Annotated in this window: 53 protein-coding genes (1 of these 53 only partly in view); 18 read left to right on the top strand and 35 right to left on the bottom strand. The window is 57.4% G+C overall.

What is annotated here, in order from left to right; genetic code table 11:
• Positions 1-378: the 3' end of a 3-deoxy-7-phosphoheptulonate synthase gene (locus ACIPIZ_RS11160; protein ID WP_003226802.1), read on the top strand. 699 nt of this gene lie to the left of the window's left edge; 378 of the gene's 1077 nt are visible here — the last part of the coding sequence; the start codon falls outside the window, past its left edge; its stop codon occupies positions 376-378.
• 62 nt (positions 379-440) lie between these two features.
• Here ACIPIZ_RS11160 and ACIPIZ_RS11155 read toward each other — a convergent pair whose 3' ends face one another.
• On the bottom strand, positions 441-722 hold the full coding sequence (locus ACIPIZ_RS11155) for a GNAT family N-acetyltransferase (protein WP_003226804.1): 282 nt from the start codon (positions 720-722) through the stop codon (positions 441-443).
• A 640-nt stretch (positions 723-1362) separates the two neighbouring features.
• Between ACIPIZ_RS11155 and ACIPIZ_RS11150 the strand changes: the two genes are divergently transcribed.
• Entirely contained in the window at positions 1363-1584 is a 222-nt protein-coding gene (locus tag ACIPIZ_RS11150; RefSeq protein WP_401165325.1) for an alanine-zipper protein, read from the top strand.
• Positions 1585-1711: 127 nt separating this feature from the next.
• Here ACIPIZ_RS11150 and ACIPIZ_RS11145 read toward each other — a convergent pair whose 3' ends face one another.
• From ACIPIZ_RS11145 to ACIPIZ_RS11135, 3 genes are all read right to left on the bottom strand, one after another.
• Positions 1712-2683, bottom strand: a complete 972-nt coding sequence (locus ACIPIZ_RS11145) for a L,D-transpeptidase family protein (RefSeq protein WP_105705224.1) — start codon at positions 2681-2683, stop codon at positions 1712-1714.
• A 181-nt stretch (positions 2684-2864) separates the two neighbouring features.
• Entirely contained in the window at positions 2865-3158 is a 294-nt protein-coding gene (locus tag ACIPIZ_RS11140) for a hypothetical protein (RefSeq protein ID WP_007908575.1), read from the bottom strand.
• A 57-nt stretch (positions 3159-3215) separates the two neighbouring features.
• Positions 3216-3821: an arylesterase gene (locus ACIPIZ_RS11135; protein ID WP_064391404.1), complete on the bottom strand. Its 606-nt coding sequence runs from the start codon at positions 3819-3821 to the stop codon at positions 3216-3218.
• Between the two features lie 10 nt (positions 3822-3831).
• Between ACIPIZ_RS11135 and ACIPIZ_RS11130 the strand changes: the two genes are divergently transcribed.
• From ACIPIZ_RS11130 to greB, 3 genes are read left to right on the top strand one after another with little or no spacing between them, the layout of a single operon-like run.
• Positions 3832-4515: an ABC transporter ATP-binding protein gene (locus tag ACIPIZ_RS11130; protein WP_007908572.1), complete on the top strand. Its 684-nt coding sequence runs from the start codon at positions 3832-3834 to the stop codon at positions 4513-4515.
• Positions 4515-7019 (top strand): ABC transporter permease, encoded by a 2505-nt coding sequence (locus tag ACIPIZ_RS11125; protein WP_253482425.1) that lies wholly within the window; start codon positions 4515-4517, stop codon positions 7017-7019. Before ACIPIZ_RS11130 ends, ACIPIZ_RS11125 begins: the two co-directional genes overlap by 1 nt.
• Before the next feature lie 34 nt (positions 7020-7053).
• The gene (gene greB / locus ACIPIZ_RS11120; RefSeq protein WP_003226818.1) at positions 7054-7551 is read left to right on the top strand and encodes a transcription elongation factor GreB; all 498 of its coding nucleotides are present in this window, start codon (positions 7054-7056) and stop codon (positions 7549-7551) included.
• 6 nt (positions 7552-7557) lie between these two features.
• Here greB and ACIPIZ_RS11115 read toward each other — a convergent pair whose 3' ends face one another.
• From ACIPIZ_RS11115 to ACIPIZ_RS11105, 3 genes are all read right to left on the bottom strand, one after another.
• Positions 7558-7866, bottom strand: a complete 309-nt coding sequence (locus ACIPIZ_RS11115) for a hypothetical protein (protein WP_064391406.1) — start codon at positions 7864-7866, stop codon at positions 7558-7560.
• Between the two features lie 248 nt (positions 7867-8114).
• Positions 8115-8549, bottom strand: coding sequence for a DoxX family protein (locus ACIPIZ_RS11110; RefSeq protein ID WP_064391407.1), 435 nt, complete (start codon positions 8547-8549; stop codon positions 8115-8117).
• Positions 8550-8660: 111 nt separating this feature from the next.
• The gene (locus tag ACIPIZ_RS11105; protein WP_401165322.1) at positions 8661-10082 is read right to left on the bottom strand and encodes a transglycosylase SLT domain-containing protein; all 1422 of its coding nucleotides are present in this window, start codon (positions 10080-10082) and stop codon (positions 8661-8663) included.
• 236 nt (positions 10083-10318) lie between these two features.
• On the opposite strand from ACIPIZ_RS11105, the gene ACIPIZ_RS11100 reads away from it, so the two are divergent.
• From ACIPIZ_RS11100 to ACIPIZ_RS11090, 3 genes are all read left to right on the top strand, one after another.
• Entirely contained in the window at positions 10319-11125 is an 807-nt protein-coding gene (locus ACIPIZ_RS11100; protein ID WP_401165321.1) for a TatD family hydrolase, read from the top strand.
• 175 nt (positions 11126-11300) lie between these two features.
• Complete coding sequence (locus ACIPIZ_RS11095; protein ID WP_150648286.1) at positions 11301-12782, top strand: methyl-accepting chemotaxis protein; 1482 nt, start codon at positions 11301-11303, stop codon at positions 12780-12782.
• Between the two features lie 187 nt (positions 12783-12969).
• Complete coding sequence (locus tag ACIPIZ_RS11090) at positions 12970-13335, top strand: Mpo1-like protein (RefSeq protein ID WP_007908547.1); 366 nt, start codon at positions 12970-12972, stop codon at positions 13333-13335.
• 1 nt (position 13336) lies between these two features.
• Here ACIPIZ_RS11090 and ACIPIZ_RS11085 read toward each other — a convergent pair whose 3' ends face one another.
• The 3 genes from ACIPIZ_RS11085 to ACIPIZ_RS11075 form a co-directional block, all read right to left on the bottom strand.
• Complete coding sequence (locus ACIPIZ_RS11085; protein ID WP_401165318.1) at positions 13337-14131, bottom strand: acyl-CoA thioesterase; 795 nt, start codon at positions 14129-14131, stop codon at positions 13337-13339.
• A 226-nt stretch (positions 14132-14357) separates the two neighbouring features.
• Positions 14358-15125, bottom strand: a complete 768-nt coding sequence (locus tag ACIPIZ_RS11080) for a CHAD domain-containing protein (RefSeq protein WP_064391413.1) — start codon at positions 15123-15125, stop codon at positions 14358-14360.
• Positions 15126-15204: 79 nt separating this feature from the next.
• Positions 15205-15483, bottom strand: coding sequence for a hypothetical protein (locus ACIPIZ_RS11075; protein ID WP_007908543.1), 279 nt, complete (start codon positions 15481-15483; stop codon positions 15205-15207).
• Positions 15484-15700: 217 nt separating this feature from the next.
• Here ACIPIZ_RS11075 and ACIPIZ_RS11070 point away from each other — a divergent pair, with 217 nt between their 5' ends.
• On the top strand, positions 15701-16741 hold the full coding sequence (locus tag ACIPIZ_RS11070) for a patatin-like phospholipase family protein (protein ID WP_064391414.1): 1041 nt from the start codon (positions 15701-15703) through the stop codon (positions 16739-16741).
• A gap of 83 nt (positions 16742-16824) precedes the next feature.
• Here ACIPIZ_RS11070 and ACIPIZ_RS11065 read toward each other — a convergent pair whose 3' ends face one another.
• From ACIPIZ_RS11065 to kdpF, 6 genes are all read right to left on the bottom strand, one after another.
• Positions 16825-17520 carry a response regulator gene (locus ACIPIZ_RS11065; RefSeq protein WP_064391415.1) on the bottom strand — a complete coding sequence of 232 codons (696 nt, stop codon included), beginning with the start codon at positions 17518-17520 and terminating at the stop codon, positions 16825-16827.
• 48 nt (positions 17521-17568) lie between these two features.
• Entirely contained in the window at positions 17569-20220 is a 2652-nt protein-coding gene (locus ACIPIZ_RS11060) for a sensor histidine kinase KdpD (RefSeq protein WP_122661648.1), read from the bottom strand.
• A gap of 137 nt (positions 20221-20357) precedes the next feature.
• A complete protein-coding gene (kdpC, locus tag ACIPIZ_RS11055; RefSeq protein WP_150648291.1) occupies positions 20358-20903 on the bottom strand; it encodes a potassium-transporting ATPase subunit KdpC in 546 nt (181 codons plus the stop codon).
• Between the two features lie 343 nt (positions 20904-21246).
• The gene (gene kdpB / locus ACIPIZ_RS11050; RefSeq protein ID WP_401165315.1) at positions 21247-23304 is read right to left on the bottom strand and encodes a potassium-transporting ATPase subunit KdpB; all 2058 of its coding nucleotides are present in this window, start codon (positions 23302-23304) and stop codon (positions 21247-21249) included.
• Between the two features lie 10 nt (positions 23305-23314).
• Positions 23315-25009 carry a potassium-transporting ATPase subunit KdpA gene (gene kdpA / locus ACIPIZ_RS11045; RefSeq protein ID WP_122661649.1) on the bottom strand — a complete coding sequence of 565 codons (1695 nt, stop codon included), beginning with the start codon at positions 25007-25009 and terminating at the stop codon, positions 23315-23317.
• A gap of 8 nt (positions 25010-25017) precedes the next feature.
• Positions 25018-25107 carry a K(+)-transporting ATPase subunit F gene (gene kdpF, locus ACIPIZ_RS11040; RefSeq protein WP_007899818.1) on the bottom strand — a complete coding sequence of 30 codons (90 nt, stop codon included), beginning with the start codon at positions 25105-25107 and terminating at the stop codon, positions 25018-25020.
• Between the two features lie 398 nt (positions 25108-25505).
• Here kdpF and eat point away from each other — a divergent pair, with 398 nt between their 5' ends.
• The 3 genes from eat (at position 25506) to ACIPIZ_RS11025 (ending at position 27956) form a co-directional block, all read left to right on the top strand.
• Positions 25506-26870: an ethanolamine permease gene (gene eat, locus ACIPIZ_RS11035; RefSeq protein WP_064391420.1), complete on the top strand. Its 1365-nt coding sequence runs from the start codon at positions 25506-25508 to the stop codon at positions 26868-26870.
• A gap of 222 nt (positions 26871-27092) precedes the next feature.
• A complete protein-coding gene (locus tag ACIPIZ_RS11030; protein ID WP_080896048.1) occupies positions 27093-27260 on the top strand; it encodes a DUF2897 family protein in 168 nt (55 codons plus the stop codon).
• A gap of 138 nt (positions 27261-27398) precedes the next feature.
• Positions 27399-27956: a TetR/AcrR family transcriptional regulator gene (locus ACIPIZ_RS11025; protein ID WP_064391421.1), complete on the top strand. Its 558-nt coding sequence runs from the start codon at positions 27399-27401 to the stop codon at positions 27954-27956.
• On the opposite strand, the gene fabF is transcribed toward ACIPIZ_RS11025, so the two are convergent.
• The 4 genes from fabF to ACIPIZ_RS11005 all read right to left on the bottom strand — a co-directional run bounded on the left by fabF (position 27953) and on the right by ACIPIZ_RS11005 (position 32709).
• Positions 27953-29227, bottom strand: coding sequence for a beta-ketoacyl-ACP synthase II (fabF, locus tag ACIPIZ_RS11020; protein WP_064391422.1), 1275 nt, complete (start codon positions 29225-29227; stop codon positions 27953-27955). The genes ACIPIZ_RS11025 and fabF overlap by 4 nt on opposite strands.
• A 22-nt stretch (positions 29228-29249) precedes the next feature.
• On the bottom strand, positions 29250-30053 hold the full coding sequence (locus ACIPIZ_RS11015) for an SDR family NAD(P)-dependent oxidoreductase (RefSeq protein WP_401165311.1): 804 nt from the start codon (positions 30051-30053) through the stop codon (positions 29250-29252).
• Between the two features lie 214 nt (positions 30054-30267).
• Entirely contained in the window at positions 30268-30603 is a 336-nt protein-coding gene (locus tag ACIPIZ_RS11010; RefSeq protein WP_122853879.1) for a helix-hairpin-helix domain-containing protein, read from the bottom strand.
• Between the two features lie 111 nt (positions 30604-30714).
• A complete protein-coding gene (locus ACIPIZ_RS11005) occupies positions 30715-32709 on the bottom strand; it encodes a polysaccharide biosynthesis protein (RefSeq protein ID WP_401165309.1) in 1995 nt (664 codons plus the stop codon).
• Positions 32710-33028: 319 nt separating this feature from the next.
• On the opposite strand from ACIPIZ_RS11005, the gene ACIPIZ_RS11000 reads away from it, so the two are divergent.
• Genes ACIPIZ_RS11000 through ACIPIZ_RS10975 form a run of 6 tightly spaced genes read left to right on the top strand, consistent with a single transcriptional unit; the run spans position 33029 to position 40702 of the window.
• Complete coding sequence (locus tag ACIPIZ_RS11000) at positions 33029-35197, top strand: glucosyltransferase domain-containing protein (protein WP_401165405.1); 2169 nt, start codon at positions 33029-33031, stop codon at positions 35195-35197.
• Positions 35187-37220, top strand: a complete 2034-nt coding sequence (locus tag ACIPIZ_RS10995; RefSeq protein ID WP_401165307.1) for a hypothetical protein — start codon at positions 35187-35189, stop codon at positions 37218-37220. The genes ACIPIZ_RS11000 and ACIPIZ_RS10995 overlap by 11 nt, the downstream gene beginning before the upstream one ends.
• A 60-nt stretch (positions 37221-37280) precedes the next feature.
• Positions 37281-38420 (top strand): DegT/DnrJ/EryC1/StrS family aminotransferase, encoded by a 1140-nt coding sequence (locus tag ACIPIZ_RS10990; protein WP_401165305.1) that lies wholly within the window; start codon positions 37281-37283, stop codon positions 38418-38420.
• A gap of 1 nt (position 38421) precedes the next feature.
• A complete protein-coding gene (locus ACIPIZ_RS10985; protein WP_401165303.1) occupies positions 38422-39357 on the top strand; it encodes a glycosyltransferase family 2 protein in 936 nt (311 codons plus the stop codon).
• Positions 39354-40310, top strand: a complete 957-nt coding sequence (locus ACIPIZ_RS10980) for a WxcM-like domain-containing protein (RefSeq protein ID WP_401165301.1) — start codon at positions 39354-39356, stop codon at positions 40308-40310. The genes ACIPIZ_RS10985 and ACIPIZ_RS10980 overlap by 4 nt, the downstream gene beginning before the upstream one ends.
• A complete protein-coding gene (locus tag ACIPIZ_RS10975; RefSeq protein ID WP_401165299.1) occupies positions 40307-40702 on the top strand; it encodes a GtrA family protein in 396 nt (131 codons plus the stop codon). Before ACIPIZ_RS10980 ends, ACIPIZ_RS10975 begins: the two co-directional genes overlap by 4 nt.
• Positions 40703-40793: 91 nt before the next feature.
• Here the strand turns inward: ACIPIZ_RS10975 and ACIPIZ_RS10970 are convergent, their stop codons facing one another.
• The 15 genes from ACIPIZ_RS10970 to ACIPIZ_RS10900 all read right to left on the bottom strand — a co-directional run.
• Positions 40794-41888 (bottom strand): acyltransferase family protein, encoded by a 1095-nt coding sequence (locus ACIPIZ_RS10970; RefSeq protein ID WP_401165297.1) that lies wholly within the window; start codon positions 41886-41888, stop codon positions 40794-40796.
• A 106-nt stretch (positions 41889-41994) separates the two neighbouring features.
• Positions 41995-43005, bottom strand: a complete 1011-nt coding sequence (locus ACIPIZ_RS10965; RefSeq protein WP_401165295.1) for a glycosyltransferase family 4 protein — start codon at positions 43003-43005, stop codon at positions 41995-41997.
• A gap of 112 nt (positions 43006-43117) precedes the next feature.
• The gene (locus ACIPIZ_RS10960; protein ID WP_401165293.1) at positions 43118-47332 is read right to left on the bottom strand and encodes a glycosyltransferase; all 4215 of its coding nucleotides are present in this window, start codon (positions 47330-47332) and stop codon (positions 43118-43120) included.
• Entirely contained in the window at positions 47329-48639 is a 1311-nt protein-coding gene (locus tag ACIPIZ_RS10955; protein WP_401165403.1) for an ABC transporter ATP-binding protein, read from the bottom strand. The genes ACIPIZ_RS10960 and ACIPIZ_RS10955 overlap by 4 nt, the downstream gene beginning before the upstream one ends.
• Positions 48626-49444, bottom strand: a complete 819-nt coding sequence (locus ACIPIZ_RS10950; protein WP_186567821.1) for an ABC transporter permease — start codon at positions 49442-49444, stop codon at positions 48626-48628. Before ACIPIZ_RS10950 ends, ACIPIZ_RS10955 begins: the two co-directional genes overlap by 14 nt.
• 115 nt (positions 49445-49559) lie before the next feature.
• Positions 49560-50552: a glycosyltransferase family 2 protein gene (locus tag ACIPIZ_RS10945; RefSeq protein WP_236427491.1), complete on the bottom strand. Its 993-nt coding sequence runs from the start codon at positions 50550-50552 to the stop codon at positions 49560-49562.
• A 397-nt stretch (positions 50553-50949) separates the two neighbouring features.
• A complete protein-coding gene (locus ACIPIZ_RS10940) occupies positions 50950-51903 on the bottom strand; it encodes a UDP-glucose 4-epimerase family protein (RefSeq protein WP_401165290.1) in 954 nt (317 codons plus the stop codon).
• A complete protein-coding gene (locus tag ACIPIZ_RS10935) occupies positions 51900-52823 on the bottom strand; it encodes a glycosyltransferase (protein ID WP_401165288.1) in 924 nt (307 codons plus the stop codon). Before ACIPIZ_RS10935 ends, ACIPIZ_RS10940 begins: the two co-directional genes overlap by 4 nt.
• 51 nt (positions 52824-52874) lie before the next feature.
• Positions 52875-53765 (bottom strand): glucose-1-phosphate thymidylyltransferase RfbA, encoded by an 891-nt coding sequence (rfbA, locus tag ACIPIZ_RS10930; RefSeq protein WP_401165286.1) that lies wholly within the window; start codon positions 53763-53765, stop codon positions 52875-52877.
• Complete coding sequence (rfbD, locus tag ACIPIZ_RS10925) at positions 53762-54655, bottom strand: dTDP-4-dehydrorhamnose reductase (protein WP_401165284.1); 894 nt, start codon at positions 54653-54655, stop codon at positions 53762-53764. Before rfbD ends, rfbA begins: the two co-directional genes overlap by 4 nt.
• Entirely contained in the window at positions 54652-55728 is a 1077-nt protein-coding gene (gene rfbB / locus ACIPIZ_RS10920; RefSeq protein WP_177330969.1) for a dTDP-glucose 4,6-dehydratase, read from the bottom strand. The genes rfbD and rfbB overlap by 4 nt, the downstream gene beginning before the upstream one ends.
• Before the next feature lie 225 nt (positions 55729-55953).
• Positions 55954-56193: a lipopolysaccharide assembly protein LapA domain-containing protein gene (locus tag ACIPIZ_RS10915; RefSeq protein ID WP_064391440.1), complete on the bottom strand. Its 240-nt coding sequence runs from the start codon at positions 56191-56193 to the stop codon at positions 55954-55956.
• 30 nt (positions 56194-56223) lie between these two features.
• The gene (ihfB, locus tag ACIPIZ_RS10910) at positions 56224-56520 is read right to left on the bottom strand and encodes an integration host factor subunit beta (protein ID WP_003189779.1); all 297 of its coding nucleotides are present in this window, start codon (positions 56518-56520) and stop codon (positions 56224-56226) included.
• 150 nt (positions 56521-56670) lie between these two features.
• Entirely contained in the window at positions 56671-56949 is a 279-nt protein-coding gene (locus tag ACIPIZ_RS10905; RefSeq protein ID WP_064391441.1) for a hypothetical protein, read from the bottom strand.
• 215 nt (positions 56950-57164) lie between these two features.
• The coding region (locus tag ACIPIZ_RS10900; RefSeq protein WP_401165281.1) for a S1 RNA-binding domain-containing protein at positions 57165-57465 on the bottom strand (301 nt) is incomplete at its 5' end.

Here is a 57465-nt window from a genome sequence, read left to right as displayed (position 1 = left end):
TTGCGCGGTGGTAACGGCAAGCCGAACTACGATTCGGTCAGCGTTGCCCTGTGTGAGCAGGCGCTGAACAAGGCGAAGATCAAGCCGAACATCATGGTCGATTGCAGCCACGCCAACTCCAACAAGGACCCGGCCCTGCAACCGCTGGTGATGGAGAACGTCGCCAACCAGATCCTCGAAGGCAACCAGTCGATCATCGGCCTGATGGTCGAGAGTCATCTGAACTGGGGTTGCCAGGCAATTCCGAAAGACCTCGCCGACCTGCAATACGGCGTGTCGATCACCGATGCCTGCATCGACTGGTCTGCCACCGAGAACACCCTGCGCAGCATGCACGCCAAGCTCAAGGATGTTCTGCCGAAACGCCAGCGCAGCTGATACGCGTTCTACAGGCATAAAAAAACGCCGGGCATTGCCCGGCGTTTTTTTGTGTCTGCGGTTCAGATCTTGGCGGCGCGGCGCTGGTGACGCTCCATGTAGCGCTCGACGTAGGAGCACGACGGAATCACCGTGTAGCCCATTTCTTCGGCGTATTGCAGCGCGCTTTCGGTCAGCGCAGCAGCAATGCCACGGCCACGCAGGGCGTTGGGCACAAACGTGCGATAGATATCCAGGGTCTGTTTTCCCAGATCCATATAGGTCAGGTAGGCACGATGACCGTCCACATTGGTCTCGAACTGATGACCAGCCTGGTCATGGTGGATGGACAACGCCTCGCTCATCACTACTCCTCGCGGGTCTTGAATTCTGACCCCTACCTTACCGATGTTTTTCCGGCGAAGGAACAACTACGCCACCCCGTGCCTGATGGACACCGAGAAGAGCCACACCGATCTCGCGCAACCGAGCACCTGATAAATAGTAGGCATCATTGGCAAAAATGCTCAAGGTGCGCTCGTCATCAAGCCGGTTGACGGGGGTTGCTCCGATGGACGCAGGGGTGGCGTGGGAGAAGATCTTCCCGGGCCGCTCACCTGAACATTGCCGGATGTTGAGACTTAAGACGTGCAGCCTTTTTTAAAGTCACCTCAACATGGACAAAAGATAAGCGAAGCAGCACGCAAAATCGGAACAAAAGTATGGACGAATTCATTTAGACAGACTTTAGCCAAGACTGCAAAAACAGCACATGACAACGGGAACTTTTTCTCATTAGCTCGCTCTGCGCGGGACTTGTAGCTGGGTGTTTTTTAAACAACCAGGTTAAAAGTTGCTCGAAAAAGAATCAGCAACTACAATTTTTTTTGCTTCTTGCGCTACGTCAGTTTACTTACTACAAGTAATGGGTAGTATGTACGCCGGCTATTTCCTCAATCGTGAGGAGACAGCCACTTAATTTGAAAGTCCTTGAAGGGGAACACGATGAACAACGTTCTGAAATTCTCTGCTCTGGCTCTGGCCGCAGTTCTGGCTACCGGTTGCAGCAGCGCATCGAAAGAAACCGAAGCACGTCTGACCGCTACTGAAGACGCAGCTTACCGTAAAGCTGATGAAGCTCTGGCTGCTGCTCAAAAAGCACAACAGACTGCTGACGAAGCTAACGAGCGTGCTCTGCGCATGCTGGACAAAGCTAGCCGCAAGTAATAATCCCTCGGGATTGTTATCGAGCCGACCCGATTTATCGGGTCGGCTTTTTTATTGCCCATCGTTTTTGTTCAGGCAATAAAAAACCCGCCGACGCTTCACGCATCGACGGGTTCCGGGGTACGACTTACTGCTGCAGGTCGATCGGTGTATTGGCAACAATCGGTGCCGAAGTATTCGGCGTGCCGATTTCCGTTGGCAGGCCATCTTCGGCCGCGACCACATCACGCACCACGTCCCAGTTCACACGCAGGTTGCTGGTGACGTCTTCACGCTTGAGCATCGCGTTGATCACCGCTGTGTGTTTGTCGACCACCGAGGGGTTGCCCTTGTCGTCGATCGGCGTGTGCGCTTCCAGATAAACCTTACCGCCACTGCTGCCGAACTTGTACGCATCGTTGAGGATGCGCACCGAAGTCCCGACCGGGACCATGCCGGCCATTTCCAGCACGTTGTTATTGAACATGCGGAAGCAGCCGTGACTGGTACGCATGCCGATACCGAATTTCTTGTTCGAACCGTGGATCAGGTAGCCTGGCGTGCCAAGGGTGAACTTGAACGGCCCCAGTGGGTTGTCAGGGCCGGCCGGCACCACGTTCGGCAGCGGATCACCGTCAGCGGCGTGTTCAGCCTTGATCGACGCAGGAGGCGTCCAGGTCGGGTTTGGCGTCTTGGCGGTGATCGAGGTATGCGCAATCGGCGAACCCCAGCCCTCACGTCCGATACCCAGCGGGAACGTGTAAACCACGTTCTTGCCCTTCGGGAAATAGTAGAGGCGGTACTCGGCGAGGTTGATCACAATGCCTTCGCGCGGGCCCGGCGGCAGAATGAAACGGGTCGGCAAGACGATTTCTGTACCCGCGCCCGGCAACCAGGCATCGACGCCCGGGTTGGCCGCGACCATTTCCGAGTAACCCAGATCGTACTTCGTGCCCAGATCGGCAAAGGTGTCTTCGTACTTGGCTTTGATCACCTGCACCTGGCCGATGATGTCCTCACCAGGTGGTGGCAGGGGAAACTCCAATGCAGCAACGGGACCGGCCACACACAGGGCGGCAAGTGACAGGCAGCGGGTGACGGCAGGAAAGCGCGGCAACATCCGGAAAATCCTTCGCATGATCAACAAGGGTATAAGAGCGCGATTGTACACCGCGCTTTGAATATTGGGGGAGACAGCCCGATGGACCGCGTCAGGCCTTGAAGAGATCGCAGCCTGCGGCAGCTCCTACAGGTGTACGCCCTTCCTTGCAGGAGCTGCCGCAGGCTGCGATCTTTTGACCTTAAAGCTCGAAACGCAATTCCGGCCAGATCGGCGATGTGCCGCGCTTCTGCGATTCCAGAATCGCCCGGCACAGCGAGCACAGTCGCTGATCCTGAAACACCCGGCGATCCACGCTCGACCAGCGCGGTTGAGCTGGCAGCAGACTGCCGCACAGGGTGCGATCGGCCGAGCCACCGAGTTCGAGTTGCCGGGTCACCAGATGCACCCGCACTTCCTGGCAGGCGAACAGATCCAGCTGCTCGTCAGGCTCGATCAGTTGGTAGGCAAACAGGGACCAGGCAGAACGCGACATCGGGGGCTCCAAATAAGGGGGCGCCACATTAGCCGAAAGCCTGCCCTTAGAAAAGCCTCATAACAGCGGTTTTAGCGTCGGCCAGACATTTTCCAGCAACTTGCCCTGAGCCCCGGCTGCCGGGTGCAGACCATCGGCCTGCATCAAGTCCGGATGACCGCCGACGCCGTCGAGGAAAAACGGTACCAGCGGGATCTTTTTATCGTCCGCGAGTTTGCCGTAGACCTCGGCGAAAGCGTCGGTGTAGCGCTTGCCGTAATTGGGCGGCAACTGCATGCCGAGCAACAGCACCTTGGCACCGCTCTGGCGGGAGCTGTCGATCATCGAGGCAAGATTTTGTTGCAATTGAATTGGCGGCATTCCGCGCAGGCCATCGTTGCCGCCAAGTTCGAGGATCACCAGTTCCGGCTTATGCTCTGCAAGCAGCGCCGGCAGGCGCGCCTGGCCTCCGGCACTGGTGTCGCCGCTGATGGAGGCATTGACCACTTTATCGTCGAAACCCTCCTGTTTGAGCCGTTGCTCGAGCAACGACACCCACCCCAAACGGGTATCCAGTCCGAAACCGGCGCTGATACTATCGCCAACGATCAGGACAGTACCCGCCGCTGCGTTCTGGGCCATGCACATCAAGGCCAGGCCAGCACTCAAAAACCACACACGCATCGGATTCTCCATGGGCGCAAGCATTCTCACCGCGAAGAACCTCAGCAAAGTGGTTCCCAGCGCGGAAGGTGAACTGACTATCCTGCACGAACTCAGCCTGGAACTGAACAAGGGCGACAGCCTGGCCATCGTCGGCGCGTCCGGTTCCGGCAAATCCACCCTCCTCGGCTTGCTCGCCGGCCTCGACTTGCCGAGCAGTGGCGAAGTCATCCTCGCCGGCCAGGGCCTGAGCAATCTCGACGAAGACCAGCGCGCCCGCATCCGCGCCGAACACGTCGGTTTTGTCTTTCAGTCGTTCCAGTTGCTCGACAGTCTCAATGCGCTGGAAAACGTCATGCTGCCGCTGGAACTCGATGGCCGCAAAGACGCCCGTGAACGGGCGACCGAATTACTCCAGCGCGTTGGCCTCGGCCAGCGCCTGACACATTCGCCGCGCCAGCTCTCGGGTGGTGAACAGCAGCGCGTGGCGATAGCGCGCGCGTTTGCCGCCGAGCCTGACGTGCTGTTCGCTGACGAGCCGACCGGCAACCTCGACAGCCATACCGGTGAGCGCATCAGCGATTTGCTCTTCGAATTGAACAAGGAACGCGGCACCACCCTGGTGCTGGTGACCCACGACGAACGCCTGGCCCATCGCTGCCGGCGCCTGATCCGCCTTGAAGCCGGGCTGTTGGTCGCCCCTCTGGAGCCTTGATGGCACGTTTGCCGCTGTTGCGTCTGTTCAGTCTCGCCATACGCCAACTCATGCGCGATGCCCGCGCCGGTGAATTGCGCGTGTTGTTCTTCGCGTTGGTGGTGGCGGTGGCGGCGAGTACCGCCATCGGTTATTTCGGTGCTCGCCTCAACGGCGCCATGACCCTGCGCGCCACCGAGTTTCTCGGTGCCGATCTGGTGCTCGAAGGCAGTTCACCGGCGCGCGAGGAACAAATCAAGAGCGGCACCGAATTACGCCTCAACCATGCGCAAGTGGTGGAGTTCTCCAGTGTTATCGCCACCGACAACGGCATTCAGCTGTCGAGCATCAAGGCCGTCGACCGCGCGTATCCTTTGCGTGGCGAACTGAAAAGTGCTCCAGCGCCCTTCGCAACCGAAGATATTGGCGGCGAACCGCAACCGGGCGAAGCCTGGGTCGAGGCGCGTCTGTTGACGGCGCTGGACCTGAAGATCGGCGACAGTATCGACGTTGGCATGAAGACGCTGAAGCTGACCCGCGTGCTGACCTACGAACCGGATCGCGCCGGCAACTTCTATAGCCTGACGCCTCGGGTCATGATCAACCTCGACGACCTCGCCGCAACCGGCGTCGTGCAACCCGGCAGCCGCGTAAGTTACCGCGAACTGTGGCGCGGCGAACCGCAGGCGCTGGAAACCTATCGGCAACTGATCAAACCGGGGCTTGCGGCCAACCAGCGGATTCAGGATGCCCGCGACGGCAACCGGCAGATTGGCGGTGCGCTGGGCAAAGCCGAGCGTTATCTGAACATGGCCAGTCTGGTCGCCGTGCTGCTGGCCGGCGTGGCCGTGGCGTTGTCAGCGAACCGTTTCGCCAGCCGGCGTTTCGATGCCAGTGCCTTGTTGCGCTGCCTCGGGTTGTCACGCCGGGAAACCATGCTGCTGTTCAGTATTCAACTGACGGTGCTCGGCCTGTTCGCCGCCCTCAGCGGCGCGTTGCTTGGCTGGCTGGCGCAATTGGGCCTGTTCGCCCTGCTGCATGATCTGCTGCCAAGTGACGTTCCTCCGGGCGGCCTGTTTCCGGCTATCGCCGGTATTGGCACCGGACTGGTGGCATTGGCCGGTTTCGCCTTGCCGCCGCTGGCTGCGCTGGGCCGCGTGCCGCCGTTGCGTGTGCTGCGCCGGGACATGTTGCCCATCCCGTCGAGTACCTGGATGGTTTACGGCGCAGCTTTGGGTGCGCTTGGCCTGATCATGTGGCGCCTGAGCCTGGATCTACTGCTGACCTTTGCCCTGCTCGGTGGTGGCGTGGTGGCTGCGTTGGTCTTGGGCGGATTGCTGTTGTTGTTGCTGCAAAGCCTGCGGCGGATGCTCGCCCGCGCTTCTCTGCCGTGGCGCCTGGGCTTGGGCCAGTTGCTACGCCATCCCTTGGCAGCGGCCGGTCAGTCGTTGGCATTCGGTTTGATTCTGCTGTCGATGGCCCTGATCGCTTTGCTGCGCGGTGAACTGCTCGACACCTGGCAAAACCAGTTGCCGAAAAATGCACCGAACTACTTCGCCCTGAACATCCTGCCGGCAGACAAACAGGCCTTTGCCGATCATCTGGTCAATGTCTCTGCGCAAGCGGCGCCGCTCTATCCGGTCGTGCCCGGGCGGCTGATCAGCATCAATGGCGATCCGGTGCAGCAAATCGTCAGCAAGGACTCGGCCGGAGACCGGGCGATTCAACGTGACCTGAGCCTGACCTGGGCGGCGGACTTGCCGGCGGGCAACAAGCTCACCGCAGGTGAATGGTGGAAGGATCAACCGACCGACGATGTTCCCGGTGTCTCGGTGGAAGGTAAGGTCGCCGAAAGCCTCAAGCTCAAACTCGGCGATCACATGGTGTTCAGCGTCGGTGGGGTCAATCGCGAAGCGAAGGTCAGCAGCCTGCGCGAGATCAACTGGGACAACTTCCAGCCGAACTTCTTCATGATCTTCCAGCCAGGCACATTGAAGGATCTGCCGGCGACCTACCTGACCAGTTTCTATCTGGCACCGGGTCATGATCAGCAGATCGTCGAGCTGTCGCGAACCTTCCCGGCCGTCACCATCCTGCAGGTCGAAGCATTGCTGGAACAACTGCGCAGCATCCTCGCTCAGGTCACCCTGGCCGTGGAATATGTTTTGTTGTTCGTGTTGGCGGCGGGAATGGCCGTGCTGTTCTCAGGCTTGCAAGCGACGCTGGATGAACGCATTCGCCAGGGTGCCTTGCTGCGTGCACTGGGCGCGGAACGACAGTTGCTGATCAAGGCAAGGCGCATCGAGTTCGGCCTGCTCGGCGCGGTCAGCGGTCTGCTCGCGGCAATCGGTTCGGAAGTGGTGAGTCTGGTGCTGTATCGCTACGCCTTCGACCTGCCGTGGCATCCGCATCCGTGGTTGCTGGTGCTGCCTTTGATTGGCGCAGTGCTGATTGGCGGTGCCGGCGTGTTCGGCACACGTCGGGCGCTGAATGCGAGCCCACTGACAGTGTTGCGCGAGGGTTGATAGACTCAACCGCTCTTAACCACAAGAAGTAGCCATGAGCCGTTATCGCCCTCCTCGCACCGCCGGCACCGCGCTGATCACCCCTGAAGGTGAAGCGCGGATGCGTGCCGAATTTCATGAGCTGTGGCATGTGCGCCGTCCGCAGGTGACGCAATCGGTCAGCGAAGCGGCGGCTCAGGGTGACCGCTCGGAAAACGCCGAGTACACCTACGGCAAGAAGATGCTGCGCGAGATCGACAGTCGCGTGCGCTTTCTCACCAAACGCCTGGAAGCACTCAAGGTCGTCAGCGAAAAGCCCAGCGATCCGAACAAGGTCTACTTTGGCGCCTGGGTAACCATCGAAGACGAAGACGGCAAGCAATCGCGCTACCGCATCGTCGGCCCGGATGAACTGGATCTGAAACTGGGCCTGATCAGCATCGACTCGCCACTGGCCCGTGCCTTGATCGGCAAGGCGCTGGACGCCGAAGTTCGAGTGCAGACGCCGACTGGCGAGCAATTCGTTTACATCGTCGCTATCGACTATCCGTAAAGCGTATCAGCGACGAGTGATCAGACCCTGCCGCGCAACGCGGACCAGTTGTTTGATCATCTCTGGCGCATCTTCGGAAGCCGGGGCCTGAATCACTGCCAGATCAAAACTGTCAGTGGCGAAACGCGCCAGCGACTCGCCGTCTTCAACGAACTGGATCAGGAACGCGGCAGGACCGCCGCTGCGACGTGGCCAGCCATCGAGATAACGCAACAGCGTCGGCTGATGTTTGCCGCCAAGAAGAATTTTCGGGTTGCGCTGGGTGATATGTGCCGTGATCGGCGCGGGACGTGCTGGAGGGCGTAGTGCATTCATCGTGTCGTGTCTCTGCCTCAAAAGTCTGCATGGCAGGTGAGAGGCAACACCGAACCAGCGCTTTAGCGGTATTTCGAAGCCCTGTTCCGGCTTCTGACGGCAACTGTTCAAGTCACCTGGCGCCCCGCAAGTAGCTGTTTAAATCGGCGCATGGGCAACATCCTAGAGAACGTGACCGATGAGTGTCAAGAATCAGCCGCAACAAAAAAGGCCCGCACAATGCGGGCCTTTTCCTTGAGCCAGAGCCTTCAACCGGCGATGGCGCGATCCACCGAAAGCTTGCCGGCGCCTTCGATCAGTACCGCGAGGCTGCCACCCAGCAGGGCCAGAGCGAACTCATAACCGTTGTTGGCCATGAACAAACCGTTGCTGATGTGTACGGTGAAGATCGCCACCAGCGACAGGAAGGTCAGGCCCAACGCCGCAGGACGCACCAGCAAGCCGATGATCAAGGCCAGGCCGGCGAAGAACTCGGTACCGCCGGCCAGCGTGGCCATCACGTAACCCGGGTGCAGGCCGATGCTGTCCATGTACTGCGCCGTGCCTGCCAGACCATAACCACCGAACAGACCGAAGAGTTTTTGCGAGCCGTGAGCTGCGAAGATCACGCCGACAGCGATGCGCAGGATGGTCAGACCGTAGCCGGCGCGGGTGAACAGGACTTTGTTGATCAGAGAGTTCATGGGGCATTCCTTGTTTTGCGAAAAGTGTTGTGTGTTGGTTGGCCGCTATATTAATCAGTAAATCTCATGTTAAAAGCGCAAATATTCCGCCATAACAATCAAATTATTAGATCATTTACGTGAGACGACTTTCTGCGCCCCGGGCTCCAACGACTCCCGCTCCCGGTCGAACGCCAAGTAGTACTTGTTCACGCTATTAACATAGCTGACCGGCCCCATTCCCACCTGCTCCATGGCGATTCGCTCGACCTGAAAGAACCACTGATTGGGATTCAGCCCCCGGCGTCGGGCCTCAGCGCGCATACCCTGCACGCGCTCGGGGCCGATGTTGTAGGCCGCCAGAGTGAAGGCCATGCGTTCGCGCTCATTGAGCTTGGGGCTGTTGAAGAATTTGCGGCGGATCATCGCCAGATATTTGGCCCCAGCCTGCACATTCGCATCGAGGTTCTGAATGTTGTTCACGCCGACTCGCTGAGCGGCGGAAGGCGTGATCTGCATCAGCCCGGTCGGGCCACTGCCGCTGCGGGCATTGGGTTGCAGGCGTGATTCCTTGAACGCCAGTGCGGCCAGATTGAGCCAGTCCATGTTCTGCGCCTGGGCGTGCTTTTGCAGGGTCGGACGCAGTTTTTCCAGGCGCTGGCGATCAGCCTTGGCCAATGGATAGTGGACTTGATAGAGACGGCGGTAGATGCGCAGAAACGCTACGTCCTCGTTGGAGGGCTTCTTGTAACCACCGAGAAAGCGATCAATGCTCGCCCGCAACATCGCAGCATCACGACGTACGAACCAGTACTCCTCGCCCGGCTCACTGATCATCACTTGCCGGTCGAAACGCAACTTCGGCAAAATCTTGCCCCAGCGTTCGGCGATCGGTTGCTCGACAATCGTCAGATGAAAAATTCCGCCCTGAACCATCTCCAGCACGTCTTCGACGGCCAGTGTCGGATCAACCCATTCAATCTTGATCGGCGCCAGTTTGTGCAACGCCAGTTTCTGATTGAGCTGACTGACCGCCTCCCCCGCCGCACTGCCGGTGGGCAACGCCAAGGTTTTGCCGGAGAGCTGCTCGACTTTGGTGTAGCGCCGCTCGCCCTTGATCCCCACCAGCACCAGCGGCACGTTGCTGGAGATCGGCTCGCTACTGGCGACCGCATAGCCTGGCTGCAAATCGAGCAATTCACCCGGCGCGACCAGATCACCTTCACCACGCTGCAACGCGCCGAGCAGTTGATCCTTGGCTTTGGGAATGATCTTGAGGGTGATTTCCTGGCCATCACGGGCGTGGCCATTGAGGTATTGCTCGAAGGCGCGCAGGCGATGGTATTCGACGCCGATGGCCTGGCCCTGGACTTCGCCGGAGCTGTTGCGGCTCTGGTTGACCAATACGCGCAACACTCGACTGCTGCGAATCTCGGACAAGTCGCGCACTTTGGCGGCCGGCACGGCTTGCAGCGGCCCGGGCAGGCGCGCGACCGCCGTGATCGGCAGTAGCAACGAGGCACACAACAGCAGCAAAACCGAGGGACGAACCATCCACTCTCCGGAAAGAATACGGGGCAATTTCACCGCTGAACGGTCGAAATCACCGACGGAAACAGAGCGCCTTGAGCGCTGGCAAAGTGCAAGAGACTGGCACAGTGATGGCATCTTTGCCAAACCGGGCTGCCTCGCGGCCTCAAGAGACAGCTATAACTCGTTGTAGTTCTTGGCTTTTCTTATGAATCTACAGCTCTGGTATGCTTTCCGGCCTTCGGCCCGAGGTAGCAACCATGCAACTCATCGATATCGGCGTCAACCTGACCAACCCAAGTTTCGCCGACAAAAACCAGGCCGTGCTCGACCGCGCCTATGCCGCCGGGGTCTGCCAACTGGTGCTGACCGGCACCAGCGTCGAGGGCAGCGAGCAGGCACTGGAGCTGTGCCAGCAACTCGATGAGGGTGGCCAGCGACTGTTCGCTACCGCCGGTATTCATCCACATTCGGCCAGTGACTGGAACGCAGACAGCGCGCGACGTCTGCGCAGTTTGTTGTCGGAAACCAACGTTGTCGCCGTGGGTGAATGCGGACTGGATTTCAACCGCGATTTCTCGCCGCGCCCGCAGCAGGAGAAAGTCCTCGAAGAACACTTGGCCATGGCCGTTGAATTGCAGTTGCCGGTGTTCCTGCACGAACGCGATGCCAGCCAGCGTTTGCTGGAAATCCTCAAAGACTTCCGCGATCAACTGCCCGCCGCTGTCGTGCACTGCTTCACCGGCGAGCAAAAAGCTTTGTTCAGCTATCTCGATCTGGACCTGCACATCGGCATTACCGGCTGGATCTGCGACGAGCGCCGTGGCACGCATCTGCATCCGCTGGTGAAAGAGATCAAACGCGGACGCTTGATGCTGGAAAGTGACGCGCCGTACTTGCTGCCACGCACCTTGCGACCGAAACCGAAGAACGGCCGCAATGAGCCGGCGTATCTGACTGAAGTCCTGCGCGAAGTGGCGTTGCATCGTGGCGAAACCGAGGAAGATCTGGCGGCACACACCACCGCGTGTGCCCGTGCGTTCTACAACCTCCCGGCATTGGCGTAAGCCGCAAAAGATCGCAGCCTTCGGCAGCTCCTACAGGGCGTACGCCATCCCAATGTAGGAGCTGCCGAAGGCTGCGATCTTTTGATCTCTTGACCCACATCAAATCGAGTCCTCTGCATAGCGGCACAATAATGGCACCTTGCCAAAACTGTTTCCGCTATCAGAGAAGACCTCCATGGGTGCCTGGCTTAGCAATATCTCGCTGAAATACAAATTCTGGGCGGTCAATGCAGTCGCCTTCGTCACCACCCTGCTGCTGGTGTTGTACGCCGTGCAACTCGAACAACAGGCGCGCAGTCACGCGTCACGTGCCTCGGCACAAGCCCAGGCGCAATTGCTCAAGGCCTGGCCAGCCAGCCTGGCCCTGCCCAAAGCTGATCAGGTGCTGACCTTCAAACGTGGGGAAGCGCCGCGCCTCAATGATCAACCGCTGCTGGAGATCACTGACAACAACGGCTGGATCGACATCAATCACATGCCGCTGTTTGGCGATAACCTGCTGATGGGTGCCGAAGTGTTCAGCCGCACCGATGGCCAACAGGTCGCAGTAATTGCTCATGGCCCGAGCCTGAGCCAAGTGTTCAGCGAGCGTTTCGCCAACTACGCGGTGGCGGTGTTCATCCTGATGCTGGCGATGCTCGGCGCTTCACAACTGCTGATCCGTTTCCTGCTCAGCCAGCTCAACACCTTGAAAGACGTCATGCTCCACGTCGAAAAAAGCGGCGATCTTTCAGCCCGAGTGCCGCTGGCCGGTAAAGACGAAGTCGGACAGATGGCCAATGCGTTCAACGCGATGCAGGCTGGTTACCAGCGCGTCGTGACCACCGTTGCCAACACCGCGCGGCAACTGGACATCGGCGCAGCGCGGCTGGCGTTGAGCATGAACGAAGTGCGCCACGGCATGCTCGGCCAGCAGAGCGAAACCGATCAGGCCGCCACTGCGATCAACGAAATGACCGCCACGGTTTATCACATCGCCCAGCACGCCGGCGCCACCCGTGATCTTTCGCAGACTGCTGATGGCCTCGCCGGCAGCGGTCAGCAAGTGGTGGCCCGGGTGCAGCATTCGATTGCCGGTTTGTCCAACGGCGTACAACAGACAGCCGAAATGATCCAGCGCCTGGCCGAAGACAGTCAGAAGATCAACGGCGTGGTCAGCGTGATTCACAGTATCGCCGAGCAGACCAACCTGCTGGCGTTGAACGCCGCCATTGAAGCAGCCCGCGCCGGTGAGATGGGCCGAGGTTTTGCGGTAGTGGCCGATGAGGTGCGTAACCTCGCCAAACGCGTGCAAACCTCCACCGACGAGATCACCACCATGGTGTCGGCCTTGCAGGCGGGCACTCGCGATGCGGTGGATTTCATGCAGGAGAGTTCGTACAAGGCCGACGATTGCGTGCAGCAAGCGCAAGAGGCCGGCGCGGCGCTGGCGGAAATCACGGGAGCGGTGGCGCAGATGCGTGAAAGCAATACGCAGATTGCCGTCGCGGCGGAGCAGCAAAGTCAGGTTGCCGAAGAGATGAACCGGGCGGTGGTGAGTATTCGTGATGTGACCGAGAACACCGTGCAGCAGACCGTGGATTCGGCGACGACCAGTAATGAGTTGGCGACGTTGGCCGGGGAGTTGAGCAAGGCCATAGGTCAGTTGAAGCTTTGAAGATCAAAAGATCGCAGCCTTCGGCAGCTCCTGCAGGTGTACGCATTTCAATGTAGGAGCTGCCGAAGGCTGCGATCTTTTTTGTCCATCATTACTATGATGCCAATAGCCAACCTTGATTCGCCGCCCTCCGCGCCCGGGCCTATTCTTCAACCATGAGTTCAACATGGATCGAGGAGTAGAAAACATGGGCAAACGTCACCCCAACCTTCCCGCGTGGCAATGGCGCGCGTACCCGGGCAATCATCAGCACCCGACCAATCTGGTGTTGCACCTGATCGCCGTACCGCTGTTCATCGTCGCGTTTCTGCTGATTGTGTCCGGGGTGTTCAGCCTGAGTCTGGCCAGCGTCGCCATCGGCGTGATCGGTATCGTCGCGGCGCTGGGTTTGCAGCGTCACGGCCACAGCCTGGAGGCGCAAGCCTCCGAGCCGTTCAGTGATCGAAAAGATGCGGTGTCGCGGTTACTGGTCGAGCAGTTTCTGACTTTTCCGCGCTTCTTTCTCAGTGGCGGCTGGTGGCGCGCCTGGCGTGAGCGCCACCGTCGGCATTGAGTCAGGCGAAGATCGTGACGGTCTGGCGACTCATCGCAATCAACTCGCCTTCTGAGCTCCACAGCTTGGCGGCCACATGGCCGTAGCCGTCAGCGGCGTACTCGATGTCGGCTAGATATTGGCACCAGTCCAGTGTGCTCAAGTCACGTAGCGGCTGAACGAATTCGATGGTCCAGGTCAACGTGCTGCCCGGTGCAGGCCTCTTCAGATACGGCAACAGCGCGGGTGGCCACGCATCCACCAAGGCCAGCAGATGCGCCTCTTTGACCGGCTCTTCTTTGACATCCCCACGCAAGCGCACCCAGCCTCCCATCAAACGCGATTGATTGCCGGTGAACGGCATGCCGCCGACGCTCCAACGCATCGCCAGATGACGCATGAATTCCGGGGTCACGCCTTTGATGTAAGGCAGCTCCTGGCATTCGTCCCAGTGTTTCATTGACGGCGCCGGATACGCTTCGACGGCAACCTCCGATGGCCGCGAAGCGCCAAAACTGCCTTGGACGATGGTCACCACCTGGCCATTCTGCATCGCCCGGCCCATGACCTGGCTGACCGCTTTGCCTTCGCGCAGCACGTCCACTTCGAAACGCACCGGGACTTCGGGTTCGACAGGGCCGACAAAGGTGATCGCCAGCGAACGCACCGGGCGATCCGCCGGCACTTGCGCACGCATGGCTTCGTATTGCAGCGCCGCCACCAGGCCACCGAAACTGGCGCGACCCTGGCCCCATTCGGCAGGGATGGTCAGTTCCGGTTGGCGGCGGACAGCATTGAGCAGATCGCTAAAGCGCATGGCAACCTCAGAAAACGAGAAAGGAATGCAGGGATCTTAACCAGAGCTGCACCGCGCCGCAGCGTCTATTCCGGTCAAATGGGCTGACAGAAAGGCCTTCATTAAATATCAGCCACATTGGAGATCCCCTGTAGGAGTGAGCCTGCTCGCGATAGCGGCCTGACACTCAACAAATGTCAGGCCGCTATCGCGAGCAGGCTCATTCCTACAGGGGATTGTGGTGATTTCAGGATTTGAAACAGGCTGAACTGAGTTTTTCGAGCACACGATCAGCCTTGATTTCAGCCTGGATCATGGTCGCCTGCCAGGTTGCAACGCAGGGCTGAAGGTCTGCTTCCAGCTCGGCTTTCGCCAGCCATTGCCAGCAATCATGCCAGTCGCCCAGCGCGCCTTGCGCAGACTTCAGTCGCTTGAGTGCCGCTTGCGGCAAGCGATCCAGTTCGGGATAAGCTTCGATGCCGTAGCGCACGCGTTTGATCAGCAAACGCAGACGATGACGGTCGTGAGCGGGATCATGCAACGCCTCATCAAGTTTCTGCCATTGCTTGCCGAGGCGTTTTTCGATGCGTTTGCCCAAGCCCTTGAGCAAACCCTGACGCTGAGAGGCGCGCAGGAATCGCGGGAAAGCGTCGAGAATCATCAGCAGCGAAGCCACCTCGGCACTCGCCGCCAGCGCCGGATAAGCCTCCGCCATCTGCGCCATGCGCCGTTGCGCAGCTTGCGGCTGATCATGCTTGAGCAGATACGCCGCCAACACCTCGCGATCACGCCAGGGTGTGGTCAACTGGCCAACAGCAGACGCCGCGTCTTCGAGTTGCTCGACACCCGGCAAACCGCGCAATGGCCGCAGCAGACTGCGCAAACGCCGCACCGTAGTGCGCAGATCATGCAGCGCCTCGGGATCGGTGCGCGCGCTCAACCGCGCCTGACAAGCCAGCAAGCGCACCTCAAGGCTCAGGACATGAGCCACCAAGCGGTCAACCAACGCAGACATCTCTTGCTCCCGTTTCAAATGGCCTCGGGGATGAGTCTGGCGCTTTGCCAACCCTGCATCCTTGCTTCACGTCAGCAGCTTAGCGCCCGGCGCGGGATTCGCGAATGTAGAAGCGCGCCTTCTCGGCTTTCTTGCTGCAACCTTCAAAGCCCTCGAATTGCTGCTGGGTCTTGGCCGCGGTCAGCAGCGACAGCGCCTTGGAATAACTGACGGTGCCGGCAAAACCTTCGGCCTTGGCCAGATCCAATTCATGCCAAGCGGCGTCGAGCTGGCTGCCACAGCTGTCGCGGTAAGCGGTTTTACCGGCGCAACCGGCCAATGCCAGAGCCATCAACGGCACACAGATCCAGGCTTTCATCACTCACACCTCAAAATAGGTCAACAGTCGTGCAGGTAAGACGGTAAGGCTGCGAAAAAGTGCCTTGCCGGCGGGTGAAACCGCGCAACTGAGAAGGATAGCGCTGAAGGGTCATGCAATATCGAAAAAACGACGTCACCGGCGCACTCAACGACCATGGCGATTGAGCCCGCCCAGCGATGGGTGCATTGTGGAACCTTGTCGGGGAGGAAGCTGGATGAAAAAGCGTGTCGCATTGGTGCTGGGCTCCGGTGGCGCCCGGGGCTACGCCCATATCGGGGTCATTGAAGAGATTGAACGACGCGGTTATGACATCGCCTGCATTGCCGGATGTTCGATGGGCGCGGTGGTCGGCGGGATCTACGCCGCCGGCAAACTCGATGTATACAAGAACTGGATCGAAAGTCTCGACTATCTGGATGTGCTGCGGCTGGTCGACGTGAGTTTTCGTCTCGGCGCGATTCGTGGCGAGAAGGTCTTCGGGCAGATCCGCAAGATCGTCGGCGAGATCAACATCGAAGACTTGCGCATCCCCTACACCGCCGTCGCCGCCGACCTCACCAATCAACAGGAAATCTGGTTTCAGGAAGGTTGTCTGCATCAGGCAATGCGCGCCTCGGCAGCGATTCCAAGCCTGTTCACGCCAGTCATGCAAGGCAATCGCATGCTGGTCGACGGCGGCATTCTCAATCCATTGCCGATCGTGCCAGTGGTCTCCAGTCACTGTGATCTGATCATTGCGGTCAATCTCAATTCGACCAACCAGCGCCATTACAAATTGCCGGTGATCCAGCGCCCGCCGGCGTTCCGCTCGCGATTCGACAGCCTGATCAATTCGTTGGGGTCGAAGATGCCGTTCCGCCGCAAACAGGCTGAGCAGTTGTTGAAGCTGGAACAGGAAGCACTGCGCGCCGAGGCGGCAGATATCAACCCATGGCTCGAAGGCGCCGAGCCGGAGAGCCAGCAACCGGCCGCCGCGCCCGAACGTGAAGGTGCACCGAAATCCGCGACCGGTTCGTTCATCATCGATAACGTCGGGCCGGCGTCGCTGCTGGACTTGATCAACCAGAGTTTCGAGGTGATGCAGACCTCGCTGGCGCAGTACAAGATTGCCGGGTATCCGCCGGATATCCTGATCAACGTACCGAAGCGGGTGTGCCGGTTTTTCGAGTTTTACAAGGCGCCGGAGTTGATCGCGTTGGGGCGAGAGATTGCGCGGGATACGCTGGATCGGTATGAGAGTGAGCAGCAGCAATAAAGATCAAAAGATCGCAGCCTTCGGCAGCTCCTACAGGGGAACGCATTCCAATGTAGGAGCTGCCGAAGTCTGCGATCTTTTAGCTATCCCGCAGATTCCAACAGCCGATAGCCAACCCCGGCTTCAGTGACAATAAACCGCGGCCGCGTCGGATCATCCGCCAGCTTCTGGCGCAAATGCCCCACCACAATCCGCAGATAATGGCTGTCCTCGGTGTGCGTCGGTCCCCAGATATCCTTGAGCAGTTGTTGCTGGGTAATCACCCGCCCCGGATGCCGCGCCAGTTGCGCCAGCACCGCGTATTCCTTGCGGGTCAGCGCCACTTCGACGCCGTCGAGCAACACCCGCCGGTACGCCAGATCGACTGTCAGCGGGCCGAAATTCAGCGCCGCTTGCTGCGCCTCGCCTGCCGGGGCCTGGCGCAACAATGCCCGCACCCGCGCCAGAAACTCCTGAATCCCGAACGGCTTGGTCACGTAGTCATTGGCGCCGCCATCCAGCGCCTGGACTTTCTGCCCTTCGCTGGCGCGCACCGACAGCACCAGCACTGGCGCCGTGGCCCATTCGCGAAACTCGCGCAGCACTTGCTGGCCGTCCATGTCCGGCAAGCCGAGATCGAGCACCAGCAGGTCCGGTTTGTTCAGCGCCGCTTGCGCGAGACCTTCGGCACCGGTGCCGGCCTCAAGCACTTTGTAGCCCTGTGAGGCGAGGCTGATGCGCAGGAACTTGCGGATTTGCGGTTCGTCGTCGATGACCAGAATGGTCGCGGTCTGGCTCATGGATTCACATCAACAGAAAAGAGTGGCAAGAGAGTAGCGCAAGCGAAGTCAGGCTTCATCATCCATCCCCGGCTGGGTCTGCAAGGGCAGGTGCAAGGTGATGCAGGTGCCGCGCCCTTCGATGCCGTCGGCAACGCTGATCCGCCCGCCGTGCGCGCCGACCATGCCCTGACAGATCGCGAGGCCAAGACCGGTGCCCTGGCCGCCGCGATCACCGCGCGCGGCGGTGTAGAACATGTCGAAAATCTTCGCCCGCTCGTCCTCGGGAATCCCCGGGCCCTCGTCGCTGACCGAGAAGAAAATCTCTTGGTCATTGGCTCCCGCATTCAGTTGCAGACGACCGTGAGGTGGCGAGAACCGTGCAGCGTTTTCCAGCACATTGACCAGCGCCTGTTCGATCAGCGCGGCATGTACGAACAGCAACGGCAACTCGCCAGGCACATCGGTACTGACCTGCAACGGCGCCAGCACCGCGCGCAGCCGATTGAGCGAACTGCCGACGATGTCCGCCGGCGACACCCAGTCCCGCGCGAGCTTCAAGGCGCCATGCCCGAGGCGGGTCATGTCGAGCAGGTTCTGAATGTAGCGATCGAGGCGTTCGGCTTCATCACGAGTGCCTTCGAGCAGTTCGCGGCGATCCTCCAGCGGAATCGCTTCGCCCAGCGCCAGCAGGCTGTCGATGCTGCCGCGCATGGCGGTCAGTGGCGTGCGCAAGTCGTGGGACACCGAGGCCAGCAACGCGCTGCGCAATTGCTCGGTTTCGCCATGCAGGCGTGCGGCTTCGAGATCATCCGCCAGTTGCGCACGGGCCAGCGCTTGCGCCAGTGGCTGACTCAATGCGGTGAGCAAGCGCCGACGCTGACCGCTCAAGGTCTGGCCCTCTTTGGCGCAGACACCGAGCAACGCCAGCGGCCCATCTTCAACGGAAAGCGGCCACCACCACCAGCGCCCAAGCGGTAGCGTGCCGGTGCCCATGCCTGCCGGTTGATCGTGTTGCCAGGCCCAGTCAGCGGCGGCGCGTTCGGACTCGGTAAATTGCAGCGGGCCACCGGTCTCGACTTTCCAGCCGTTCTGGCCATCGCGATTGAGCAGGCACAGTTGCAGATCGCTCCAGCCATTGAGGTGTTGCGCGGCAGCACTGACCACGGCCTGACGGTCGGTGGCGGCAGTGAGTTTGCGCGACAGGTCGAGCAGTTCGGTGGTCTCTTCCTGCGTGTCGCGCAATGCCTGCAATTGCCGCCGCTGGCGCGCCGCAAGGTTGCCGGTGAGCGCCGCCATCAGCAGGAAAAACAGCAGGGTCAGCACGTCTTCTTCGCGCTGGATGCTGAAGGAAAAATTCGGTGGAATGAACAGAAAATCGTAGGTCAGAAACGACAACGCCGCGCACGCCAACGCCGGACCGAGGCTGCTGCGCACCGCCACCAGCAACACCGCAGCAAGGAACACCAGCGAGATGTTCGGCAACGGCAGCACACTCGACACCGCCCATGCCAAGGCGCTGGCCAAAACCGTGGCGACCAGCGCCAGCGCATAGTCGAACCACACCAGCGTCAGTGGGTTGCGCGGGCGTGGTTGATGCTGTTGTTGATCGCTGTCGAGGACGTTGATTTCCAGACCGTGCGCCTGCCGCAGTAATCGCGCAGCGAGACCGCCACCGAACAGGCGCCGACGCAAACGTGGTCGCGACTGGCCGACCAGCACCAGGCTCGCACGGCGTTCAGCGGCATGCTGGATCAGGGTTTTTGCCACTTCGCCGGCACGCAGTAAAACCACTTCACCGCCGAGGCGTTCGGCCAACTGCTGGGCACTTTGCAAGCGCAGCCGCGACTGCTCGTCACGCACGCTGCCGTTGTCGACATGCACCAGACTCCAAGGCAGATGCCGACGCTGCGCAACACGACTGGCATGCCGCACCAGACGCTCGGCCTGGGCATCGCCATCGACCCCGACCAGCAGACGTCCGCGCACCGCTGGCGCCGCCTGACCGAGTTGACGATAGCCTTGCGCAAGATCGTTATCGACCTGCGCGGCAGCGGTTTGCATCGCCAGTTCGCGCAATGCCGTGAGGTTGGTCTGGGTGAAAAACGCATCAATGGCCGCCCTCGCCTGCTCCGGCACGTAGACCTTGCCTTCGCGCAGACGCTCGAGCAATTCGCGCGGTGGCAGGTCGATCAGCAGCAGTTCGTAGGCTTCTTGCAGGACCCAGTCCGGCAGGGTTTCGCGAACCTGCACACCCGTGATGCCGCGCACCTGATCGTTGAGACTTTCCAGGTGCTGGACGTTGACCGTGGTGAACACGTCGATGCCGGCGGCGAGCAGTTCCTGAATGTCTTGCCAGCGTTTCGCGTGACGGCTGCCGGGGGCGTTGCTGTGGGCCAGTTCATCGACCAGCACCAGTTTCGGCCTGGCGGCGAGGATGCCGTCGAGGTCCATTTCTTCGAGCATCACGCCACGGTATTCCGAGCGCACCAACGGTTGCTGCGGCAGGCCGCCAAGCAGTGCTTCGGTTTCGGCGCGGCCGTGGGTTTCGACCACGCCGGCGAGGACTTTCACGCCTTGGCGAAGCTGCGTGTGGGCGGCCTGGAGCATGGCGTAGGTTTTGCCGACACCAGGGGCGGCGCCGAGGAAAACCTTCAGGCGGCCACGGCCGTCACGGGGCAGATCTGCTAACAGTGCATCGGCGCGGCCGGAGTCGCTCATGCTTGATGTTCTCTCTTCCTGATGATCGTTCTCACGCTCTGCGTGGGAATGCAGCCCGGGACGCTCTGCGTCCCACCAAAGCGGACGCGGAGCGTCCATTGATGCATTCCCACGCAGAGCGTAGGAACGATCATCTTCTACAGTTTTTCCAGCGCCATGTTCAGCTCAAGCACATTCACCACCGGCGGCCCCACCAGCGGCTGTTCGATGTGCGTATCGAGCAGTTGTTGCAAGGTCGACACCGGCAGGTCTCGCGCGGCCGCGACTCGCGCCAGTTGATAGGCAATCGCTGCCGGAGGCAAGTGCGGATCGAGACCACTGCCGGAGGTGGTCAGCAAGGCCAATGGCACCGGCCCCTGGCCGGGAACCTGCAACTTGTTGGCGTCATCGATCACCCGCGTGGCGAGTGCCGGATTGCTCGGTGCCAGGTTGCTGGCGCTGCTGGAAACGGTAGCAAACGCACCGGCGGAGGGACGTGGGTGAAACCACGCATCGCCGACGAAATCCTGGGCGATCAGCGACGAGCCACGGACTTTGCCATCGGCGTCATGCACCAGGCTGCCGTTGGCTTGAGCGGGGAATGCGACTTGCGCGACACCGGTTACCACCAGTGGATAGGCGACGCCGGTGACCAGGGTCATCAGCACCAGCAGGCTGAGGGCGGGACGTATCATTGTGGACATTGCAAGATCCTCGAATTCGTTGGGCAAACTTTGGTGGGGTGTCAGGGAGCTCTTTTCCCCCTCACCCCAGCCCTCTCCCCCAAGGGGGCGAGGGGGAAAGGGAGCCGATTTATGTGCTTTTCAAAATCTGAGTTCGGCTCGGTATCTCAAGTCTGTGAAACTCTGAAAAACCACTCGGTCAGTCCCCTCTCCCCCCATGTCGCTGAGGAGAAATGGAGCCGATCCTTGTGCTTTTCAAAACCTGAGTTCGGCTCGGTAATTCAGGTCGATGTACCTCTGTTTAACCACTCGGTCAGTCCCCTCTCCCTCTGGGAGAGGGTTAGGGTGAGGGGCTCTTCAAAACTCAAACCAGATGCATCGCCGTGAGCAGCATGTCGATCGCCTTGATTCCCACGAACGGCGCCAGAATCCCGCCGAGTCCATAGATCAGCAAATTGCGTCGCAACAACGCCGCTGCACTCGCTGCCTGCACGCGCACACCGCGCAACGCCAGCGGGATCAGCACGACGATGATCAACGCGTTGAAAACAATCGCCGAAAGAATCGCGCTCTGCGGACTGGTCAACTGCATGATGTTCAACACGCCAAGCTGCGGGTAAATCGAGGCGAACAGCGCCGGCAGGATCGCGAAGTATTTGGCGACGTCGTTGGCGATGGAAAAAGTCGTCAAGGCACCGCGCGTCACCAGCAATTCCTTGCCGATCTGCACCACGTCGAGCAGCTTGGTCGGGTCGCTGTCGAGATCGACCATGTTCGCTGCTTCGCGGGCAGCCTGGGTGCCGTCGTTCATCGCCATGCCGACGTCAGCCTGGGCCAGCGCCGGGGCATCGTTGGCACCGTCGCCGCACATCGCCACCAGACGCCCGTCGTTCTGCTCGTGACGAATGCGCGCGAGTTTCTTCTCCGGGGTGGCTTCGGCGAGCACGTCATCGACGCCCGCTTCAGCGGCGATCGCAGCAGCGGTCAGCGGGTTGTCGCCGGTGACCATTACCGTGCGAATTCCCAGTTTGCGCAGTTCGGCGAAGCGCTCGCGAATGCCCGGTTTGACCACGTCTTTGAGATGGATCGCGCCGAGCAGTTTGCCATCGGCGCAAACCAGCAACGGCGTGCCACCACTCTGGGCAATCTTGTCGATTTCCCGCGACAGGGCCGGAGCCAGATCGGAGCGTTTCTGGCCGAGGAAACTCAGTAGCGAATCCACCGCGCCTTTGCGGTAGACGCGACTTTGATAGTCGACGCCGGACAACCGGGTTTCTGCGCTGAATGGCACAGCGGTCAGGGTTTCCGGCGCCGGCTCAGGTTGCGGGTGCAGGCCACGCAGGTACTCGACGATGGATTTACCTTCAGCGGTTTCGTCGGCCAGCGAGGCGAACAGCGCACCTTCGGCCAGCTCGCGACCTGTCACACCGGGCGCGGCATACACCGCACTGCAGCGACGGTTACCGAAGGTGATGGTACCGGTCTTGTCGAGCAACAGCACATGCACGTCACCCGCCGCTTCCACCGCACGGCCGGACTTGGCGATCACGTTGAGGCGCACCAGACGATCCATCCCGGCAATACCAATCGCCGAAAGCAGGCCGCCAATGGTGGTCGGAATCAGCGTGACCAGCAGTGCCACCAGAAACACCAGCGGCAGGCTGCCGTTGGCGAAATGGGCGAACGGTTGCAGGGTCACGACCACCAACAGGAAGATCAACGTCAGGCCGATCAACAGAATATCCAGCGCGACTTCGTTCGGCGTCTTCTGGCGTTTGGCGCCTTCGACCAGCGCGATCATGCGGTCGAGCGTCGACTCGCCGGGATTGACGGTGATTTTCACCAGCAACCAGTCGGACACCAGTCGGGTATTACCGGTGACGGCCGAGCGGTCACCGCCGGACTCGCGGATCACCGGCGCCGATTCACCGGTGATCGCCGCTTCGTTGACCGCCGCGATGCCTTCGATGACTTCGCCGTCACCGGGGATCATCTCCCCGGCTTCGACGCGCACCACATCGCCTTTGCGCAAACTCGCCGCGGGCACCACCTGAAAGCTGCCATTGGCTTGTTTGCGCCGGGCGCTGAGGCCTTCGCTGCCAGCCTTGAGGCTGTCGGCGCGGGCCTTGCCACGGCCTTCGGCCAAGGCTTCGGCGAAGTTGGCGAACAGCACGGTGAACCACAGCCACAATGCAATTTGCGCGGCGACGAAGGTCGGCACATCGGCATCGGGAATGAAGCACAGCACAGTGGTGAAAATTGCCGTCAGTTCGACCACCAGCATCACCGGCGAACGCTTCAGTTGCCGAGGGTCGAGCTTGACGAACGCTTGCACCAGCGCCGGCCGCCACAGGGCCGAGATCGCGGTTTTCGCTTGTTCCGGCGCCTTGACGGCGGCGGGTTTGATTGCGGGCATATTCATCGATAAGTCCTCAGAAGCCCAAGCTCAGATGTTCGGCGATTGGGCCCAAAGCCAGAGTCGGCAGGAAGGTCAGGCCGCCCACCAGCAGAATGGTCACGGTCAGCAGGGTCACGAACAGCGGGCCATGGGTCGGGAAGCTGTTCTGGCCGATCGGTGCGGTTTTCTTCATCGCCAGGCTGCCGGCCAAAGCCAGAACCGGGAGGATGTAACCGAAACGACCAATCAACATGCCCAGGCCCAGCATCAGGTTGTGGAACGGCGTATTCGCGCTGAGGCCACCGAATGCCGAACCATTGTTGGCGCTCGCTGAGGTGTAGGCATAAAGCAACTGGCTGAAACCGTGCGGGCCGGGGTTGCTGATGGTCGCCGCAGCACTGGGAACCGCAGCGGCAATCGCACCGAGCACCAGCACGCCCACCGGCATCACCAGCAAGGTCACCACCAGCAATTGCACCTCACGCGCCTGGAGTTTCTTGCCGAGGTATTCCGGGGTTCGCCCGATCATCAGACCGGCGAGGAACACTGCGATCAGCACGTTGAGCAACATGCCGTAGAGCCCGGCACCGACGCCGCCGAAGATCACTTCGCCAACCATCATGTTGACCAGCGCGACCATGCCGCTGAGCGGGTTGAGGCTGTCGTGCATGCCGTTGACCGAGCCGTTCGAGGCCGCCGTCGTCGTCACCGACCACAGCACGGTGGCGGTGGTGCCGAAGCGCGCTTCCTTACCTTCCAGCGGCGCGGTCTGTTCGACGGCAGCGTTGTTCAGAGTCGGATTCGGCTGATACTCGGCCCACAGCGACGTTGCACCGCCGATCAGAAACAGCGCGAGCATGCAGGCGATGATCGCGCGGCTCTGACGCAGGTCTTTGACGTAATGGCCGAAAGTGAAGACCAGCGCCACCGGGATCAGAATGATCGAAGCGACTTCGAACAGATTGCTCCACGCGGTCGGGTTCTCGAACGGATGCGCCGAGTTGACGCCGAAGAAGCCTCCACCGTTGGTGCCCAGTTGCTTGATCGCAATCTGGCTGGCCGCAGGACCCAGCGGAATCACTTGATCAACACCTTGCATCGTCACCGCGTTGACATACTGCGCGAAGGTTTGCGGCACGCCCTGCCAGACCAGATACAGCGCCAGCAGCAGGCACAGCGGCAACAGGCCGTAGAGGGTGGCGCGGGTCATGTCGACCCAGAAGTTGCCGAGGGTTTGCGTCGACTTGCGACCGATACCACGGCACAACGCAACCAGCACGGCGAGGCCGGTGGCGGCGCTGACGAAGTTCTGCACGGTGAGGCCGACCATCTGGCTCAGGTAGCTGAGAGTCGCTTCACCGCTGTAGGACTGCCAGTTGGTATTGGTCATGAAACTGACCGCGGTGTTGAACGCCTGCGTCCATTCCTGGCCCGGCAGGTTCTGCGGGTTCAGTGGCAAGTGATCCTGAAACAACAGGATCGCGAACAGCAGCAGGAAACCGGCGAGGTTGAAGGCGAGCAGCGCCAGCGTGTACTTCTGCCAGCTCTGCTCAGCTTCGGGATCAACACCCGCAATGCGATAGCAACCGCGCTCGACCGGGCCGAGAATCGGCGTCAGCCAGGTGCGCTGACCTTCCATCACTTTGTAGTAGAAGCGCCCGAGCAGCGGCGCCGGCAGCAAGACCAGCGCGAAAAACGCGAGGATCAGCCAATAGTCATAACTGTGCATAGCCGCTCCTAGTTCCGATCCGCGCGCAACAGCGCAACCAACAGATAAATGAACAGCCCCACTGCCAATAGCAGTGACACCCCGTCCAGAACGCTCATGGAAGATCTCCGTGTTACGGCGTATTGCCGCGTGTGCAGTGATTGTCGGAAAGGAGGCTGTAAAGGAACGAGAGCGAGGGTGTTGGCTGTGCATAAAGAAAGCGTAAAGAGTGGGTTTATGCGGGCGTTACGGGGAGGTTTTCTGGCGTTTGTGCAGGCCTCATCGCGAGCAGGCTCACTCCTACAGTTGGAATGCGTTCCCCTGTAGGAGTGAGCCTGCTCGCGATAGCGTCAAAAAAGGCACCACTGCACCCAACTGGCGCATAAATACGGGCCATCCATCTGCGAACATCCCCGATACGACAGCTTTCAACTCATTACGACTTGTTTCAGCGCACTGGCACGCCCACTGCACACGCCCTCCCCCGAGCTTTCCAAACCGTTCAGGGAGCAAATGCATGAACACACAACTCAAACCCACGCTGGGCACGTTGCACCTGTGGGGCATTGCCGTCGGGCTGGTGATTTCCGGGGAGTATTTCGGCTGGAGCTACGGCTGGGGCGTTGCCGGAACACTGGGATTTCTGGTGACTTCGTTCATGGTCGCTACCATGTACACCTGCTTCATTTTCAGCTTCACCGAACTCACTACCGCGATTCCCCATGCGGGTGGGCCGTTTGCCTACAGCCGTCGCGCCTTCGGTGAAAAAGGTGGATTGATTGCAGGCCTTGCCACGCTGATCGAGTTCGTCTTCGCGCCCCCGGCGATTGCCTTGGCCATCGGCGCCTACCTGAATGTGCAGTTTCCGGCGCTCGATCCGAAACACGCGGCGGTCGGCGCGTACATCGTGTTCATGGGGTTGAACATTCTCGGCGTGAAGCTGGCGGCGACTTTTGAACTGATCGTCTGCGTGCTGGCAGTGGCTGAACTGCTGGTGTTCATGGGCGTGGTCGCGCCGGCGTTCAGCTTCAGCAATTTCGCGCTCAATGGTTGGGCGGGTTCGGACGTGTTTGGCGCACCGGCGATTGCCGGGATGTTCGCTGCCATTCCATTTGCGATCTGGTTCTTCCTCGCCATCGAAGGTGCGGCAATGGCCGCCGAAGAAGCCAAGGATCCGAAGCGCACGATTCCCAAAGCCTACATCAGCGGCATCCTGACGCTGGTGTTGCTGGCGATGGGGGTGATGTTCTTCGCGGGCGGTGTCGGCGACTGGCGTACCCTGGCCAACATCAACGATCCACTGCCGCAAGCGATGAAAACCGTGGTCGGTGACAACTCCGGATGGCTGCACATGCTGGTGTGGATTGGCCTGTTCGGGCTGGTGGCGAGTTTCCACGGGATCATTCTTGGCTATTCGCGACAATTCTTCGCCCTTGCCCGCGCCGGTTACCTGCCCGCTTCATTGGCGAAACTGTCGCGTTTCCAGACGCCGCACCGCGCGATCATCGCCGGCGGCGTCATTGGCATCGCGGCAATCTACAGCGACGGTCTGATCAACCTCGGCGGCATGACCCTCACCGCCGCGATGATCACCATGGCGGTGTTCGGCGCGATCGTGATGTACATCATGAGCATGCTCAGCCTGTTCAAACTGCGTAAGTCGGAGCCGAACCTGGAACGCACTTTCCGCGCGCCGTGCTATCCGTTGATTCCGATGATTGCCTTGGTGCTGGCGGTGGTTTGTCTGGTGGCAATGGCGTGGTTCAACACGTTGATCGGGCTGATCTTCCTCGGCTTCATGGCCGTAGGCTTCGGCTACTTCATGCTCACCGGCCAGTTGCGTGCCAATGCACCGGCCGACGCCATGCTTACGGGCCAGTAGACCCTCATGTAGGAGCTGCCGAAGGCTGCGATCTGTTGACTTTGTTTTTTTAGAAACAAGATCAAAAGATCGCAGCCTGCGGCAGCTCCTACAGGGAATTAAGGTGCAGCAGGGATATCGGGCCTAGAATGGAACCACTGCGAAGTAACTTCGCTCAAAAGTGGTACGCAGTGTTGCACGGCGAAATTCTCGTCCGTCACGCTGACATTAAGGAGAGCCGTTATGCCCTGGTATGCCTGGTTGATTCTGGTCGTTGCAATCGGCTCGATCGTCGGCGGTTTGATGATGTTGCGTGACACCGCCAACAAGGTCGAACTGACCGATGAAGAACGCAAACGCGTCGCGGCCCGCAATGCCGAAGCGGACGCCAAAGAGGCGCAAGACCGCTGACAAAAAACCCCGCCTGACTGGCGGGGTTTGTTTTTCAAAGACCTGTCGGACTTATCTGCATGCTTTTTAGAAGTAGAAGTACAGTCACCATTTAATTTTCCTTGGTTAAGATGGGGGCATTGTTGCGGAGAGCTCCACATGCGTTACTCGCAGGATCATAAAGCCCAGACCCATCAGCGCATCATCAAGGAAGCCTCGGCGCGATTCCGCAAGGACGGCATCGGCGCGACAGGCCTGCAGCCGTTGATGAAAGCACTGGGGCTGACCCATGGCGGCTTCTATTCACACTTCAAGTCCAAGGACGAGTTGGTAGAGAAGGCCTTGCAGGAGGCTGGCGATCAGGTCGATGGTCTATGCGCTGAATTGTTTTCTCAGGAACACCCTCGCCAGGCATTCATCGAAACCTACCTGTCTGAATGGCATCTGACTTCGCCCCATGAAGGATGCCCGCTGCTGACCATTTCTTCCGAACTTGGCTTGCGTGGCCAGGCAAGCCCGACCAGCGACAAGATTCTCAATGCGCGACTGGAGCAGATAGAGGAAACCCTGACTGGCGAAAACAGCGCTGACCGGGCCATTGTCATCATGTCGACACTGGTCGGGGCGCTGTTGCTGTCACGCAGTGTCGCGGACGCCGAGTTTGCGCAACGCATTCTCGATGTTGCCCGCGACCACCTCAAACAGTCCGACGATTAAGCCTGCCAACGCTTGAACAACACGCTGGCATTGACCCCGCCAAAACCGAAGCCGTTGGACAACGCATATTCGATCGGCATCGGCCGCGCTTGCCCATGGACGATGTCCACGCCTTCGCTCGCGGGATCAGGATTGTCGAAGTTGAGCGTCGGTGGCACCACCTGATCGCGGATCGCCAACAACGTGAAGATCGCCTCGAGACCACCCGCTGCCCCCAGCAAGTGGCCTGTGGACGACTTGGTGGAGGTCACGGCGATTTTCCTCTCAGTGCCAAAGAGCGACTTGATCGCTGCCAACTCACCAAGATCGCCCACCGGTGTGGACGTGGCATGAGCATTAAGATGCTGTATCTGATCCGGGGCTACCCCGGCCTGTGCCAGCGCCAACGCCATCGCCCTGCGCGCCCCGCTACCGTCTTCCGGCCCGGCGGTCAGATGATAAGCATCGGCACTGGTGCCATAGCCAACCAGCTCGGCCAGAGGCTGAGCGCCCCGAGCCAATGCGTGTTCCAGCGACTCGATCACCAGCAGGCCGGCGCCCTCGCCCATTACGAAGCCGTCACGACCGCTATCGAAGGGGCGTGATGCGCGCTCGGGAGTGTCGTTGTAGCCGCTCGATAGCGCCCGTGCCGCCGCGAAACCGGCAAGACTGACGCGGTCGATACAGGCTTCCGCGCCGCCACACACCGCGATGTCCGCTTCACCGGAGCGTATCAAGCGCGCAGCATCGCCAATCGCCTGAACCCCGGCGGCACAGGCAGTCACCGGTGCGCCGAGCGGGCCCTTCAGACCATGCTGAATGGAAACGTGACCTGCGGCGAGATTGACCAGAAACGACGGAATGGTGAATGGCGACAAACGTCGCGGGCCTCGGCTATCGGTTGTGCGCACGGCGTCGGCAATCGCGCCGAAGCCGCCGACACCGGAGCCGATGATGGTTGCCGTTCGCGCCTGATCGTTTGCGTCAGTGGGGTGCCACCCCGCCTGCTGCAATGCCTGTCGGGCCGCTTCCATGGCAAACAGAATGAAGCGGTCCATTTTCTTCTGTTCTTTCGGTGGGGTAGCGCGGTCCGGGTCAAAACCGGCCTCGGCATCCTCCTCCAGTGTCGGCACCCGTCCGCCGACACTTGTCGGCAGATCCGCGACCACCGCTTCCGGCAGATTGCGTATACCGGAGCGACCGGCCAGCAAGCGCTGCCAAACCGCTTCGACACCGCTGCCCAACGGTGAAACCAGGCCCATACCCGTGACCACTACTCGACGCTGATCCATACCGTGGTTACCTCTGATCAATTCAATTGCCTGACTTGTAGCGTTGGGCTGCCGAGCTACGCGAAAGGTTCGGTGCCATGACGTGCCGCGCGGCTACGAAGGCCTTCCACTCGCCCGCATCGGGCAACGACGGAATGGTGATCAACTCGCCCTGATCCAGTCCCGCCAACGCCGCATCGACCATTTCACCGGCTTCCATGACCATCTCGGCAGGAATGCCACTGGCATCGATCCCGGAACGTTCCCAGATTTCAGTGCGGGTTACACCCGGCAACACGGCCTGGACTTGCACGCCAGTACCTTCAAGCTCCGCGTTCAGCGACTGGGTCAGGCTCAGCACATAGGCTTTGCTAGCGCTGTAGGCCGCATTGAAGCGCTCGGGAAACAGCGCCACTACCGAGGCGATATTGATGATCATGCCCCGTCCGGCCTTGGCAAAACCCGCAGCGGCCGCCGATGCCAGACGCGTCACTGCGGTGATGTTCAACTGGATCAAGCGCTCCAACTGATCGAGGTCTGCATTGGCCAGCAGACCGTCAGCGGCAACCCCGGCATTGTTGACCAGCAGGCTGATGCTCGAATCGCCGCGCAAGCGCTGCTCAAGTTTGAGCACATCATCCTTTTGCGTCAGATCCGCTTTGAGCACCTCAACCTGAACGCCATGCGCATCGCGCAATTTATCTGCGGCGATCTCCAGACGTTCCTGATCACGGGCAACCAACAGCAGATCAAAACCGCGTGCGGCCAGTCGCTCGGCGTAAATCGCACCGATGCCGGAAGAAGCGCCAGTGACGAGAGCCACACCTGGGTTTTTTGCGGAATTCATGCCGGTACTCCTGAAAATGCTCGAAATGGAAAGGCCGCTGGAGGAACAGGCAGTCAGCGGCGGCAATTTATTATAGGCATAATCCAAAGCTCATATGATAGCCGTAATTTTTCATTGTCCGACTAAACGTGTTTATAACCTTGCGGTCCGTCTGTGTAGTGACAAAAGAAAAAAGGCCGGTCAATGACCGGCCTCATGGCTTGGAAAATTTAGTTTAGTTCACTTCCAGCTTTTCACGATTGCGATCCAGAATCGCCTTGCCGATTCCTTTCACTTCCAGCAACTCATCCACTGACGCAAATGGCCCGTTTGTTTCTCGATATGCAACAATTGCCTTGGCCTTGGCTTCACCTACGCCGGACAGCTCCTTCTGCAAGGTCGGCGCGTCTGCGTTGTTGAGATCGATTTTTTCCTTCGCAGAAGTGGCGGCCACCTCCATCACCAAAGACGCCTTTGGCGGCTCCGACACAGTAGCCGGCGCCGCAATCGCGGTAATTGAGGCGCTGGCGAGCAGGGTAAAAATCAGCGAGTAGAAGTAACCGGTACGCATAAAGTGACGCTCCATCATCATTTGAGAAAGCAACTTTTCCGAAGCTGCTCCTCAAACTTAGGCCACGATGGGCATTAGTCAAAAATGCGTGCGTTACAGGATGTGAAACAATCAGGGCTCGAGACGGCGTTGCTGGTATATCCAGTCGACAATCTCGCCGTCTGGGGTGTAGCCGCTGACGGTTTCACGCAGGAGTTGGCGGACTCGCGAGTAATCATCCTTTTCGACGGCAACAAGCAATTCGCTCAGTCTGGCCTTGAGCACATCCCACGGCAGGTGATCTTCATTGGCAGTCATGATCATCGGGTGCGGTGTCGCTGCGACGTTGTCGCCGATCAGCAGCTCTTCGTAGAGTTTTTCACCAGGACGCAGCCCCGTGAACTCAATGGCCAGATCACCCTGTGGATTGCGATCGGAACGAATGCTCAAACCGAAGAGATGGATCATTTTCTCCGCCAGTTCGACGATTTTGACCGGTTCGCCCATATCCAGAACAAATACATCTCCACCCTGTCCCATCGATCCGGCCTGAATGACCAGTTGCGCAGCCTCGGGGATAGTCATGAAGTAGCGGGTGATCTTGGGATGCGTGACCGTCAGCGGTCCGCCCGATTTGATCTGGCTGTGGAACAACGGAATCACCGACCCCGACGAACCCAGTACATTACCGAAACGCACCATGGTAAAGCGCGTCTTGTTGACTCGAGAGACATTGGAACTGTCGCCAAACAACACCGGGGCAATCTCACGGCTCAAAGCCTGAAGGGTCAACTCGGCCAGACGCTTGGTGCTGCCCATGACGTTGGTCGGACGCACGGCCTTGTCGGTGGAGATCAATACGAAGTTTGAAACGCCAGACTGCAAAGCCGCCTGAGCGGTATTGAGGGTACCGATGACGTTATTGAGAACGCCTTCGGCGATATTGTGCTCGACCATCGGCACATGCTTATAAGCTGCCGCATGGTAAACCGTATCGACCTTCCACGTTTTCATCACGTCGAGCAGCTTGTCCGGATGACGGATCGAACCGAGGATCGGCAGCAGCTTGACGGGTACCGATTCACGACTGCCACGCTGTTCCAGCTCCGAAAGGATACTGTAAAGGTTGAACTCGCTGTGCTCGAACAACAACAGCGTGGTCGGCTCCAGAGAAAAGATCTGTCGGCAAAGTTCGGAGCCAATCGACCCGCCGGCCCCGGTGACCATGACAATCTTGCCTTTGATGCAGCGCTCCAGCAGATCAGGCTGGGCGGGCACCGCGTCGCGTCCCAGCAAGTCGGCAATATCGACTTCCTGGATATCTTCGACCTTCACTCGTCCGCTGGCCAGATCAGTGAAATTGGGAACACTGCGCACGTGCAGGGGAAAGCCTTCGAGCAGATTAAGGATTTCCCGACGACGAGCACGCGTCGAGGACGGCAGAGCCAGGAGAATTTCCTGCGCACCGGTCATATCGATCATCTGCTGAATGTGTTTGGGCTTGTAGACCTGAAGCCCGGAAATCGAGCGATCAGAGATGCCCGGGTCATCATCGATAAAGGCTACCGGGCGCATGACCCGCCCCATACGAAGCGCCGCCACCAACTGATTACCGGCAACACCCGCCCCATAAACAGCAACTTTGGTCAGGCCGTCGTCACGATTGGTGAACGGTACGTGCTGGGCGGCGGTGAACCAGTCGCCCATGAAGTAATGGCGCATGCACAGGCGCAGACCGCCGATGATTACAAGGCTCAGCCACCAGTAATTGAAAATGATCGAGCGCGGTACGACCGCTTCGTGATTGCTGTACCAGTACACGACCAGCGCCAGAATCAACGAAGAAAGACTGACGGCCTTGATGATCACCACCAATGCGTCGTTGCCGAAATAGCGCATGACTGCCCGGTACATGCCAAACCGGATAAACAGCGGGATAGCCACGATGGGAGCGCAGACGAACAGCCACAGGTGCACTTTGAACGGATTGACCATCTCGTCGATGCCCAGCCGGACGATGAACGCCAGCCACAGTGCTAGCCAGACTAGGCCGACATCCGTCAAAACCTGAATCAATCGCTTCTGGCGACGCGGCAATCCCAGCAAGAATTCGCGCATTCTGTTCATACTCCCCTGTACCAATCTGGCCTACTCCCTTGGGTTGAATCGGCGGTTGACATTGTACGGAGGTGAGGGCTTTCGTTACAGAAAAAAGAATGTATGTAATCACATCGTTGCGAAGCAGGCTAACTCTGCCTTCATCTGCATAGAGGCCGCCGCCTGACCGCCTTCGTCCCCACATGTCTGAAGCTTGCCATCTCTGTACTATGACATGGTGGCAGAGTCGGTATACTGCGCCCGCTGTCAAGAGCGGGGAGCGGAGCCGCGACCAGACAATATCAGCTCTTAATATTGAACATAGCTTATAAGGAAGTGAAAGGAAGTGATGCAGACAGGAAAAGGCTCATCCGTTAAAACTATTGCAAAACGGGCTATTTGTGGCGCTTTCATTACATTGGTCATGGCCTGGGCTCTCCTGAAAAGCACTGCACTTGCACCTGTTATCACCATCAGTACCAACCATTATCCGGTCATGCAATCACAGCTGTTCTTTAAGCATCTGGACGAATACACGGAAAGAAACTCTGCGACCAACAAGTTGAACGCGGAAGATCAAACTTTCCGGTTCACCCTGCCACGCTACGACGACAACTTGCGCTGGGATCCACTTGAAAAGTCCGGAACCTTTTATGTCAGAGGCTTGAATGTGAGCATTTTGGCTTATTCGCGTTCACTGCCGCTGGATAACCTGACGCCTCTGGCACAAATCGAAGTTACCAAGCGTACATCGAGCTATGTGCTGTTCACCGCTCCGGCAGGCGTGACCGATCCGCAGGTCAACATCCGGATTTATAGCCAGGCACTCGACAGGGTTCGCTATCTGTTTGCTCTGCTCTTTGGTCTGATCAGCGCCACGGTAATTTTGGCGTACATCAAGTGGCACCGGCAGATTCTCAACTTCATGCAGAGTGAACGGACCTATATCAGCAACTTCAAGTCTCTGTTCAAAAGAGAAAACTTCGCATTGAGCGAATTCACGAAACTGCTCGGCATCGGGATTTTCCTGAACATTATCCCGGTGGTGAACTTCTTTCTGTCTGTAGACGATGAGCGCGGAGCATTCCGAACCGATCCGTCGATCTGGATCGCTGACGGTCGGTGGACTGCATTTCTGGTAGAGAAATTCATCTTTCCCCAACCCGTCATGCCTTTTGTCCCCAACCTGTTTTTCTACGCCTGCCTGGCGCTGGCGTACATGTTTATGCTTAGGGCTCACCGCCTGACATTCAACTGGGTCACGGCCCTTGCATATTGCATCTTCATTGCTCATCCGATCTGGTGGTTCATCGGTGAGTTCTATTCAAACGTACCATCGACCGGTATCGGCGTATTGATGCTGTCGATCGGCGTCTTCGCCTTCTCCAGAATCGGCATGGGCAAACACAACCGCGCCGGAACCCTCAAACTCGCGCTGCTTTCCAGCTTCGTCCTGTCACTGGCGATCGGCGCTTACCAATCGCTGGTGATGTTTTACCTGGTAGCGGGCCTCGGCGTAATTCTCTTCGAATACCGCAAGGAAAACCTGACCAGTGTTTTATCTGTGCAGCCGACACTCAAGCGCATTGCATTGTTGTTCGTCACTCTGGTTGGCGGGGTTGTACTCTATGGCGTGTTCAACAAACTGGCGCAACAGGCTTATCCAACAGAAAGGAACTACATCGATAACTTTCTGCGCATCAACGATCTGCTGGCCGACCCGATCCTGATAACCAAGCTCGTTGTCGTGGAAATGTGGAAGTTGTATTCGGGCTCCATCATCAGCTACGGCGTTTCGTTCTCCAGTATCGCCGTCGTGTCGGGGCTGGCAGTTCTGATATTGATGACGCAAAAAACCTGGAAAGCCACTTTGTGCATGGCATCCGTCATCGCCGCGATACTCATTGCGCCTTTCCTGCTTAATTTTATCGCCGGCGGCATCTACCTGCCCCTGCGATCAATGCTGGCTATTTCCTTTGTTGCCTGGGTTGTCACAATCGTCGTTTTGCAAACCCAGGGTTTGCTTCGCATGATCGGTACCGTGCTTGCAGTGTTCGTGCTGTTCCAGATGGTTTCGGTAAATGGCCAGTACTCAGCCAGCACCATTATGGCAACCAATCATGACCGTTTCACCGCCGAGGCACTCTACGAGCGGATCAGCAAAGCCAATCCCGCCTTCGACAAAAACGAGCGGGTTACTGTCGACGTTTACGGCCGCCTGCCGTTCTCCAGTCGCTATCCCGCACCGGAATCATCAACCATGAGTTCTTCGTTCTTCGACTGGGACCAGGGCAACGTCTACCGGATGCTGGACTACATGCGCCTAATCGGCTTTACCAATGTTTATCCGACCAGCATCATCGCGCGCATTCCGCTGACACCACACTTTGACAAGATGCCAATCTGGCCAGCAGAAGGTTCGGTCCGGTACGAGAATGGCATTTACTTCATCAAGCTGAGCGAAACCCCTGATCCGACCCATGCACAATACAAACGAGCCGCGTCGAATGAGCAATAAGACAAGTCGTAAGCCGATCTTGATCTGCATTGCACTCGTCGCAGCCAGCCTGTTTTTCGCGTTCGCGTCACTTTACGTCGCCAAGGCGAGAGGCATGCTGGACAACGAGAGCCATAGCCTTTGCCTCGATATCGACTCGTCCTCAGTAGGGATCACCCAGTTATTCCGGGCAAAAGTCGCGCAGGCATTCTCCGAAGAGCAATCGCAGGCTTTGCCGATCACCTCAGGACCGCAACGGGTATGTTTTGCGGTGAGCATGAGTGAGCGGTTTCTGCGTTGGGATCCGAATAACATCGCGTCCGACATGCGCATCGAGCATGTCGAAATCAGTTACAGAGGGCTGACGCAATCGCTGTCACCCAAACAGTTTAATCTGAGCAGCGGCGTCACAGATACAAGTCAGAATGCTTCAGGAGTAGAGTGGATGCTCAAAAACAACGATCCGCAGACCCACCTGCAGATCGGCACCTCGATACTGATCAAGGAGCTTGTTTACTGCGGCATTCTACTAGCGCTGTTTTACAGCTTGATAATCGGCGTGGTTGCCTTCTTGCTGAAAAAACTGTTCGTGGAAAAGAGCGTTGCCTACCGCATGTCGGCAGTCACTGCTGCGTTGTTACTCAGTGTGTACCTGATCACCGGTTTAATTGTTGTTGGCGATGGCGCTGGATGGGACGGTAATGTTTATTTGAACCTGCTGTTCGAGTGGAAGAACACGGGCATCATTCCTGATACCGATCCTTATCGCATGAGCCGGCTCGGCGGGTTCTTCCCCGCGGTTGCCGCCGAATTCCTGTTCGGCTTGTCGAGGCTGCAACTTCTGTATGTGCAGATGGCATTCAATGTGCTCGCACTAAGTGTGTCGGCCGGGTTGTTTTTCGATTATTTGCGCAAGTCCGCCATAGCCGCTCGGTCTGCAGTTCGATACACAATCATCTTGTTGCTGACATGGCCGATTCTGGTTATGTCGACTTACAATCCGCTGTTGAGCGATCACATAGCGATAGCGCTGTCGTGCCTCAGCCTGTGGCTGTTTGCCCACAAGCACTTCAAGTCATTATTGCTTACCTGCCTGATCTCCCCACTGATCATGCCGGGCCTGTTCCTACTGCCACTGATGCTGTTGACGTTCTCGAAAGGCGAAGCGGCAGCAAACTTCATCAATCGATTGGTATTTGGCAAAAAAACGCGAATCGCAGTATTCCTGGGTATCGCAGCGACGATGGTCTCCTATGCGTTGCTTTGGTTTAGCCGAATTCCGGACAGCGAAATCCTGCACGTCGGCTCATCCCTGACACCCGGACTTCCTCAGTTCAGATTGATCAGTTCGACCTACCTGATCGCCGCGCTGATCCTCGTTGCCTGGCTCTGGAGTCGCTTGCTGGAACGGAACAGTGCACCGGCAGCATTCTCGATCAAGTGGTTTACCTTGGGCGTGACTTTCGCGATATTCGGACACGCTGCCCTGTATTTCGGACTCGATTGGAACAAGGGTTTCCGCGGCCCGAACTTGCTGCAAAACATGTTCTATCAAGGTCTGAATGCGCCTTTTAAACCGATACTTGCGCATTTCATTTACTTCGGCCCCTGTTTCGTCATTGCTCTGCAGTTGCTGTTCCGCTCCAACAAGAGCACGTCATCAGCAAGACACCTTCAAATCGCCTTGCTGGGATTCCTGCCATTGCTGCTGGTAGGTTCGGAAAGTCGCCAATGGATTGCCATTCTTCCATTTCTCGTGGCGTTTGTTGCACAAGCGGATATTTCGGAAAAACACCAAAAGTTGATGATTGGCTGCTCCGTCATTCTCGCTGCGCCGCTGTTCTGGCTCACGGAATCTGTGGCGAAAGCAGTTTCTTCACACTTACCGATGACAGATCCCTCGTGGCAGTTTTACTTTGGCCGACAAGGCCCGTGGATGTCTCAAGGCAGCTATCTTGCAAGTGCAATAGCGCTATTCATATTCATGACAGCCTGGCGGATTACACGATCGCCAAGCGTCAAAACTGGTATGCAGACCGCCTGAGAGCGGCTCCATTGAGCCGACATCACAGTCAATTTGTGTAGTAAAATTGCGCGTATTATCATGCGCGCAGTTAAAAAATCTGGATGGATCATGGACGCAAATCACCAAATTCCTTTGTTTTCCGCAGTAGCAGCCAATGCCGGGATCGACTTCTCCGAACCGTTGATGCGCGTCGTTAATCGCCACTGGTACATCATGGGCGAAGAAGTCAAAAACTTTGAGCGTGAGTTCGCTGCGTATGTCGGGATCGAGCACTGCATTTCGGTAGCCAACGGCTCGGAAGCATTGGAAATTGCCCTGCGCGGCATGGGTGTCGGCCCGGGCGACCGGGTTGTGACCGTTGCCAACGCCGGTTTCTACAGTAGCACGGCGATTCATGCTGTAGGCGCCACCCCGGTCTATGTCGATGTCGACGCCAAGACTCTGACCATGTGCCCGCGCTCCCTGCAACAGGCGCTGTCGCAACCTGCTAAAGTCGTGGTCGTGACCCACCTTTACGGGCAACTTGCCGCCATCGAAGAGCTGGCGAGCATCTCTCGTGCCGCAGGCGCGGCTGTCCTCGAAGATTGCGCGCAGTCCCATGGGGCACGTTCGCCGAACGGCCAGTGCGGGACTCATGGTGATCTGGCCTGCTTCAGCTTCTACCCAACGAAAAACCTTGGCGCACTTGGCGATGGCGGTGCGATTGTCACCTCATCATCCGACATCGCGGCACGCCTGCTGCAAATACGACAGTATGGCTGGTCGAGCAAATATCACGTCGACGTCCCGCACGGTCGCAATAGCCGTCTCGATGAAATGCAGGCCGCTATCCTGCGCGTAAAGCTGCCGCTGCTCGACCAGTGGAACGAGCAACGTCGCTCAATCGCCAGCCGCTATTGCACGGCCTTCAACGCTTTGCCGGTCAAGCTGCCGGCAAGCCTAGGTGAAGACTTCGTCGCCCACCTGTTTGTGATGCGCGTCGACAATCGCGCAGACTTCAGCGCCTTCCTCAAGGAACATGGCGTCAGCACCGACGTTCACTATCCGATTCCCGATCACTGGCAAAAAGCCTACACCCCAAAAGAAACGTGCAATTTGCCGGTGACCGAATCTGCCTGCACCCAATTGGTTTCCCTTCCCTGCTTCCCCGGCCTGACCGATCAGCAGGTCGAGCGCGTTATTGAAGTGGTTGGCGCCTACTTCAAGCGGGAGATTTAGGGTGCTCTCGCTCGTCATCCCGGTTTATCGGAACGAGGAGTCATTGCCATCGCTCTTGAAAGCTGTCGACGACCTCAATGTCGAGCTACAGGGCGCACTCGAAGTGGTTTTCGTCGTCGACGGCAGCCCGGATCGCTCGTATGAAATCCTGCGTGACCGGCTGCCCGAGCAGAACTTTTCCTCGCAGCTGATTCTTCTGTCGAAAAACTTTGGCTCGTTCATGGCGATCCGTACAGGCTTGCAGCATGGTAAGGGCCGCACCTTTGCGGTGATGGCTGCCGACCTGCAGGAACCACCAAGCCTGGTGCTTACGATGAATCGGGTGTTGAATACCGAACCGGTCGACGTAGTAGTCGGCGTACGTGAAAGTCGCGAGGATCCGTTCCTGTCGAAACTTGCCTCGAAGACTTTCTGGGGACTGTACAAACGCTACGTAATCCCGGAAATGCCTGCCGGTGGCGTCGACATGTTTGGCTGCAACCTGGAGTTTCGCGACAATCTGCTGAAGCTTGAAGAGCGGCATAGCTCGCTGATCGCCCAGATTTTCTGGCTCGGCTTCCGTCGCCAGGTGGTCAGTTACACTCGGGTTGCCCGAGAGCATGGAAAGTCGGCGTGGACACTGAGAAAAAAGGTCAACTACTTGATGGACAGCGTGTTCTCGTTCACCGACTTACCGATTCGACTGCTGATTCGCGTCGGAGCCGTCGGCTCGGCGCTTTCCGCGCTATACGGCGTGAGCGTGATCCTCGCCAAGATCGGAGGTCTGATCGAGGTGCCAGGCTACGCCATGACCCTGTTTACCATCACGCTGCTGGGCAGCTTGAATCTGCTGGGACTGGGCGTGATCGGTTCATATGCCTGGCGCACCTATGAAAATACAAAAGGGCGCCCATTGGCGATCCCTATGAAAGTTTCTGAGTTTGGAGCCAATAAATGAGTGATTCACGGGATTTTTTCGTTCACGACCGTGCGATTTGTGAATCGTCCACTATTGGCGCTGGCTCGAGAGTCTGGGCGTTTGCCCATGTGCTGCCGAACGCCCGGATCGGCGCCGAATGCAATATCTGCGACAACGTGTTCGTCGAGAACGACGTCATCATCGGTGACCGCGTGACACTGAAATGCGGCGTGCAAGTCTGGGACGGCATCACCATTGAGGACGATGTTTTCGTTGGACCGAATGTCACATTCACCAACGACAAGTTCCCGCGCAGCAAGGTTTACCCGGAAGCTTTCTCCCGCACCATTATCCGTAAAGGTGCCTCTCTGGGCGCCAACTCAACGATTCTGCCGGGCATCATCGTTGGCACTTCGGCAATGGTCGGCGCGGGCGCAGTCGTCACGAAATCTGTTCCACCCAATGCCATCGTGGTCGGCAACCCGGCAAAAATCATCGGCTACGTCGATGCCAAGCCTACCGATGGTGCATTGGTGGATAATCCAGTCAAGGTCGGCAGATCGGATGTCTACCCTTGCGGCGTCACGCTGCACCGCATGATGGAAGCCGTCGATATGCGCGGTAGCCTCAGCGTTGGCGAATGCGGTAAAGATGTGCCGTTCGAAGTGAAGCGTTACTTTCTGGTGACCAATGTTCCAACGGCAGAAACCCGTGGCGAGCACGCTCACCGCGAGTGCCACCAGTTTTTGGTAGCGGTCAAAGGCACCGTACATGTCGTTGCCGACAATGGTAAGCATCGTCAGGAGTTTGTTCTGGACAACCACACGCTGGGCCTTTTCCTGCCAGCGATGACCTGGGGCATTCAGTACAAGTATTCGACGGACGCTGTTCTGCTGGTCTTCGCCTCGGAACACTACATGGCCGATGACTATATCCGTGATTACGATCAGTTCCTGATCGAGAAGAAGCAGCAGGCAGTTTCGCCGGAATGAAGCTGAAAAAACTGCTGGAGATCAAGTTTGTCCGGTTCCTCCTGACTGGAGGACTCAACACTGCACTGACGTATATTCTGTACTTGGTTTTATTGAGTTTCCTGCCTTATATCTGGAGTTACTCAATCAGTTACGTATGCGGGATTTTTATCGCGTTCATGCTCAGTCGCTTCTTCGTATTCAAAGAACACCAAGGGTTGAAGTCCGCCCTGTTGTTCCCTTTTGTTTACCTGGCTCAATACATCCTGGGTGTTTTCATTGTCTGGCTATGGGTCAAGAAGCTCTCGCTTCCTGAATACCTCGCGCCGCTGGCAGCAATTGCACTCACGCTGCCGCTGACCTTTGTGCTGAGCAGGCTGGTGTTTGTGAAGGGTAAAACGCCAGCGCATTGAACAGCCCGTAGACATCCAGCCTGAACAGTTGTTTTTGGCGATCAACAGGCATAAAAAAACCCGGTAATCCGGGTTTTTTTATGCCTGGAGGTCAGGCTGTTTTTTCAAGCACCACCGGTGCCGAGAACTTCTTTTTGAATTGCATGGCCGGCTTTTCAATGTACCGCCAGGAGAGCCAGGCCAGACTCATGGAAATAACACTGGCGGCAATCGCCAGCCACCAGGCGTTGATAGACTTGTGAGAGATCGACACCAATGCCTGCTGGATCGGGAAAGCGAATAGATAGGTACCGTAGGAGAGATCGCCAAGCTTGCGCATGCCATCAACGCAGACTGGGCGACGATAAGCGAGGTACATCAGCAAGTAAGGCAACGCGATAAATAACGCCAGTTCATTGTAATTGAATCGTGATCCGATCAGCAGGATCACCAGACACATTGCCGCGATACTGCCTTTGAACGGCACGATGTCCTTGTACTTCCAAAGGAGAGTACCCGCCAGGAAAATCAGACCAAAACGCATGGCCGGCATTACTGGAGTTGTGCCGAAAAGCGTTCTCGGTGCAATGGGTCCATGGAAGAACAACCAGATAGAGAATGCCGAGATCAACACAATTACCGGCACAACCAGCGAGAAGGTTTTACGCCCGGCAAAGAAAATGGCGGCCAGCGCTACGTAGCAGAACGCTTCGATCGGGATCGTCCACAACGAACCGTTCACCGTCTGCGGATAGGTTACATCCATGAAGACGCCAGGCAGTACGAACGCTGTCTGATACGGAATCGAATTGGTCAGATAACGATAGGTGCCGGAGTTCTGGAAATACTCGCCAAGTGGCAGTGCCGTGAAAATCGGGCCCAATATCAATGCGGTGACAAACGAGGTAACCGCCAGCGCCGGTACTATGCGCAAAGCACGTGCCTGCCAGTATTCGTTGAATGTCCGCCGCTCCAAAGAACCGGCAATCAGAAAACCACTGATCGCAAAAAAAGCACTGACTGCGAGGCTTCCAGGCTCATACCCCATAAAAATATTGAACCACGTTCCAGGCGATTTACCTGTGAGCGCAAAGCTATGTGTTATCAGGACGACCAGCGCGGCGCACAATCTGATCAAGTCAAAATTGTTAGTACGAAGCTTTACCATGTCGCCGAGTGATGTTGCTGACTGCTTGAAATTGATCATTACGCGAACTCGTTTTGCTACCTTATATTCGGCGCGCGCATATTATCACGTAAGTGCGGCAGGATAATTTCGCCGCTTCGAAAGCAATCTTATCCGCCGCTCAAGCTTACTCTGCCCTTCCCGCTTGGTACTTGAAGGCAAGAAATACCAAAGGAATATAAGCAAGGATGAGTCCTGTCACCCCGTCCAGCCAGAATCGACTGACGCCTACGGCAATCGGCAGCAACCACAGCAGATTGATCAACCCCACTGCAACCGTGACCAGCCAATGCTGGCCATATCGGCGCGAAGCGAACTGATAGGCATGACTGCGATGGGCCTCATAAACCTTCTCGCCGCGAAGCAGTCGGTGCAGGAGTGTAAACGTTGCGTCGACGATGAATACGCCCAGCAGGATCAGCCATCCCCAAAAAAGCTCGAATGACACCCAGCTGGCCGCAAGCGCGAGAATGCCCAAAATCAGGCCGAGAAACCCGCTGCCGGCATCGCCCATGAAGATTCGCGCCTTCGGGAAATTCCAGACCAGGAATCCGCCCACAGCGGCCGCGAGCAGTAGAGTCGACCCAATCAACGGGGCATCGGCACCCAACGCGTACAGCAGGCATGCACCCAGGCAAACCGTGACCGCCTCGACACCGGCGATCCCGTCGATACCGTCCATGAAATTATAGAGGTTGAGCATCCATACGAGATAAAAAGCCGCCAATGCCGATCCGAGCCAGCCCAGATCGAGCACGTGACCAAATGCATGAATCGGCGGCAAACCTCCCAACCAATAGAGTGCCCATGCAGCCGCGGCGAAATGCCCCAGGAGCCGCCAACGTGCGGCGATGTGGCCGTGATCATCCATAAAACCAATGATCGCGACCACCGCGCCGGCCCCCATCACCGAGACAAACAGTCCTGTGGAGATCAACTCTCTTGCAAACAACAGACAAAGCGCGGCCAGAAAAGTGACCACGATCGCCACGCCTCCCCCCCTCGGGGTCGGAATCGTGTGAGAACTCCGGTCGTTAGGAATATCGATAAGGCTTTTGGACAAGGCATAACGGCGCAAGAGCGCCGTCAAGATAAGAGCCCCGGCAAAAACCACTGGTACGAACAAGACAATACTCATAAGCCCAGTGGCTCCTTTTACAAATACCTGAATTCGACATTGCGTCAAAAAAATATGAATAGAGCGCCGCTGCCACGGTCTTTGCAGTCACGTGGCAACAGGCAATAGCCACTTACCTTTTATGGATGTCCACAATCTCATGCAGTGGCCGCTTGGTCAGTATTCGCTTGATTCTCTGACGCAGGGCATAAGGAATAGTGTTGCTGAGACGCTGCATGCCAGGCTTGCGATAAAGCGTCCAGAGCGCAAGGAGAGCAATCTCCTTGGTGGTCAGCGGCACCTCATACTCCCCGCTCGACTTGTGGGTAACAGGAAGCTCGACGACACCGGACTGCTGCACGGGCCTAGCTTCGCCACTGAACAATTTCTCGTAAGCTGCCGAGTAGAAATCCGCGCTCGGGAGGCCTGCACTGTGTAGTGGCGCCTTAACCGGATCACCGGCAACCGCCGCGTTGACGAACTTGCTCATCTCGACCAGCAACTCTTCGGGCTTGATACCGTACGGGTACACAAGCGTATTCTCCCGATTGGAGAGGCGTTCCGGAAATGCACCAATGTCGGGAGCAATGATCGGCAGACCCGAGGCCAGCGCATAACTCAAGGTATAACTGTAGGTTTCCGGCCATTGCGCAGGAAACAGTATCAGATCCAGACCGTGCTGCAAGATCAAGCGCTCCAGATCAGCGGCATCGTAACGCCCTGTGCTAGACACCCCTTTCAAGTCTCTGTAGGCAAAGCCCAGAAGCTTGAAATTGAATGGCGCATTACCTGCCGCTCGGATAGCGACCATCTCCTCGAGATAATCAGCACCTTTCTCCTTGCCCAGCGCACCCAGCACACCAACCTTGTAGCTCTGCTTGGAAGCGATCGGCGCCACTGAAGCACTTGCAGCTCGCCCGTCTTCCAGATGCGCAGCCACAATCGGAGCCGGCAGAGCATAGTGCTGCTGATAAAGCGCCAACGTGTATCCGGAAGGGAACACCACTGTTTTTGCGTTTTCGATAAAGCTGCGTAGCTGCTCACGCCACGCTGAAGGCGAAACGCCTTCCGGCAGAGGGAACGCTGGATTGACGAGGTCATCGTAAAACTGGCCTGGATACACGCCTTGCGAATCGGTCAGCGTCGGGTTGCCATTGAGCCAGTAGAAGTCGTGAACTGTGAGCGCGTAATCTTTGCCCAGCTGCGCCGGCAGCTCCAACAGCGCCGGATTCAGACCAAGCGAGTGATGGTAATGCACAAAACCGACGCCACAGGTTTTGAGCAAATCCAGCAGCAGTGGATATTCTTCCGGGATCCGGAACACCAACTCATCCGCCCCGGGGAACGAGCCCATTTTCAGGGAGACCGCACCGGTACCTCGATACGGCGTCAGAACGAGATTGCAGGCATTCGCTTCGAGCGCCTTGCTCAGTTCCTCGACATGCTGCTTGACCCCGCCGCCAGCCTCATGGGAGACCTGCAAAACCTTAGGCCGATCAAGCGTCGAGAGCAACTGCGCCAGTCGATTGATTCGCACAGCCTTGACCGGATCGTCAGCGATGAACGTCTGAATATCCAGGTGATAGTCAGGGTGCAGCTCGACAATCGTTTTGAAGGCATTTTCGATCAGTGCCTGCTTGGTTTCGGAGAAACTGACTCCGCCCTCGTGGAACGCGTATAGATTCGGTGTGATCACGTTGAACCAGCCGGCCTTGAGCGCGCGCTGGCACAAATCGTTTTCTTCGCCGTAACCACGGCCGAATTTTTCCTCGTTCAACAACCCGACGATGTCCAAACAATCGCGGCGCACATACATGCAGAAGCCGACACCGGTAGGCGCCTTCACATTCGGCAGTCGAGCACCGGCAAAAACTTTATCGATCTGGTGCACATCCAGCCCGAAAGCCTGTTCGTTTTCGTACAGGAAGGACGGGAAACTGCAGATAGTCGCGTTATTCGAAAACGGCGTCACCGTACCGATATTCGGTGCAACGTAGGCCTCTGCGGTCAGTCGCTCCAGCCAGTTTTGTGGAACGATGACATCGCTGTTGAGGAACACGATGTCAGCATCAGCGGCTTGACGCATCCCGCGGTTCACGGTTTTGACGAACCCCAGGTTGATCTGGTTTTCGAGGACGGTGAGGACGCCCGGCCATTGCGCTTCAAGCTCAAGCAGCATTTCCTGCATCCCGGCATCGGGACTGCAGTCGTTGATCGCGATAATCTTCGAGTCGGCCTGGCGAAGAATTCCCGGCATCGCTGCATTGATACAGCGCTTGGTCATTTCGATTCCCTTGTACACCGGCAAGATAACCGTAACCGGCCGGACACGCTCGATAGGCGCCTCAACAAGGTAGCTTTCGACAACGGGTGCCGGCGCCTTCAGTTCCTGTTGGCGCAGATACGCCGTCAGCGAAAGTTTGCGGTTTTCCAACTGACGGCGAAATACCCCAGTGCCCTTACGCAGTGTGCGCACAGCAAAACGTATTGGCTTGGTGATGAACCAGGAGTTCGAGTTGATCACATTGTCATAGGCCGCTTGCGACTCGGCCAACGCTATGGACAAACAAATTCGCTCGGATTCGAACTCGGATTGAAGTCTTTGAATTTCCTCGCTGGTCGCGTTTAGCGTTGCTGTTTCCGCTGCTAACGAAGCCTGGGATTTGTTGAACGCCATCAATAAATTGTCGCTGATGATTGTGCGGTCTTCTTCCCACGACAGGAACTCGGTCGGTTTACGGCCATTGATAGCGCTCTGTACCGATGCTTCGATCGACAGAAACTCGCGAACGTCACCCTCATCAATCGGATAGTTAGCCGCCGCACAGGCTGTAAAGACGAACTCTTTGTAGGTCGCCGTGGCGAAATCGGCGCTCGGGCTGAAGCGCGTCACCGATCCAAGCAATTGCCGTAGGGTCCTGAACAACAGAAACTCGACGCGCAGACCGACGGTCAACGACCATTCCTTATCAATCAGGTAAGGTTCGCCTGCGGGGTCGACCATGATGTTCTGCGGAACAGCATCAAACAGATGCCCCGGCAACAAACCATCTGCCCCCGGCTGCTCACCGGAAATATTTTTCAGTATGTCCACGTAGCCGTTCAGGAATACGCCTACCTGGGCATAAGTCCAGCCTTCGGCATTGACGATCTCGATCAAATTCGTCGAGAGAACCTGCCCTTTGACATAAGGCTCTGACGCCGTCAGTTTGAATTCGACGATAGAGTCCACAGCTGGCGCCGCTTGCGTCTCGGCCAACTTCTCGTAGTGAACGCGAATTGAGCTGTCAGCACCTTTTTTGAACGAGGAGCTCTTGCAGAACTCAGCCCGGCGGTCACTGCTGAAGTGAACGGCCAGCGTTCCTTTATCGAGGGTTTTACGGGCAACCGGCGAAGCACCGATGAGGAAGGAGTTGGACATATCCATGCCCAAACCATTCTTGCAGATCTGCGGCCACGCCAACTCGAGCGAAAACGTACATAGCTCAGGCAATTGCGGGTCGCGCTGGGCGCTTTGCCAGGCAAAAGCTGCAGCATCGAAATCAGGGTCGACAAAGCCTTCTTCCGTGACAATCGAAACCGGCAGTTTGTAATCCGGAAATGGCGCAAAAAATTCGTTGGACGAGAAGCCGGCACCGGACAATAGCGAAGCCAGCGCCTGCTTGCCGTAGGTTTGTGGGGTCGCACTGTTGTAGCGACCCTCGACACCGAACATCGGTGTAACAACATGGTCTTCCGGTGCGCCCGCAAAATACTTGAGACCCAACTGGTTCTCGATGGCGATGATCAGCAAACCATCCGGCTTCAAGAGCGAGCGGACTTTTTCAAGCATGTTCGCGCCCGGGTTCTCACCCGAAACAAACAGGTTGGCGTACTCAAAAACACCGATCAGCGTGATGACATCAAACTTCTTGTCAATCTGGAAGCTTTCGAAGGTTTCGGCCAATACCGATACGTTCGGCAAGTCTCTGGTACGCGCACGGGCAATGCTGGCACGGCGGGCACTGCCCTCCAGCGCCAGGACATTGCCGCCCTGCTCGCCCAGATAGCGGGTAATGGCGCCGCAGCCAGCGCCGATTTCCAGGACGTCACCGCGAAGATCGGCATCAAACACCCGCAGCAGGTTTGCGCGAGTGCTGGAGAGGTAATACAGCGATGGCCAATCCGTGCACCAGCCACGTAGTTCATCGGAGAAAACACTGACATCACGCGCCTTGTCTATCAAGTACTTGATGCGCAGTTCGGTGGTATCGCCGTCACTGTAATTGATACTCGCATAATCCGGCCGCGACCAGATCTTGAGTTCTTCGTTAAGTTGATAGCCCGCTTGCGTCAGTAAAGTATTCAATTTGTAACCTTTTTGGCACGAATGCTCGAATCTAGATTTACCAGCCCAAAAAACTTGTCTGTCGGCCGTACCTGCAAGTGCACAGAATCGTAACGGCGATCCCGTGGAGTCACTTCTTCACCGTCCTTGGTCGAAACACCAAGGGAAATGAAGTAGTCACCCGGAGCCAGTTCGCAGGCAATCGACAGCTCGACCTCGACGATATCGCCCTTGCGACCAAAGGCACGGAAATCCGCAGAGTCGAGCGTTTCACTGTTCACGCCGTAAACGGTCACACCTTCCTTGGTCTTGATGGTCATGCCGAGGATAGGGCAAACCAGATCGGTATCAAATCTGACGAACACGGCCAGCTTGAGCTTCGACCCGGTGTCGACAGCGACGGGATACTCTTGGCCATCCGCGCTTAAATGAAAGTCGATGATCGTTGCTGCACGATCGCCCCAACGATATTCATTGGGATTGTAGTTGGGGTGCGTATCAAACACGTCCATCCCGCCCTCAGGCGTGTGATACGTTTCCGGTGCGTCGACAGCAGGCTCGAGTTCAGTCACCACAGAGTTCTGGGTCTTGCCGAACAGCAAATCCAGATAGCGATTGACTACTTTGCGTGGCTCGCCTTGCTCTAACTGCACACCGTCATTCAACAGGAATGCCTTGTCGCAGTGAGTCACGATCTGCTCACTCGAATGCGTCACGAGGAGGATACTGGTGCCATTCTCCTTCAACTTCTTCAAGCGATCAAAACAGCGCGCCTGGAACTTCGCATCACCCACGGCCAACGCTTCGTCAACAATGAGAATGTCCGGCTCGACCTGCGCCTGAACGGAAAACGCCAGGCGCACGAGCATGCCGCTGGAATAGGTTTTTACCGGCTGATTGATAAACTCGCCGATGTCTGCAAACTCGATGATTGCATCGTACTTTTCATCGATCTCTTCTTTGCTCAAACCGAGGATAGTTGCGTTCAGGTAGACGTTTTCGCGGCCGGTAAACTCGGGATTGAAACCCGAGCCCAGTTCAAGCAACGCGGCGATCCGGCCGTGGGTTTCCACAGTACCGCCGGTAGGGTTCAGGGTCCCGCAGAGAATCTGCAACAGCGTGGACTTGCCACTGCCGTTTTTGCCGACAATCCCGACGGTCTCGCCTTTACGGATCTCGAACGAGACATCGTGGAGCGCCCAGAACTCGCGGCAATATTTCTTCCTGCCGCGACTGAGCATCTGCAGCAGACGATCACGTGGCTTGTCGTAAATCTCGTAGCATTTACTGAGATTCTGAACTTTGATGGCAATCTCAGATGACATCAGCAAATCCTTTTCGAGTTTTCTGGAACCAGGCGAAACCCAGCCAGGCGACCACTAGCGAGCCTGCGAAATAAATGCCCAGAACAGTGAAATCTGGCATCCGCCCCCAAAACAGCACTTCGCGTGCGTATTCAATGGTTGGCGTGAGTGGGTTCAACATCAGCAAGTGCTGATACTTTTCAGGCAATGCACTGGCCGGGTAGAAAATGGGGGAGAGAAACATCAGTACCGTAGTCAGGATCCCGATGAATTGCGCGACGTCACGCAAATAAACGCCGAGCGATGCCAAGGCCCAGGTCAATCCCATGATCAACAACACCAGAGGCAACATGATCAGCGGGAACAACAAGACCGTGAGATGTGGCGTACCAAACAGAAAGACATAGGCAATCAGCCACACGATCAGACTGATCACCATATGAAACAGTGCAGAGCCCACGGTTACCCACGGCAGAATCTCCAGCGGGAAGACCACCTTCTTGACGTAGTTGGCGTTGGAAAGAATCAATGTCGGACTGCGATTGAAGCACTCGGCGAACAGGTTGAATACGATCAGCCCCGCGAACAGGATGAGCGCGAACTCTGTCTTGGAATCACTGCCGCCACTCCAGCGTGCCTTGAAAACGACACTGAAGACAAACGTGTACACAACCAGCATGAAGACCGGATTGAAGAACGACCACAGAATCCCCATGAAAGACCCGCGATAGCGCCCGACAACCTCTCGCTGCACCAGCGCTCCGATCATGCTGCGATTACGCCACAAACTACCGAGCAATTCCCTCGGCGAAATCGAAAAATTACGCATTAAACACACACCTAAAAAAACGCAGGGAGAGGAACCTCATCAAAAATTCTCTCGTTCAAATACTACTGACGTGCCTGAAGGACGCTCGCAAAGCGTCCTTCAGGCGCGAATATGTTCATATTCGATTAATGACCGCGGCCAGCATCAATCCCAGGCTGCCCCACACGGTCTGTCGATAGACGCCGGATCTTCTCAACCAGAGGAATCGAGCCGTGCCGCGGGATTTTCGGGCCCTCTGGAACAGGTCCAGCGTCAATTGATTCTCTTCGCTCAACCGTGTCCGGACCGATTCAAGGGCAATGATATTTCTCTGGTTCCATCCTTTGAAACGACCGCTGAACATCATGCGCAATCTTGCCAAACGCGCACGCATCCCCATGTCGGAACCGATCAGATTGGTATCGTGCTGCCTGTAAAGGATGGTCGGGGCATGATCATAGACAACTTGTCCACCCGCACCGGTCACCAACAGGTAGGCCCACCAGTCATGGGAGACTATATCGAGATGCGCCCCGGCCTCCTGAAACAGCGCTTGCGCCGAACGGTTGAAGACCATGGTGTTGCCACCGGCAAGGCTCTGCACCAATGCATTGGCAAAACTGGCCGGCCGTGCGAACAATGGCGAACAGCCAATCACCGCTCCCGCATCGTCAATCAATTCAGTACGCGCGCAATACAACGCTGGAATGTCCATCGGCAGATGCTGCAGCGACTTGAGAGCAATCTCAAGTTTGGCGTCTTGCCATATATCATCCTGATCGGCCCATGCGTAAAAATCGGACTGAGCGGGGGCAACACAGGCCAGCGACAGAAAGTTCGCAGCGAAACCTCGCTTCGGGCCTTGCCGGACAGTCAGCTTGCCTTCGCCCCAGGCCTCGGCGTATTGGCGCAATATGTCCAGAGTGGCATCGGTTGAGCCATCATCCGATACAACAACATCCCAATTCTGAAAACTTTGACGAGCAATGGAATCCAGTTGTTGAGACAGAAAACGCTCACCGTTGTAAGTACACATAAGGATTGTGACGCGCGAAGCGTGCGAACCTTTACCCGGCTCGCGGGGAGGTAAATCGCCTGTCTGAACAGCTTGCGGAAGAGGGACTACCACCGAGCACTCCATTGCGTTAAGGATAAAATAATGACGGGGTTGATTCGCCCGCCATCAAACCGCGCACTATCATTGGGGCAAGCCTTACATGCTCTTCTCATGGGCCGCTCCGACTGCGCAAAATTTGCCATTATAACAATGAGTCAAAGCCACTTGATAGCCCGGTGATATCACTACAGGAAATACGGTCGGGCATTCACAGCACCGGAAAATAGAAATCCCATCCGCCTGGATTGAACTTCAATAGCCCGGCAAAGCTGCATTGGTTTGGGGTGCGTAGGGTATCAAGCGCCCTGCATTGGCAAAAGGGGTGGCATTCTGCCAATTGGCACTTGCAGATCGACGGCCACTACTCCCCGACACCTTCAACCCCATCCGAAAACAGCACGCGAATTGATCAATGATCGAGGTAATGCATCGCTGTGACCTTCAAGGCCTTGTCGACACTGACAGGAGGCGACCACTGCAACAGCAAGCGGGTTTTATCGATGTCGACCTGCAATGAACCGCAAAGTCTTTGCGCCATGTCCCCTTTACCCACCAATTGTGCAGCGGTTCGCAGCAGCATTTGCGGCAGAGGCAACAAAAAGGCCCGCTTATCCAGAGCCGCCGCCATACGCCGCAGCAAGCGAGTGGTAGACAAGTCTTCGCCATCGCTGACTAGAAACGTCTGATTCGCCGCTGCGGGGTGCGCAATACAGGTAACAATCAGATCCACGAGATTGCCCAGCGCCACCAGACTGCGCTGATTTCGCAACGCCCCCAATGGCAACGGCAAGCCTTTGCGCAACCAGCTCATCATGCTGAGGAAGTTGGCTTTTACACCCGGGCCATACACCAGCGGCGGACGGATGATGACAATCTCCATGCCGGTCTCACGACCGATTTCACGCAAGCGCTCTTCCGCCTCGCATTTGGAAACACCATAGGGATCAACGGGTGCGGGCTGATCGTCAGCCTTGAAGGGAATTCCGGGCAATGTCGCTTCACCATTGACCTTGATCGAACTGATGAACACAAAACGCCTGACACCCGCCTCGGCCGCTTTGCGCGCCAGGCGCGTTGTGCCTTGGACGTTGATCTCACGAAATTTTGCCAGAGGGTCGGCGGCAGTATCACTCATCACATGGACGCGGGCTGCACAGTGAACCACCGTATCAATCTGCATCAACGCTGGCAGTTCAACGCTGGCGCTCAAGTCGAACGGCACCACATCGCACAAACCGCTCAACCGGCTTTCACCGCGCACGGCGGCAACAGGCGCATACGCCTTGTCCAGCAACATGCGAAAAACCACTGCCTCACCGACAAACCCGGTGGCACCCGTAACCAATACCCGGCGCTTTGTCATTCAGCTTTTTTCCCAATAACCGCAGTGGCCCAACAAATACAGAAGAAAAACACCTTATCCCTCGTTCGACGCCGGCAATGCCGGGCATTCAGGGACAACCTCAGCAACTGTCTGCGCCCTAACGGCAACCAGCGACGCACGAACGCATCGTCCGCGACACCCACCAGTCTGGCGATCAATCGCACCTGGGAAAACCACCAGCCATCGTGAATAGTCTTGTACCGATTGATCAATGAGCCGAGGCCGGTATTCGCCCCCACTTGATTTTGCTCGTGCTGGCGATATTGCATGGATGACAACGGATCGATGAACCAGCGAAAACCGTGACTGCGGGTGTAGGCGTAGCAATACCAGTCATGCAGGCTGACCTGCTGCAACTCGTCCCAATTGGCGAGCATCGACACCTTCAACTGCGTTACCAGTCGACGACTCATGACATAGGTACAACCCGGACCGGCTGCTTCGAACAAATAATCCCAGGCAACTTGCGGCTGCCCTTTATCGAGCAGACAAGCCCGCCCGTCCGCCCAGAAGGCCGTGACGTTGCTGGAGTAGGCGTCAACCTGGCGCAACCTGATCGCTTGGGTCGCGCGATCGAGCTTGTCGAGGTTCCAGACGTCATCCTGGTCAGCGAAGGCGATGAAGTCATATTCATCGACAGGCACATCGCGAATCAGCCTGAAGAAATTACGCGACGCCCCCCCAAAGCTGCCGGCTTCAGGCAGGACGATCACTCGAGCGTGGCGCGCGGCATATTCCGCGCACCAGGTTTCGGTGCCGTCAGTGGAGGGATCGATACTGATGTAAACGGTTACATCGACGGCTGACTGTTTGAGGATCGAGGCCAACTGCTCCTCGATCCAGCGCATGCCGTTGTAGGCCGCCAGCAACACTGCAACCCTGGGATGTTCTACTGGCATGCCAATCCTGATTAGACCGATTAAACACTACTGTTCTAAATGGGCTCTCGATCAGCGTGAAGGCGTGTCCAACAGCTTTTGCAAGTATTGGCCGTAACCCGTCTTTTTAAGTGCATCAGCTTGAGCGGCCAGTTGTTCAGCGGTGATCCAGCCGTTGTGATAGGCAATTTCTTCCAGGCAGGCAACTTTCAAGCCCTGACGCTGCTCGATGGTGTGAACGAAGTGACTGGCTTCCAGCAAAGAATCATGGGTACCGGTATCCAGCCAGGCGAAACCACGACCCAGCATTTCCACATTCAGCGACTTCTGCTCGAGGTACGCACGATTGACGTCAGTGATCTCCAGCTCCCCTCGCTCAGAAGGCTTGATGTTCTTGGCAATCTGAACAACCTGATTGTCATAGAAATACAAACCGGTCACGGCGTAGCTGGATTTTGGCTTCAGCGGTTTTTCTTCGATGCTCAGCGCGCGGCCGGAGGCATCGAACTCGACAACACCAAAACGCTCCGGATCGGAAACGTGATAACCGAATACCGTTGCGCCATGCTGCTGACTGGTCGCCGAACGCAGGTTGTCGGAGAAGTGCTGACCGTAAAAGATGTTATCGCCCAGGATCAGGCAGCACGGATCATTACCGATGAATTCTTCGCCAATGATAAAAGCCTGTGCCAGGCCATCAGGACTTGGTTGTTCGGCATAAGTCAGTTTGATGCCATACAGGCTGCCATCGCCCAGCAGCTTGCGAAAACAAGGCAAGTCTTCAGGGGTGGAGATAATCAGAATTTCCCGCATGCCGGCGAGCATCAATACCGACAGCGGGTAAAAGATCATCGGCTTGTCGTAGATAGGCAGCATCTGTTTCGACACGCCTAGAGTCAACGGATGCAGGCGCGTGCCCGAGCCACCGGCGAGAATGATGCCTTTACGATTTGTCGTGGTCATTTGTTCAGAACTTCCCTAAGCATTCGGGTTACACCACTTTGCCAATCCGGCAAGTGTAGAGAAAAATTGTCGCGCAGCTTCTGAGTATTCAAGCGTGAATTCAGAGGTCGTCGCGCGGGTGTCGGATAAGCAATCGTGTCGATCGGATTGACTGCTGTCACAGCCAATTGCTCGCCATTGGCTTGAGCGAACGCGATCACGTGACTCGCATACCCGTGCCAGGACACTTCACCACTCGCCGCCAAATGATACAAACCCGACAGCTGTGGCTGTTGCAGCACTTGGCGAATAGCCAGCGCCGTGACGTCAGCAATCAGATCTGCACCCGTCGGGGCTCCGACCTGATCAGCGATAACGCTCAGCGTGTCGCGATCTTTGGCCAGACGCAGCATGGTCTTGGCGAAGTTGTTGCCGCGAGCACCGTAGACCCAACTGGTGCGGAAAATCAGATGCTTGCAGCCTGACGCAATAATTGCCTGCTCGCCAGCAAGCTTGCTCGCACCGTATTGATTCACCGGTGCGACGGCATCAGTTTCCTGCCAGGGCGTCGAGCCCTCACCACTAAAGACGTAATCGGTCGAGTAATGAATGAGCCAGGCCCCCAGGAGCGCAGACTCCTCGGCCATCAGCCGACTGGCATCACCATTCACTCGAAGGGCCAGCTCGGCTTCGGACTCTGCCTTGTCGACCGCAGTGTAGGCAGCCGCGTTGACGATAACATCGGGCTTGACCTGCCTGATGGTCGTGCGCAAGGCATCCAGATCGGCCAAATCACCGCTCAAACCATCGATTGCATGACGATCAAGCGCGACCAGCTCGCCAAGGGGAGCAAGAGCGCGTTGCAATTCCCAGCCTACCTGGCCGTTCTTACCCAGCAGGAGAATCTTCATGCTTTATTCGAGCGATCTGCGTAGTTCTGGTCAATCCATTGCTGGTAGCTGCCGCTCTTCACGTGCTCTACCCACTCGGTGTTGCTCAGATACCATTCAACAGTCTTGCGAATACCGGTTTCGAAGGTTTCTTCCGGCGTCCAGCCAAGCTCTCGCTGGATCTTGCTGGCGTCGATTGCATAACGCACGTCGTGACCAGGACGATCCTGAACATAGGTAATCAGGCTGGCATGCGGGCGATGTGCCGAGTCCGGACGCAACTCATCAAGCAGCGCACAAAGAGTGTGCACGACTTCAATATTCTGCTTCTCGTTGTGGCCGCCGATGTTGTAGGTCTCACCAATAACGCCTTCGGTAACGACTTTGTACAGTGCACGAGCGTGGTCTTCGACATACAGCCAGTCGCGAACCTGGTTTCCTTTGCCATAAACCGGCAACGGCTTGCCTTCCAGCGCGTTGAGAATGATCAGCGGGATCAATTTCTCGGGGAAGTGGCAAGGGCCGTAGTTGTTCGAGCAGTTGGTGACCAACGTTGGCAGGCCATAAGTACGAGCCCAGGCGCGAACGAGGTGATCAGAGCTGGCCTTGCTGGCCGAATAAGGCGAGCTTGGCTGATAAGGCGTGGTTTCGGTGAAGAGGTCTTCCGGACCTTCGAGGTCTCCGTAAACTTCGTCGGTCGAAATATGATGGAAGCGGAAGTTGGCCTTACGCGCGTCATCCAGTGCCGCCCAATAATGGCGAGCAGCTTCCAACAAAGTGTAAGTGCCGATGATGTTGGTCTGGATGAACTCTGACGGGCCAGAGATAGAGCGGTCGACGTGAGATTCCGCAGCCAGATGCATGATGGCATCGGGTTGGTGCTCACGCAGGACGCGGTCGACCTGATCACGGTCGCAGATATCGACGCGCTCAAACACGTAGCGCGAATCACCGCTAACTTCCGCCAGCGACTCAAGGTTACCGGCATACGTCAGCTTATCGACGTTAACGACAGAATCGCTAGTGTTGGAAATGATGTGACGGATGACTGCCGAGCCGATGAACCCGGCGCCGCCGGTAACTAGAATTTTCACGCGAAACCATACCCTTGAGCTGCGGACAGTGACACCAACGAGCACTGTCTAATCCATGAATGCAGAAGCCATCAAAACTGAAGCTTCTGTCAGAGTCAGTCTGAATCGATGTGGGAATAGGCCACTATCGAACAAGGGACGCATTTTACAGCTTAATGAATCTTTTACTAATGGATATAGACAGGCAGAGGCGCAATTTCGACAGACGCCATGCACTTGTCGTTTTCAGACAAGACGCTTGCGCGCAGCTCTGGACGAGCGTCCCAGGAACAGGCCGAGTATAGGGCCGATAAACATGCCTGCCAGCAATGCCAGCACCACGACCAGAGACACCGGAAGTTCAGGACCTGCCCAGCCCAAAAACAACAACGAAACCGATTGCTGGTTCTCAAGCACAAACGCAAGAATCGCCAACACCAGCAAAAGAACAAAAACGCCAAGAAGTATGCGCTTTAGATTACGCATGAGCATCTCCCTGATAATGAGCAGCGAGGATCAAACGCCCTCCTCCTCTTCCTCGTTCACACGATCACGCAGCTCTTTGCCCGGCTTGAAGTGCGGAACGAATTTCCCGTCAAGGCTGACGGACTGCCCGGTCTTCGGATTACGTCCGACACGCGGGGCGCGATAGTGCAGTGAGAAACTGCCAAACCCACGGATCTCGATACGATCACCGGTGGCCAGACATTGAGACATTTGTTCGAGCATGGTCTTGATGGCCAGCTCCACATCCTTGGATGAGAGCAGCCCTTGATGGGTGACAATTCGTTCGATCAACTCCGACTTCGTCATATTTTTCCCTTCTTTTTCAAGCAGCTAGATCAGCGCTTGAAAGGTTTTAGCACGCCCGGAAGATTTTGAACAGCCCAGGGATTGACATATCTTCCACAGCATCGCAACGCCCATTTTCAGGGCATCCTGCCAAGCCGGGAGACCGCAGATCTAGCGGCACATCACCAGCATGGTGCGAGTCACGAACCCCGCAGGATTAAAGCCAAAAGGATAATCGTCTTCGTCCTTGGCATCGTCAGATCGCGTGATCACCTTGTAGCCAGAGCCCTTGCACTCCTTTGCCGCGCGCTTCTGACATTTTTCCCAGCCAGACCCCAACCCCGAACAGTCGATCTCGATTCCACTGACGCCACGTATGGCATGAGTCTTCGCACTGGTAGTACAGCCCACCAGCATCAGCACTGCAACGAGGACAATAAACTTGTTCATCCACTTCCTTATGCCAGGCCAAGCCCGGCGACTACGTACCTGAAATCAAGCTTAGTCGCGAATAGGCGATTGATCCGATTAAAGAAACAGACAGCCCGGGAAATGGATTGGTTTCACTTCCCCCTCCCGTTTCAGTAAAACGGAAGGGCCGATCAACAAATCGCAGGCACAAAAAAGGGCGACCGAAGTCGCCCTTTTTAATGATCAAGCAGAACTCAGTTCTGTTTGGCCATTGCTTGACGCAGCAGTGCCGCCATAGTGGTGTCGGCTGCTTCGCCTTCCGGAGCTGCTTTCAGGCTCTGGATAGCTTCTTTCTCTTCAGCATCGTCTTTCGATTTGATCGACAGCTGAATGACGCGGCTCTTACGATCAACGCTGATGATCTTGGCTTCTACTTCCTGGCCTTCTTTCAGAACGTTGCGCGCGTCTTCAACGCGGTCACGGCTGATTTCGGAGGCTTTCAGAGTCGCTTCGATATCGTCGGCCAGAACGATGATGGCGCCTTTGGCGTCAACT

Origin of the sequence: Pseudomonas sp. NPDC087690 (assembly GCF_044743175.1) — a bacterium.
In the GTDB taxonomy this organism is placed as follows: Bacteria; Pseudomonadota; Gammaproteobacteria; order Pseudomonadales; family Pseudomonadaceae; genus Aquipseudomonas.
This window is presented reverse-complemented; position numbering and strand designations above follow the sequence as displayed.

Bases quoted from the DNA above. Each gene is read 5' to 3' on its own strand.
- ACIPIZ_RS11155 (WP_003226804.1), bottom strand. From the start codon at position 722: ATGAGCGAGGCGTTGTCCATCCACCATGACCAGGCTGGTCATCAGTTC.
- ACIPIZ_RS11150 (WP_401165325.1), top strand. From the start codon at position 1,363: ATGAACAACGTTCTGAAATTCTCTGCTCTGGCTCTGGCCGCAGTTCTG.
- ACIPIZ_RS11145 (WP_105705224.1), bottom strand. From the start codon at position 2,683: ATGTTGCCGCGCTTTCCTGCCGTCACCCGCTGCCTGTCACTTGCCGCC.
- ACIPIZ_RS11140 (WP_007908575.1), bottom strand. From the start codon at position 3,158: ATGTCGCGTTCTGCCTGGTCCCTGTTTGCCTACCAACTGATCGAGCCT.
- ACIPIZ_RS11135 (WP_064391404.1), bottom strand. From the start codon at position 3,821: ATGCGTGTGTGGTTTTTGAGTGCTGGCCTGGCCTTGATGTGCATGGCC.
- ACIPIZ_RS11130 (WP_007908572.1), top strand. From the start codon at position 3,832: ATGGGCGCAAGCATTCTCACCGCGAAGAACCTCAGCAAAGTGGTTCCC.
- ACIPIZ_RS11125 (WP_253482425.1), top strand. From the start codon at position 4,515: ATGGCACGTTTGCCGCTGTTGCGTCTGTTCAGTCTCGCCATACGCCAA.
- greB (WP_003226818.1), top strand. From the start codon at position 7,054: ATGAGCCGTTATCGCCCTCCTCGCACCGCCGGCACCGCGCTGATCACC.
- ACIPIZ_RS11115 (WP_064391406.1), bottom strand. From the start codon at position 7,866: ATGAATGCACTACGCCCTCCAGCACGTCCCGCGCCGATCACGGCACAT.
- ACIPIZ_RS11110 (WP_064391407.1), bottom strand. From the start codon at position 8,549: ATGAACTCTCTGATCAACAAAGTCCTGTTCACCCGCGCCGGCTACGGT.
- ACIPIZ_RS11105 (WP_401165322.1), bottom strand. From the start codon at position 10,082: ATGGTTCGTCCCTCGGTTTTGCTGCTGTTGTGTGCCTCGTTGCTACTG.
- ACIPIZ_RS11100 (WP_401165321.1), top strand. From the start codon at position 10,319: ATGCAACTCATCGATATCGGCGTCAACCTGACCAACCCAAGTTTCGCC.
- ACIPIZ_RS11095 (WP_150648286.1), top strand. From the start codon at position 11,301: ATGGGTGCCTGGCTTAGCAATATCTCGCTGAAATACAAATTCTGGGCG.
- ACIPIZ_RS11090 (WP_007908547.1), top strand. From the start codon at position 12,970: ATGGGCAAACGTCACCCCAACCTTCCCGCGTGGCAATGGCGCGCGTAC.
- ACIPIZ_RS11085 (WP_401165318.1), bottom strand. From the start codon at position 14,131: ATGCGCTTTAGCGATCTGCTCAATGCTGTCCGCCGCCAACCGGAACTG.
- ACIPIZ_RS11080 (WP_064391413.1), bottom strand. From the start codon at position 15,125: ATGTCTGCGTTGGTTGACCGCTTGGTGGCTCATGTCCTGAGCCTTGAG.
- ACIPIZ_RS11075 (WP_007908543.1), bottom strand. From the start codon at position 15,483: ATGAAAGCCTGGATCTGTGTGCCGTTGATGGCTCTGGCATTGGCCGGT.
- ACIPIZ_RS11070 (WP_064391414.1), top strand. From the start codon at position 15,701: ATGAAAAAGCGTGTCGCATTGGTGCTGGGCTCCGGTGGCGCCCGGGGC.
- ACIPIZ_RS11065 (WP_064391415.1), bottom strand. From the start codon at position 17,520: ATGAGCCAGACCGCGACCATTCTGGTCATCGACGACGAACCGCAAATC.
- ACIPIZ_RS11060 (WP_122661648.1), bottom strand. From the start codon at position 20,220: ATGAGCGACTCCGGCCGCGCCGATGCACTGTTAGCAGATCTGCCCCGT.
- kdpC (WP_150648291.1), bottom strand. From the start codon at position 20,903: ATGTCCACAATGATACGTCCCGCCCTCAGCCTGCTGGTGCTGATGACC.
- kdpB (WP_401165315.1), bottom strand. From the start codon at position 23,304: ATGAATATGCCCGCAATCAAACCCGCCGCCGTCAAGGCGCCGGAACAA.
- kdpA (WP_122661649.1), bottom strand. From the start codon at position 25,009: ATGCACAGTTATGACTATTGGCTGATCCTCGCGTTTTTCGCGCTGGTC.
- kdpF (WP_007899818.1), bottom strand. From the start codon at position 25,107: ATGAGCGTTCTGGACGGGGTGTCACTGCTATTGGCAGTGGGGCTGTTC.
- eat (WP_064391420.1), top strand. From the start codon at position 25,506: ATGAACACACAACTCAAACCCACGCTGGGCACGTTGCACCTGTGGGGC.
- ACIPIZ_RS11030 (WP_080896048.1), top strand. From the start codon at position 27,093: ATGCCCTGGTATGCCTGGTTGATTCTGGTCGTTGCAATCGGCTCGATC.
- ACIPIZ_RS11025 (WP_064391421.1), top strand. From the start codon at position 27,399: ATGCGTTACTCGCAGGATCATAAAGCCCAGACCCATCAGCGCATCATC.
- fabF (WP_064391422.1), bottom strand. From the start codon at position 29,227: ATGGATCAGCGTCGAGTAGTGGTCACGGGTATGGGCCTGGTTTCACCG.
- ACIPIZ_RS11015 (WP_401165311.1), bottom strand. From the start codon at position 30,053: ATGAATTCCGCAAAAAACCCAGGTGTGGCTCTCGTCACTGGCGCTTCT.
- ACIPIZ_RS11010 (WP_122853879.1), bottom strand. From the start codon at position 30,603: ATGCGTACCGGTTACTTCTACTCGCTGATTTTTACCCTGCTCGCCAGC.
- ACIPIZ_RS11005 (WP_401165309.1), bottom strand. From the start codon at position 32,709: ATGAACAGAATGCGCGAATTCTTGCTGGGATTGCCGCGTCGCCAGAAG.
- ACIPIZ_RS11000 (WP_401165405.1), top strand. From the start codon at position 33,029: ATGCAGACAGGAAAAGGCTCATCCGTTAAAACTATTGCAAAACGGGCT.
- ACIPIZ_RS10995 (WP_401165307.1), top strand. From the start codon at position 35,187: ATGAGCAATAAGACAAGTCGTAAGCCGATCTTGATCTGCATTGCACTC.
- ACIPIZ_RS10990 (WP_401165305.1), top strand. From the start codon at position 37,281: ATGCGCGCAGTTAAAAAATCTGGATGGATCATGGACGCAAATCACCAA.
- ACIPIZ_RS10980 (WP_401165301.1), top strand. From the start codon at position 39,354: ATGAGTGATTCACGGGATTTTTTCGTTCACGACCGTGCGATTTGTGAA.
- ACIPIZ_RS10975 (WP_401165299.1), top strand. From the start codon at position 40,307: ATGAAGCTGAAAAAACTGCTGGAGATCAAGTTTGTCCGGTTCCTCCTG.
- ACIPIZ_RS10970 (WP_401165297.1), bottom strand. From the start codon at position 41,888: ATGATCAATTTCAAGCAGTCAGCAACATCACTCGGCGACATGGTAAAG.
- ACIPIZ_RS10965 (WP_401165295.1), bottom strand. From the start codon at position 43,005: ATGAGTATTGTCTTGTTCGTACCAGTGGTTTTTGCCGGGGCTCTTATC.
- ACIPIZ_RS10950 (WP_186567821.1), bottom strand. From the start codon at position 49,444: ATGCGTAATTTTTCGATTTCGCCGAGGGAATTGCTCGGTAGTTTGTGG.
- ACIPIZ_RS10940 (WP_401165290.1), bottom strand. From the start codon at position 51,903: ATGACAAAGCGCCGGGTATTGGTTACGGGTGCCACCGGGTTTGTCGGT.
- ACIPIZ_RS10935 (WP_401165288.1), bottom strand. From the start codon at position 52,823: ATGCCAGTAGAACATCCCAGGGTTGCAGTGTTGCTGGCGGCCTACAAC.
- rfbA (WP_401165286.1), bottom strand. From the start codon at position 53,765: ATGACCACGACAAATCGTAAAGGCATCATTCTCGCCGGTGGCTCGGGC.
- rfbD (WP_401165284.1), bottom strand. From the start codon at position 54,655: ATGAAGATTCTCCTGCTGGGTAAGAACGGCCAGGTAGGCTGGGAATTG.
- ACIPIZ_RS10915 (WP_064391440.1), bottom strand. From the start codon at position 56,193: ATGCGTAATCTAAAGCGCATACTTCTTGGCGTTTTTGTTCTTTTGCTG.
- ihfB (WP_003189779.1), bottom strand. From the start codon at position 56,520: ATGACGAAGTCGGAGTTGATCGAACGAATTGTCACCCATCAAGGGCTG.
- ACIPIZ_RS10905 (WP_064391441.1), bottom strand. From the start codon at position 56,949: ATGAACAAGTTTATTGTCCTCGTTGCAGTGCTGATGCTGGTGGGCTGT.